Raw genomic sequence first — 56,578 nt, forward strand, 5'->3', positions numbered from 1 at the left:
ATGTGGCCGGGGAACTACGTCTGCACATGCGCGTGGACGAGCGCACCGCGGGATTTCTCGCGATCGGCCTCGCGGTGTCGTCGGGGCGGCCGGTGCCGGTCGTGATGACCTCGGGCACGGCGGTGGCGAACCTGGGTCCGGCTGCGCTGGAGGCCAATTACGCACGGGTGCCGCTGATCGTCATCAGCGCGAACCGCCCCTACGAGATGCTGGGTACCGGCGCCAACCAGACCGTGGAACAGCTGGGACTGTTCGGCTCGCAGGTGCGTGCCACCATCAGCCTCGGGCTGGCCGAAGCCGAAGCGGGAGAAGCTGCCTACCCGCGTCAGAACAGCGTGTGGCGTTCGACGGTGTGCCGGGTGCTGGCCGCCGCGCGCGGCACCCGATCCGGCAACGCGGGACCGGTCCAGTTCGATATTCCCCTGCGTGAACCGCTGGTCCCGGAGCTGTCCGACGACCCGCTGCCCGCCGGTCGCGACGGCGAGCGGCCGTGGACGGCAACCCAATACGCCACCCTCGACGTGCCCCTCGACATCGATCTGACCCCCGACACCGTCGTCATCTCCGGCCACGGCGCACGCTTGCTGCCCGAACTGGCCGACCTGCCGACCGTGGCCGAGCCGACCGCGCCGATGCACGGTCCCGCCCTGCACCCGCTGGCGCTGGCCCTGCTGAAACCGACCCAGGCGATCATCACCGGCCGCCCGACCCTGCACCGGCAGGTCTCGCGGGTACTGGCCGACCCGAACGTCACGGTGTTCGCGCTCACCACCGGCCCGCGGTGGCCCGATGTCTCCGGCAATGTCGTGGGGACCGGCACCCGCGCGGTGACCAGCGGTTCTCCCGATCCGGCCTGGCTGGCGCGCTGCCGCGAATTGAACGAGCAGGCCGAATCGGTGGTGCGGGCGGAGCTGGCCACGCATCCGAAGGCGACCGGTCTGCACGTGGCGGACGTGGTCATGGCGGCGTTGCGCGACGGCGATCTGCTGCTGCTCGGCGCGTCGAATCCGGTGCGTGACGCCGCGCTGGTGTCGCATCCGCGTGCGGGAATCCGGGTGCTGTCCAACCGCGGAGTGGCCGGGATCGATGGCACGGTCTCCGGCGCGGTCGGCGCCGCGCTCGCGCATCCCGGTCGCACGGTGGCGCTGATGGGCGACCTGACCTTCCTGCACGACGCGTCCGGCCTGCTGATCGGCCGCGGCGAACCACGGCCCGACAACCTCACGATCGTGGTCGCCAACGACGACGGCGGCGGCATCTTCGAACTGCTCGAACAGGGCGATCCGCAGTACGCGGGCGTGTTCGAGCGCGTGTTCGGCACCCCACACGGCATGGACCTGGCCGCCCTGTGCGCCGCCTACCGCATCCCACACCGCCAGGTCGACCCCGCCGAGCTCGCGGTGGAACTGGCCGCTGACGCGCACGGGTTGCGGGTGCTCGAGGTCGCGACCGAACGATCCAGCCTGCGTGAACTGCACGCGAGCCTGCGGACCAAGATCGCCGACTAGACCCGGCGAGGCGCACCCGCGGCGAGATCGCGCCCAACCTTCGCGCCGGCTGGGCGCGCGAAATGGTGCACGTGGGCGGGCTCCCCGCAGGGGGAGTCAGTCGGCGCTGCTCGCGACGATGAACCCGTCGCCGTCCTCGTCCATCGGGACCGGGATGGTCTGCTCGATCACGTCCGCCGGGTTGGCGGTGTCGGCGTCGCGGGCGATATTGGCCGCCATCTCGTCGGTGTAGTCGGCGGCGTCGAAGTAGGCCGGATCATCGGGGTCGAGGAACGCGGACTGTTGCTGTTCGATGCGGTCGGCCTCGGGGACCTCGTCCAGCGGGCGAGCGGTTTCGTACTCGATCATCGGTGCTCCTGTTCGTCGTCGTTACCTCGGACGGCGGTTGCCTCGGACGTACGGTGACGCTGACGTGCGGTGTGACGCTGACATGCTGTGTGTCGTTGACGTGCGGTGACGCTGACATGTTGCGTCGCTGACGTGCGGTGACGTTGATCGGCCCTGCGCTGTCCAGGGTGCGCCGATCTCGGGCGGTCGGCAACCCACACCGATGATTTTCCGGCGGTGCCGTCGTCATCATGAGTGCAGCCGCCTGCCATCCGACGAGGAGTGCTCATGGAACCGCGATTCGACTTCGAACCCGCCGCCCGATCGCTGGCCGCGATCGTCGACGGCATATCCGACGACCAGCTCGCCGACTCGACCCCATGTGGCGCGTCCACCGTGCGCGACGTGCTCGCCCATGTCGTCGGCCTGATCGAGGCTTTCCGACAGGCCGCGACGAAGGAAGCGGTGGGCAACTCCGCGCCCCCGCCCAGCGGCACCGATATCGCGTTGCCGAACGATTGGCGCACGCTGATTCCCGCGCAACTGGAAGCGTTGACGGCCGCATGGCGGGTGGACGATGCGTGGGACGGTGACACCGAAGCCGGTGGCGTGCGGATGCCCGCCGCGGTGATGGCGATGGTCGCGCTCGACGAGATCGTCATCCACGGCTGGGATCTCGCCGTCGCCACCGGCCAGGACCTGCGCGTGGACCCGACGGACTCGGCGATCCTGCTCGAGTTCTTGAGCGAGACCGACCCCGAGGGCACACCCGGCTTGTTCGGCCCGATCGTCGAGATCCCCGCCGACGCCCCGGTTTTCGAGCGTGTGCTCGGACTGACGGGCCGCGACCCCGCCTGGCGTTCGTCAGCAGTGGCATAGCCGAGCAGTGGCATAGCCGAGCAGTGGCATGGCTGAGCGGCGGCATAGCCGAGCAGCGGCATAGCCCGAGCGGCGGGGCATAGCCGAGCAGCGGGCTTGCTAAGCGCTGGTGACGAAGGCTCCGGCGATGGTGGCGATGGCGGCGGCTCTGGCCGAGCGGTCGGCGATGTCGAGATCGATCGGATCGCCGCTGGCCAGTAATCGGTAGTACATCGGCGCGGAGACCGCCGACAGCACCGCGCGCGGGTCGGTGCCCGCCGGTGCCTCGCCGCGGACGATGGCGGCGTCGACGCAGGGTTCCCATTCGGCCAGGCGGGTGTTGTAGAAGCTGTGCAGGGCGGTGGCGGTGACATCGTCGCAGGTGGCGGCGGCGATGACGGCCCGGAACAGGTTGCTCTGGCGACCGTCGGCCAGTGTCTTCGCGACCAGTCGGGCGTTGGCGGTGAGGTCGTCGAGCAGCGAACCGGTGTCCGCGCGCGGCAGCGACTGGTCGGCCATGTCCACGAGCAGGTCGGCGACCAGGCCCGCGGGTGTGCGCCAGCGACGGTAGACGGTGGTCTTGCCGACCCCGGCCGCGGTGGCGACCTCGGTCAGGTCCAGATGCGCGAATCCGCGGTCGGCCAGCAGATCGCCGGCCACTTCCAGCACCGATTCGCGCACGCGGGCGGTGCGTCCACCTGGGCGAATGGAGCCGGGCCAGGCGATGTCGTAGTCCATAACGGAACTCCTGTTTCATTTAGCGCGAATCGGGTGTACTGTCGGCCGTGTTAACGAAACTATAGACCCCTTAGGAGCTCTCATGGAATATCGGCGGCTCGGCGCATCAGGTCTTCTCGTTCCGGCACTCGGTTTCGGCGCAGGCACTTTCGGTGGCCGCGGTGCCCTGTTCAGCGCGTGGGGCGATACCGATGCCGCGCAGGCCAGGCGGCTGATCGACATCAGCCTCGAGGCCGGCGTCACCCTGTTCGACACCGCGGATGTGTATTCCGACGGTGCGTCCGAGGAAGTACTGGGCGCGGCGATCAAAGGTCGGCGCGACCAGGTCCTGCTGTCCACGAAATCGGCCCTGCCCACCGGCCCCGGCCCGCACGAAGCAGGTTCGAGCCGGGCCAGGCTGATCCGCGCCGTCGACGCTTCGCTGCGACGTCTTGGCACCGACTATCTCGACCTGTTCCAACTACACGCCTTCGACGCGGGCACCCCGCTGGCGGAAACCCTCACGGCCCTGGACGATCTCGTGCGCGCAGGCAAGATCCGCTACCTGGGCGTCTCCAACTTCGCCGGGTGGGAACTGATGAAAACCCTGGCCACCGCCGAGTCGCTCGGACTGGAAAAGCCGGTGGCGCACCAGGTCTACTACTCGCTGGTCGGTCGCGACTACGAATGGGAACTGATGCCGTTGGGCGCAGACCAGGGCGTCGGGTCGATCATCTGGAGCCCGCTGGGCTGGGGCAGGCTCACCGGCAAAATCCGGCGCGGACAACCACTTCCGGCCGGCAGCCGACTGCACGAGACCGCACAGGCAGGCCCTCCTGTCGACGACGACAAGCTCTACGACATCGTCGATGTTCTCGACCGGATCGCCGCCGACACCGGCCGCAGCGTCCCGCAGATCTCGCTGAACTGGTTACTCACCCGTCCCACTGTCAGCTCGGTATTGATCGGTGCCCGCAACGAGGAACAGTTACGTCAGAACCTGGGTGCCGTGGGCTGGCAGCTCGACCCCGAACACGTGGCCGCCCTGGATGCCGCGAGCGCGACCACACCCCCGTACCCGTACTACCCGTATCACCGGCTGCCCGATTTCGCCCGGCTCAACCCGCCGGCGATCCGCGCGGCCTGATCGGGTCAGTACACGTCGCGCACGTACCGTTTCTCGGCCACGAGCTGCTTCTTGAAGGCCAGCGCACCCGCCTCGTCCAGCTTTCCGTGGATCTGGGCGATCCGCAGCAGGGTGTCGTCGACATCCTTGGCCATCCGGGAGGCGTCGCCGCAGACGTAGAAGTGGCCGCCGTCGCGCAGCCACGACCACAGCTCGGCGCCGTGCTCGATCATCCGGTGCTGCACGTAGACCCGTTCGCGCTGGTCGCGGGAGAAGGCCAGGTCCAGGCGGGTGAGGAAGCCGGAGCGGAACATGTCTTCCAGTTCGCCGCGGTAGTAGAAGTTCTGGGCGGCGTGCTGGTCGCCGAAGAACAGCCAGTTGCGGCCGGTCGCCCCGATGGCCCGTCGTTCGTGCAGGAATCCGCGGAAGGGAGCGATGCCGGTACCCGGCCCCACCATGATCATCGGGGCGGTCGGGTCCAGCGGTGGGCGGAAGTGCGGGGCCCGCTGCAGGAAGATCGGCACCTCGGTGGTGCCCCGGTCGGCCAGGAACGTCGAGCACACCCCGCCGCGACGCGACGATGTGCCCACCGGGTCGCCGTAGCGGACGACGCCGACCGTGAGCTGAACCTCGTCGGGGGTGGTCAGCGGGCTGGACGAGATCGAATACTGGCGTGGCTGCAGCTTTTTCAGTGCACCGAGCCAGTCCACGAGGTCGGTGCGCACCGGGAAGTCGCGCAGCACGTCGACGGCCTGGCGATCCCACAGGTAGGAGGCGAGCTCGTTGCGGTTGTCGCGGCGCAGCAGCTTGGCCAGCTGCGGGTGCGGGTTGCGTTCGCCGATGAAGCCCAGCAGATCCTGACTCACCTTGGTGATGTCGAAATGTGTGCGCAGGGCATCGGTGAGGGTGAGTTCGCGGTTGTCGAGTTCGATCACGCGTCGGCCGTCGAGGCCGGTGCAGGTCAGCCATTCCTCGACCAGTTCGGGGCAGTTGGCGGGCAGCACGCCCAGCGAGTCGCCGACTTCGTATCCGGCGTCGAGGTCGTGCAGGTCGAAACCGAAGCGCCGCACCTCTTTCGGTGAACCGGGGGCGCTCAGGATCTCGTTGCGCATCAGGGTGGCCAGGACCGGGGATTGGCGGGTGAACGGTGCGGCGGCGGCGCGCTGCACGCGGGGCTGGGTGGTGGCGAGGGGGCGGTCGAGCACGGTCGCTCCACCGCGGCCGGCGGGGGAAGGCAGCGGGCGGGCCGAACTCACATGGGAGACACCGTTATTGGCAGCACCAACTGGGAAGGAGTTGTTGGCACCACCGGCGAAACTGTCGCTTCGAGAAGGGCTGCCGGGCGATCCGTCGCGACCGGTCGGCAGAGGATCGCGACCCTGTGAACGGCCGCCCGATGAGTTGCCGTCATCGTGGGTGGTGATCGCGGCCAGGACATCGTCGAGCCACTGTTGCGCGGTGTCGTCGAAATCGGGCTCGCTGTCCACCCGCGGCAGCAGCCGCTTGGCACCACGCTCGGCGAACAGGGTGTCGAGTTTGCGGCCGTGCCCGCAGAAGTCATCGTAGGAGGAGTCGCCGAGGGCGAACACCGCGTAGCGCACCCCGTTGAGTCGAATGATGCTGTCTTCCAAGCGGGTCCAGAAGTCGGCACCGTTGTCGGGTGGGCCGCCGTCACCGAACGTGCTGGTCACGACGAGGACGTCACCGGTGATCGAGGTGAGTTCGCAGGAGTCCATATCCAGCAGTGACGGTGTGAGTCCGGCTTCGGTGAGCCGGGCGGCGACGGTGGCGGCCAGTTCCTCGGCGTTGCCGGTTTGGGAGGCCCACAGAACCGTGAGCGGGTGGGGGACAGGGCTGTCGGGGATGTCGGTGGCGGCACCGACATTGCGGGAGTACATGCCGGCCAGCAGTCCGTCGACCCACAGGCGGGATCGGGTGGACAGCGGTGCGCTCGCCGGCAGCACCGGCTGACCAGTCACCGGCAGTGATCGCAGGGCGGCGAGGTAACCGCCGAGGTAGATGCGTTCGGTCTCGCTGAGAGTGGGCGAGGCGCCGGCGTCCAGGCCGAGTACTCCGGCCAGCGGATGCTCGGCAGGCTGGTCGGCTTGTGCGGGGAGCTGGGACGGCTGCGCGGGAGCCTGTTCCGCGGTGGGTGCCGGGCCGACCCGGCGCAGTGCCACCGCGCAGGCCTTGAACTCCGGTTGCAGCGAAGCGGGATCCACCGCGTCGTTGGTGACCGCGTTGATCGTGAGGTATTCGCCCTGTTCGTCGTTCCAATGGAAGGGAGCAAAACAATCACCAGGTCGCACACGATCGCTGATACGCACCGGCAGGACGGCACGGCCGCGGCGCGACGCGATCTCCAGTTGGTCGCCGGGCTCGAGGTCGAGGCGGCGCGCATCCTCGGGATGCACTTCCACGAACGGCGCGCCGTTCAGCTTGGTCAGCTTGGCGACCTTGCCGGTCTTGGTCATGGTGTGCCACTGATGTTGCAGCCGACCGGTATTGAGCAGGAACGGGTAGTCGTCGTCGGGCAGTTCCGCGGCGGGCAGGTGCGGTCGCGGGAAGAACACCGCGCGCCTGCTCGGGGTGGCGAACGCCAGGCGCGGGGTGGTGCCGTCGGCCGCCACGTGCAGCGGCTGGTGGGTGCCGTCGTTGAGATAGCGGATCGGGTTGCGCGGGCTGTCGGCGTCGTTGCACGGCCACTGCATCGGCCCGTCGGCCAGGCGCTGGTAGCTCATGCCGCTGAGGTCGTAACCGGTGGCCGGATTGGTGAACTGCTGCAGTTCGGCGAAAACCTCGGCACTGGAAGCGAAGTCGAAGCCGGGAAAACCCATGGCGGTGGCGACCTGGGCGATCAGCAGCCAGTCCGGTCGCGCTTCGCCGATCGGGTCGACCGACTGCTGCAGCAGGGTGACGGTGCGCTCGGAATTGACCATCACCGCATCGGCTTCGGCCCACAGTGTCGCGGGCAGCAGCAGATCGGCGTAGGCGTTGGTGGCGGTTTCGGTGTAAGCGTCCTGCACGATCACCAACTCGGCGGCCTCGAGCCCCGCGATCACGGTCTTGCGATTGGCCACGGTGGCAACGGGATTGGTGCAGATGATCCACGCGGCCTTGATCTCACCGTCGGCCAAGCCGCGGAACATGTCGATCGTGCCGGGGCCCGCCTCGGTGCGCAGGGTGTCCGCGGGCAGATCCCACGCGGTTTCGACGAAGGTGCGGTCGGCGGGGGAGAGCAGGCTGCGCTGACCGGGCAGGCCGGGACCCATGTACCCCATTTCGCGGCCGCCCATGGCGTTGGGTTGGCCGGTGAGGGAGAAGGGTCCGCTGCCGGGTCGGCAGATGGTGCCGGTGGCCAGGTGCAGGTTCACCAGGGCGTTGGTGTTCCAGGTGCCGTGGGTGGACTGGTTCAGGCCCATCGTCCACAGCGACATCCACTCGCCGGCCTGCGCGATCATCGTGGCGGCGGTGCGGATATCGGCCTCGGCCAGGCCGGTCAGTTCGGCCACGCGTGCGGGTGGGTAGTCGGCGAGGAATTCGGGCATCGCGTCCCAGCCCTCGGTGTGCTGCGCGATGAACTCGGTGTCGATCGCGCCGTCGGCGACGAGCAGGTGCAGCAGCCCGTTGAGCAGGGCGAGGTCGGTGCCGGGGGCGATCTGCAGGAACAGGTCGGCGCGGGCCGCGGTGTCGGTGCGGCGCGGGTCGACCACGATCAGCTTGGCGCCCGCCTTGAGCCGGTCGGCCATGCGCAGATACAGGATCGGGTGGCAGTCGGCCATGTTCGCGCCGCTGACCAGGAACAGGTCGGCGTGTTCGAAGTCGTCGTAGGAGCCGGGCGGCCCGTCCGAGCCCAGCGACTGCTTGTAGCCGGTGCCGGCGCTGGCCATGCACAGGCGCGAGTTGGCTTCGATGTGCTTGGTGCGCAGGTAGCCCTTGGCCAGCTTGGTGGCCAGGTACTGGGCCTCGAGCGACATCTGTCCGGAGACGTAGAGGGCGATCGCGTCGGGGCCGTGCTCGTCCAGGATCGCGCGCAGCCGGGCGGCGGTCTCGTGCACAGCCTCGTCGACCGGCAGCGGCGCCGGGGCCTGCCCGCGTTCGGGGCGGCGGTAGGCGGTGGCCATCCGGCCGGGGGCGGCCATCATCTCCGCGTGGGTGGCGCCCTTGGTGCACAGTCTGCCCGCGTTCGCCGGATGCAGCTTGTCGCCGCTGACCTTCGCGATCAACCGCGCACCAGACTGATCAGTCTTTGTCTGGACGTTTATGCCGCAGCCGACGCCGCAATACGAGCACTGTGTACGCACAGTGTCCGTGTCGCGGCCGTCCGCTTCCCCTGTCATGACTCGATCATCCGCATTGGTCGTTGCGCTCGATTTACCGAACGTTATGTCCAGGTGACAATCGACCTCACACATCAAAATTTCCACAGTGAGGTTGCGGCCCGAATATCACCCCTGATCAGGGCACATTCCGTGTGGTTGCCGCGCGGGAGTGGCCGGGCGGGGGTGACCGGTCTCACCCCACCCTTCGCCGGGTTCGGGGGGTGTTCAGCCCAGTTTGTAGCCGCGGTGCAACGCCACCACGCCACCGGTGAGGTCGCGCCACTGCACCGAGTCCCAGCCGGCATCGACGATGCGACGAGCCAGCCTGCGCTGATTGGGCCACGCCCGGATCGACTCGGCCAGGTACACGTACGCGTCCGGGTTGGAACTCACCGCCTGCGCCACCCGCGGCAGCGCCTTCATCAGGTACTCCATGTACACGGTGCGGAAGGGGCCGAACACCGGTGTGGAGAACTCACAGACCACCACCCGTCCGCCCGGCTTGGTCACCCGCAGCATCTCGCGCAGCGCCACATCGATATCGGCGACATTGCGCAGACCGAACGAGATGGTCACCGCGTCGAACGAATCGTCGGCGAACGGCAACGCCATCGCGTCGCCCGCCACCATCGGCACCTTGCGGAACCGGCCCGCCCCGAGCATGCCCTGGGAGAAGTCCGCGGCCACACACCAGGCACCGGACTTGCCCAGCTCCACGGTCGACACACCGGTCCCCGCAGCGAGGTCGAGCACTCGTTCGCCGGGGCGAAGGCCCAGCGCGCGTCGCGTCGCCCACCGCCAGTACCGATCCTGGCCACCGGAGATGACCGTGTTGGTGAGGTCGTAGCGCTTCGCCACACCGTCGAACATCGACGCGACCTCGTGGGGTTGCTTGTCCAGCGAAGCCCGAATCGGTTCCCGCTGCTCTGTTGTCGCCACACACCGAGCTTAGAGTTGTTCCGCCGCAATAGCGCGAGTGGGATTCACCACCAAGGGCGAGGACGCGGGACGCGCAGTGGTCGCAGTCGCACGAGCGCTGTGCCCGTGGCCGCAGCGAAGGCGAAGTGTGCGTGGCTGCGGCGAAGGCGAAGTGTGCGTGGCTGCGGCGAAGGCGAAGTGTGCGTGGCTGCAGCGGACTGCGACTAAGCGGTGCGCGGCAATCGCCGGTGCGTGCCGGTGACGTCGGCGTAGTGGCCCATCAGCTCGGTGCAGATCGCGGGCCAGGTGCGGTGCAACACCGACTTTCGCGCCGCGGCCGCGAACCGGCCGCGCTGTCGGGCATCGCGCAGGGCGGACACGGCGCTGGGCAGCAGTTCGGCGAAACGGTCGACCGGCAGCAGAAAACCGTTGCGGCAGTGCGCGATCAGATCACGCGGACCGCCTGCGTCGGGGCCGATCACCGGCACACCCGACGACAACGCCTCCTGCACGCCCTGGCAGAACGTCTCGTGTTCGCCGGGATGCACCATCACATCCAGGCTCGCGTAATGCGTGGCCAGTTCGCTGCCACCCAGCTCACCGGTGAACACCGCGTCCGGCATCAGTTTGCGCAACCGCGTCCGCTCCGGGCCGTCGCCCACCACCACGAGCTGGATCGACGGGTCGTCGGCCAGCGCGGCCAACCGTTCCACGTGCTTTTCCGGCGCGAGCCTGCCCACGAACCCGACAACGAGCCGATCGTCGGCTCCCAACCAGCTCGCGCGCAGTTCCTCACTGCGTGCGGCGGGGGTGAACCGGGCGATGTCCACGCCACGACCCCAGCGGTGCACGCGCGGGATCCCGTGCTCGGCGAGATCGTGCGCGGCCGCCGACGACGGCGCCAGCGTGCGAGTGGCGCCCTCGTGGATGCGTCGCGTCCACGCCCAGGCGGCCCGCGAGGCCAGCCCGAGGCCGTAGCTCTTGGCGAATCCGGCCACGTCGGTCTGGTACACCGCCACGGTCGGCAGATCCAACCGGGTCGCCGCCGCCAGCCCGCCCGCGCCGAGCAGGAACGGCGAGGCCAGATGCACCACGTCGGGGTCGAAATCGGCGATGGCGGCGGTGATCCCGGGCTGCGGCAGCCCCACCGGCAGCGAACTGACCTTCGGCACCATCATCGCCGGTACGCGGTGCACCGGGAAGCGGCCGTGAAAGCGCGGTGCGGGTGGGGCGCCGCGCAGGGAATCGGGCGCCACGATCATGGCGTCGTGACCGTGCTGGTCCAGGTGATCCAACACCCGCAGCACGGAGTTGACGACACCGTTCATGTTCGGCAGGAAAGACTCCGAGACGATGGCTACGCGCACCCTTCCAGGGTGACCGCCACACCGCGCGACACCCCCACGCCGACGTGAAGCCGGGGCGAACAGCAAACGAAGTTACGCCGCGCGCTGCTTGCGCCGCACCCACCACAGCACCGGAATCGCCAGCGCCCACGCCACGACGATCACCGAGGCGGCCGGAATGATCGCCACCCGCGCATCGCGCCCCGCCACCCGGACCAGGTCGGGATCGCGGGTGCTGTACTCGACATTGATCCGCTGGCCCACGGTCAGATTCGTCGGATACAGGATGCCGACCTTGGGATTGTGGGTCACGCTGTCGGGCGTCACATAGGTCACCGCCGACCGCAACCGCCCCGCGGACAGCACTTCACCGGAGGTCACGCCTCGATGCTGTTCGATCTCGTAATCGTTGCGCCAAGCCGCCAGCACCAGCAGGACCATCAGCACACTGATCACCGCCGCGGCACCGATCACCCACGCCTGAACCCGCCGCAGGCGCTTGTTCCGCCGCTCCGACAGGCTGGTTTCAGACACGCGCACCACCCTACCGGCTGTATTTTTGGCGGCTGGCGCCGCGGGTTTTCGGCCTATTAACCTTGATCTTCCCTCCCTCCGGGCACTCCTTCGTCGCACCCTCCGGTCAGTCCAGATCAAGGCGGCCGAAAACTACGGACTGCCTGTCGAGAACGACTACCTGCCATGTGGCAGTGACGAATTCGACTGCAATAGCATTCCCGCTATGTCCCGCAAATTCAGCTTCACCGTGCCCTACTCCGTCCCGGTCGAAGAGCTTCACCGGGCACTTGTCGACGATGCTGTCTGGCAGGCGCGTTTCGCCGCCGCCGAGACCGCGACCATCGAACTCTCCCATCCGAACGGCCCCGACTCGATCACCCTCCACATGACCGAAACCCCAGGTAAGGACAAGGTTCCCGGTCTCGTGCGGAAGGTGCTCAAAAGCGACCTGGTGCTCGAGCGCACCGACACCTGGCAGCCGCTGCAGGGCGAGACCGCCAAGGGCAGTTTCACCGGCAATACCACCGGCATCACCACCGAGATGGCGGGCACCTACGAACTGCGCCCCACCGCCGAAGGCAGTGAAATCGAGGTCGTCGGCACGGTCAAGGTGAAGGTCCCGCTGGTAGGCGGCGCGATCGAACCACTGGCCGAGCAACTGCACCAGCGAGTGCTGAACAGCGAACGCAAGTTCATCGAGAACTGGTTTGCGAGCGCTGCCGGCTAACCGCCTCGAACCGGTGTAGGGAGGCGCCTCAGCTGAACGGCGGCAGTTCGTCGGCACGCAATGAGGCTCGGCCCGCCGCCCGCCAGGCGCGGGCGGTGAGGTCGAGGTCCTCGTCGGTCACGAGATTGCCCATCACACGAACAGCGGTGCGCTGCAAGTACTTCGACCGCATCACCGGCGGCCCACCCAGCGGCACGAACTTCGGCGCCGTGGCCAGCCCCGCGAGCCTGCGCGCCACCGAGAACGTGCGCCCGTACTTCGCGCGCAGCAGCTGCGGCCATACCGTGCTCAAATCGGGTTCGTCGAGCAGTCCCTCGAGCATGTGCCCGCCTTCGAGGCCGTAGTCGATGCCTTCGCCGTTGAGCGGGTTCACGCAGCCCGCGGCGTCACCGACCAGCGCCCAGTTCACCCCGGCCACGTTCGAGACCGCGCCGCCCATGGGCAGCAGCGCCGAGGCCACTGCGCGCAGTTCGCCGTGCAGTTCCCATTCCTCGCGGCGCAGCCGGGTGTAGTGCTCGAGCAGCGGTTTGAGCGCGATGTGCGAGGGCCGCGCCTCGGTGGCCAGCGAGCCGACGCCGATGTTCACTTCACCGTTGCCCAGCGGGAAGATCCAGCCGTAGCCGGGCACGAGTTCATCGGCGGCGTTGCGCAGTTCCAGATGCGAGGAGATCCACTGGTCGTCGCTGCGCCCGGACTTGATGTAGGCGCGCGCGGCGGTGCCGTAGGCGTAGCGGCGATGCCAGGTGCGCCCCAACTGTTTTCCGATGGGGGAGCGCACGCCGTCGGCCACGACCAGCACCCGGCAGCGCACGGTGTGGGTGGTGTCGCCGATGCGCACGCTCACCCCGGTGACCCGTTCACCGTCGCGATGCACCTCGGTGACCTTGGCGCCGTCGACCATCCGCGCACCGGATTTGATCGCGGTCTCGCGCAGCTTGTCGTCGAGTTCGGTTCGGGGAACGGCACTTCCGTAGGTCGGGAACGACCCGCCCGGCCACGGCAGCAACGCCTCGCGCCCGAATCCGGCCATCCGCAACCCGTGGTTCACCGTGTGCGCGCGCAACCATTCGCCCAGACCCAGATGTTCCAGCTCGGCGGTGGCGCGCGGGGTCAGGCCGTCGCCGCAGGTCTTGTCGCGCGGGAAAACCGCCGAATCCAGCAGCAGCACATCGCGTCCGGCGCGCGCGGCCCACGCCGCCGACGCCGAACCGGCAGGCCCGGCACCGACCACCAGCACCTCGACGGCGGCGGGCAGCGACGCATGGTCGGCGGGGAGCAGATCCGGTGAACCCATGGCTCAATACTGGCACTGTCGGCGGTTGTGCGAGAGTGTCGGGTACACCGGGAATTGTCACTGTGTGACGGGGTTCATCGGCCGAAGTGGCGGAACACGCTAGGTTGCTACCCGTCGGGGTCGGACGCATCGCTGGGAGAAGATAATGAGCACATCGGCTGTGAGCGACGAAAGCACCGTGGTTGCCGGGGTAGACCTCGTCGATCCCGCACTCGCCGTCACCGTGCGCGACGGACTGGCCGCGGTCGAGAAACTGCTCGTCGACGAACTCTCCGACGGCGAGGAATTCCTGCAGGAAGCCGCCCTGCACCTGGCCCGGGCGGGCGGTAAGCGGTTCCGGCCGCTGTTCACCGTGCTCACCGGTCAGCTCGGACCCAATCCCACCGACCCGGCGCTGGTCACCGCGGGCACGGTCGTGGAACTGGTGCACCTGGCCACGCTGTATCACGACGACGTGATGGACGAGGCGACGCAGCGCCGCGGTGCGGAAAGCGTGAACTCGCGCTGGGGCAACAGCATCGCGATCCTGGCGGGTGACTACCTGTTCGCCCACGCCTCGCGCCTGACGTCCACGCTCGGCCCCGACGCGGTGCGCATCATCGCGGAGACCTTCGCCGAGCTGGTCACCGGGCAGATGCGAGAAACCATGGGCGCCAAGCAAACCCAGGATCCCATCGAGCACTACCTGCGCGTGGTGTGGGAGAAGACCGGTTCGCTGATCGCCGCCGCGGGCCGTTTCGGTGGCACGTTCTCCGGCGCCGACGACGAGCACGTGGAACGACTGGCGCGCCTTGGCGACGCCGTCGGTACCGCGTTCCAGATCTCCGACGACATCATCGACATCTCGTCCTCGGCCGAACAGTCGGGCAAAACCCCCGGCACCGACCTGCGCGAAGGCGTGCACACCCTGCCGGTGCTGTACGCCCTGCGCGAGACCACCCCCGACGGCGACCGCCTGCGCACCCTGCTGGCCCGCCCGCTGGAAACCGACACCGAGGTGGACGAGGCACTGGAACTGCTGCGCCGTTCACCGGGCATGGCGCTGGCCAAGGAAAAGCTCGCCGAGTACGCCGACCTGGCCGACACCGAACTGGCCGCCCTGCCGCCCGGCCCGGCCAACGACGCCCTCACCCGCCTGGTCCGCTACACGATCGAACGCGTGGGTTAGCCAGACGGAACTAACGGGCCCGGGTCGGCGTTGCTCATTCATGCCCAACGGGATGAAGACCTTCGCCTTGATGGTCGGCATGTCGGCGCTGATCGTCGCTATCGGGGCGATGTTTCGCAGCCCGACGATCCTGATCATCTCGATCGTGCTGGCCGTGGGCGTGAACGCCTACGCCTACTTCAACAGCGACAAGCTGGCGTTGAAGGCGATGCACGCGCAACCGGTGAGCGAACTGGAAGCGCCGGTGATGTACCGGATCGTGCGCGAACTCGCCACCGCGGCGCGTCAGCCGATGCCGCGCCTGTACATCAGCCCCACCAGCGCCCCCAACGCGTTCGCGACCGGCCGCAATCCCCGGCACGCCGCGGTCTGCTGCACCAGCGGCATCCTGCAACTGCTCGACGAGCGGGAGTTGCGCGCGGTGCTGGGGCACGAGCTGTCGCACGTCTACAACCGCGACATCCTGATTTCGTCGGTGGCGGGCGCGATGGCCTCGATCATCACCGGACTCGCGAACATGGCGTTCTTCGCGAGCTCGTTCGGCAACCGTGACGGAAACGGCCCGAACGTCATCGGCGTGCTGCTCGTCTCACTGCTGGGCCCGATCGCCGCGGGTCTGATCAAGATGGCGGTGTCTCGATCGCGGGAGTTCCAAGCCGACCAGTCCGGCGCCGAACTCACCGGCGACCCGCTCGCCCTGGCCTCGGCCCTGCGCAAGATCGAACGCGGCGTCCAGGCCGCCCCGCTCCCGCCGGACCCCAAGATCACCAGCGAATCGCACCTGATGATCGCCAACCCGTTCCGCGCCGGCGACCGCGTGGCCCGCTGGTATTCCACCCACCCCCCGATGGACGAACGCATCAAGCGCCTGGAAGCGCTGGCCAGAGGCGACACCCACCAACTCTGAGTGCCGCCGACGACCCGACTACCGGTAGTTGACGAACTGCAGCGCGATGCCGAAATCCTCGCCCTTGAGCAGCGAGATCACTTCCTGCAGATCGTCGCGCTTCTTGCTGCTGACCCGCAGTTCCTCGCCCTGGATCTGCGCCTTCACGCCCTTGGGGCCCTCGTCGCGGATCTTCTTGGAGATCTTCTTGGCCTTCTCGGTGTCGATGCCCTGCACCAGCGTGCCGGTGATCTTGAACACCTTGCCCGACGGCTGCGCCTCGCCCGCCTCGAAGGCCTTGAGCGAGATATCGCGACGGATCAACTTCTCCTTGAACACCTCCAGCGCCGCCTGCACCCGCTCCTCGGCGTTGGCGGTCAGCACGATCGCTTCCTCGCCCGACCACGCGATCGACGCGTCGGTGCCCTTGAAGTCGTAGCGCGAGTTCAGCTCCTTCTCCGCCTGGTGCAGAGCGTTGTCGACCTCCTGACGATCGACCTTGCTCACGACGTCGAATGACGAATCAGCCACACTGCGCTCCTGTCCTGTGAAGGTCCGGCGAACTCCGGTGCCGGTAGAACCGGCCATCGAGACAGTTGTACCCGCATAGGGGGACAACCGGTGTTCGCAGGGGGTCTGTGCAGGCGTTTTGATAGTCCGGGCACCTACGTTGTAAGCTGCTGCACGCACCGGAAACGGCGCACACGGCAGATTGCCCGAGCGGCCAATGGGAGCGGACTGTAAATCCGTCGGCTTATGCCTACGTAGGTTCGAATCCTACATCTGCCACCTCGAACCCCGTCGATCATGAAGATCGGCGGGGTTCTTTGGTTTCCGGGACTGCCCCGGTGTCGAACCGGGGTAGCCTCGACAGGACAGCTACGCCTCCACCGGGCTGAACTGCGCTGAAAACAGCCCGTGAGCTGCCGATTTGGTGCTCTAGGGTGGTAGTGTGTAATCTCGTTCAGGACGCCGGAGCACGGGGTCACGCTGATCGGCTTGCCGACACAGACTCTGTGCCACGTAGTCATGCCCCCTTAGCTCAGTCGGTAGAGCGTTTCCATGGTAAGGAAAAGGTCAACGGTTCGATTCCGTTAGGGGGCTCGCCGGATTGCCGGTGGTGAGCGGCTACCCGCGGCATCATCGGGATATTAGTCCGCCGTGGCGGTGTAGCTCAGTTGGTAGAGCAAACGACTCATAATCGTTGTGTCGCCGGTTCAAGTCCGGCCATCGCTACCAATTTCAACTCAGCCCAGACCGGAAAGAAGGCAAATCGTGGCCGCGAAGTCCACCGATGTCCGGCCCAAGATCACCTTGGCCTGCGACGAGTGCAAGCACCGCAACTACATCACCAAGAAGAACCGGCGTAACGACCCGGATCGCCTCGAGCTCAAGAAGTTCTGCCCCAACTGCGGAACTCACCGGGCGCACCGCGAGTCGCGCTAGTTTCTAGAACATCTGCCGAAGGCCGGACGAGAGTCCGGCCTTTGTGCTTTTTCCGGGAAATTCACCGGAAAGGCGAGGCGCATACATTACCCGGACGCGCCACGTTTTACACCGGTCGACTTCGGTGCTGTCTGACAAGCCAGTAAGGTCGGCGCTGTGACAGTGAACACCGGAACTCACGAAGCGGGCCCCGCCGCAGCTGCCGAATCGTTCGACCCCGCCGCCCACGCGGCCTCGATGGTCGGCCACCACTATCGCGTCGACGACTACTACGAGGTCGGCCGCGAGAAGGTGCGCGAATACGCCCGCGCCGTGCAGGACTACCACCCGGTGCACTGGGAAGAGGACATCGCGCGCGAATACGGCTACGACGGCCTGCTCGCCCCGCTCACCTTCATCTCCCTGGTCGGCATTCTCGCCCAGCGCCGACTGTTCGAAGAGATCGTCACCGGTTACGACCTGAGTCAGATCATGCAGACCGACCAGATCCTGGAATTCCATCGCCCGATCCGGGTGGGTGACCAGTTGACCTGTGATGTGTATCTGCATTCGTTCCGTCAGGCTTTCGGCGGCGACATCATCGTGACCAAGAACATCGTCACCGACCAGGACGACGAACTGGTGCTCACCAGTTACACCACCCTGATCGGCCGCAGCGGCGGTGATATCGATCCCGCGATGTCCGACGCGGTGCGCAATGTGCTCATGCACGGCATCGGCGAGGACGAGCCCGACCATCACGCGCCCGCGCAGGTGCCGGCGATCACCCCCGATCCGATCACCGTCGCGCCCGAACGCACCGTCAGCGCGCACGCGTTGTCGTTCGACAGTGTGTCGGTCGGCGACGAGCTGCCCGCGCGGGTCGCCCGCCTGACCCGCGGTGACCTGGTCAACTACGCCGGTGTGTCCGGCGACGCCAACCCGATCCACTGGAGCGACGAGGTCGTGCGGCTGGTCGGCCTGGACAACGTGGTCGCGCACGGCATGCTCACGATGGGGCTTGGCGGCGGGTTCGTGTCCTCCTGGCTGGGCGATCCCGGCAGCGTGTTGGACTACAGCGTCCGTTTCACCAGCCCGGTGTATGTCGGTTCCGACGTCCCGGCCGAGGTCGAGTACACCGGCAAGGTGAAATCGGTCGACCCGCAGACCCGCACCGCCGTCGTCGCGATCACCGCGAAGTCGGCAGGCAGAAAGATCTTCGGCCGCGCGACAGCAACCGTCCAGTTGTCCTGACCTGGGGCCGGAATCCGTCCTGACCTGCGGCGGTGTCGCGGATTGGCGATAACCGCACGCCGTGACGTACACTCGGGACTCTGGGGTCACCGGCTGCTGCGCGCTGATCTTCGGTGTGGAGTTCTCTCCTCACGGAAGCGGCGCGTGTCTTGTGTGACACTGGTGGTTGGACACCACAGCCTCGGCTGGTCCAACCGAAGGGGCGTAGCTCAATTGGCAGAGCAGCGGTCTCCAAAACCGCAGGTTGCAGGTTCAAGTCCTGTCGCCCCTGCCCTGAATGCCAGCGACGAACAAGGAGATGGCGTGAGCGACGAGCGGGATACTCGCGAAGACGGCGAGGAGACCCCCGCTGCCACTCGACCGAGTGGTAAGCGGTCCGCTCGACGTGTGCGTGCGTCGGATACTCCGGCAGACACCGGAGCGGTGGCCACGCTCGATCGGCCGTCGTCGCGCAAGGCAGACAAGCCGGCCGCCAAGGCCAAGACGGGCAACCCGTTCAAGCGGTTGCTCGAGTTCCTGACACAGGTTGTCGCGGAACTGCGCAAGGTGATCTGGCCCAACCGGAAGCAGATGGTCACCTATACGGCCGTCGTTCTGGTGTTCGTGGTCTTCATGGTCGCGTTCATCGCCGGGATCGACGTAGCGTTCGTCAAGGGTGTCGACTGGCTGTTCGGCTGATCGCCGACACCCACGCCGGTAGCCGATCGCGGGCCGGAACGGCGGAGCGCGCCTCCGCGCACCCGACCCGGTCCAGAGGATGTACGTGACGACACAGGAAGCGAGTGCCTCAGTGAGCACCCCGGAGAACGACACCAACGACGAGTTCCCGGTTGACGACACGGTCGTGGCGGACATCGCCACCGACGAGGTCGAGGCCGCAGAGCTCGCCGATACCGACACCGCCGATGACGAGGCCGCTGTCGACGAGGTTGTCGTCGAAGAAGACGTGATCGAAGAAGTCGCCACCGAGGACGATCCCGAGGCCGACCCGATCGAGTCGATGAAGATCAAGCTGCGCCGTGTGCCCGGCGACTGGTATGTCGTGCACTCCTACGCCGGCTACGAGAACAAGGTCAAGACCAATCTCGAGACCCGCGTGCAGAACCTGGGCCTCGAGGACTACATCTTCCAGGTCGAGGTGCCCACCGAAGAGGTCACCGAGATCAAGAACGGCCAGAAGAAGAACGTCAACCGCAAGGTGCTGCCGGGCTACATCCTGGTCCGGATGGAACTGAACAACGAGTCGTGGGGCGCGGTGCGCAACACCCCCGGTGTCACCGGTTTCGTCGGCATGACCGGCGGTGGCCCCGGCGCCAAGCCGACCCCGCTGACCATCAACGAGGTCGTGAAGTTCCTGGTCCCGGCCGGTGCGCAGGCGCAGAAGAAGGCCGCCGCGGCCGCCGCCGGTGGTTCGGATTCGGGTAGCTCGGCGTCGGGCAAGCCCACCATCGAGGTCGACTTCGAGGTCGGCGAGTCGGTCACCGTCATGGACGGCCCGTTCGCCACGCTGCCCGCGTCGATCTCCGAGGTCAACGCCGAGCAGCAGAAGCTCAAGGTGCTGGTGTCGATCTTCGGTCGCGAGACCCCGGTGGAGCTGAACTTCACCCAGGTTTCCAAGATCTAGTTTTTCCCGCTTTCGCGAAACGGCACCGCTCACCGGCGGTGCCGTTTCGCGTTTGTGCTGGTCGCCACCCGATTGCCTAGTGGTCGACCGTGTCAAGTAGAGTGTGATAGTTCGTGCTCTGACTTCCCCGCAATACCTGTCGGGGACCGGTCGTGCGCGGATACGAGGCTTACGGCAACCGTAAGGAACCGAACCCCAGAAAGCCAAGGAAGAAAGATGCCCCCCAAGAAGAAGAAGCTCGCCGGGATCATCAAGCTGCAGATCCAGGCCGGCGCCGCTAACCCGGCTCCTCCGGTCGGCCCCGCGCTCGGTCAGCACGGCGTCAACATCATGGAGTTCTGCAAGGCGTACAACGCCGCGACCGAGTCGCAGCGTGGCAACGTCATCCCGGTCGAGATCTCGGTGTACGAGGACCGGACGTTCGACTTCAAGCTGAAGACCCCTCCTGCTGCTCGCCTGCTGCTCAAGGCCGCCGGTGTGCAGAAGGGCTCGGCTGAGCCGCACAAGACCAAGGTCGCCAAGGTCACCATGGACCAGGTCCGTGAGATCGCCAAGACCAAGGCCGAGGATCTCAACGCCACCGATCTCGATCAGGCCGCGAAGATCATCGCCGGTACCGCGCGTTCGATGGGTATCACCGTCGAAGGCTGAGCGTCTCGCTCACATGTGGGAGGGCCGGCCAGGCCCGACACAAACCACATCTGAAACCAGAAACTTAAGGACAGAAAATCATGGCAAAACGAAGCAAGGCGTACCTCGCCGCTGCTGAGAAGGTCGATCGCGACGCCCTGTACTCCCCGCTGGCCGCTGCGCGCCTGGCGAAGGAGACCGCGACCACCAAGACCGACGCGACCGTCGAGGTCGCCGTCCGTCTCGGCGTGGATCCCCGCAAGGCCGACCAGATGGTCCGTGGCACCGTCAACCTGCCGCACGGCACCGGTAAGACTGCCCGCGTCATCGTGTTCGCCGCAGGCGAGAAGGCTTCCGAGGCCGAGGCCGCCGGCGCCGACGCCGTGGGCGCCGAGGACCTGATCGAGCGGATTCAGGGCGGCTGGCTCGACTTCGACGCCGCGATCGCCACCCCGGATCAGATGGCCAAGGTCGGCCGCATCGCGCGCGTCCTGGGCCCGCGTGGTCTGATGCCGAACCCGAAGACGGGCACGGTCACCAACGATGTGACCAAGGCCGTCAACGAGATCAAGGGCGGCAAGATCAACTTCCGCGTCGACAAGCAGGCCAACCTGCACTTCGTCATCGGCAAGGCATCGTTCGACGAGGCCAAGCTGGTGGAGAACTACGGCGCCGCGCTGGACGAGATCCTGCGTGTGAAGCCGTCGACCGCCAAGGGTCGCTACGTCAAGAAGATCACGGTTTCGACGAACACCGGACCGGGCATCCCGGTGGACACGAACCGCACCCGCAACCTCCTGGACGAGGATGCGTGAGCTTCGGCTGACCAGCTCCTAGAGCATCCGTGAGGGCGGGAACGCGACAAGCGTTCCCGCCCTCACGGCGTTCAATGACCAACTTGCCCTTGATGATTCAGGGCAGCAGTACCCCGTTTTGGCAGATGGGGGTAGGTGTGCGTACACTGGTCAACGGTCATGCGAGATGTGCATACATCTTTCGAGGACCACCCCCATCGTTCTACCGAAGACCGTAGGTCGTCGATGCCGTTGATTCGGTATCGGTCGAAGGTCCAGCGACATTGCTGGCGACCCACGCAGGCAGAGCTGAGGCCGAAAGTTATTTTGCGCCCCGGTACGCCTTGCGTCCGGGGCGTTCGTTTTGTCGCTGGCCCCTGATTCGGTAGTGCATCAACGAACCGACATCAGAGAGGAGGCGAAGTATGGCGAAGCCTGAAAAGGTCACCGCTGTCGCGGAGATCGCGGAGCAGTTCAAGAACTCCACGGCCACTGTTGTCACGGAATACCGTGGCCTGTCGGTCGGCAAGCTCACCGAGCTGCGTCGCGCGCTCGGCGCGGGCGCTACGTACTCCGTCGCCAAGAACACCCTGGTCAAGATCGCCGCTAGCGAAGCTGGCGTGGCGGGTCTGGACGAGCTGTTCGTCGGCCCGACCGCTATCACCTTCATCCAGGGTGAACCGGTCGACGCCGCCAAGGCGCTCAAGCAGTTCGCTAAGGACAACAAGGCCCTGGTCATCAAGGGCGGGTACATGGACGGCCGCGCGCTGTCCGTGTCCGAGGTCGAGCGTATCGCTGACCTCGACTCGCGCGAGGTGCTGCTGGCCAAGCTGGCCGGTGCGTTCAAGGCCAAGCCTTCGCAGGCTGCCGCGCTGTTCGCCGCTCCCGCTTCGCAGGTCGCCCGGCTCGCCCAGGCCCTGCTCGAGAAGCGCACGAGTGCCGAAGGCGCTCCTGCTGCCGAAGAAGCCCCCGCGGCTGACGCCGAATAAGACATCTATTACCCGCTTCGCGGTGCGTATGCGCTGCGAGGTACACCACGAAAGGAACCACCATGGCAAAGCTGAGCACCGAAGAACTGATCGGCGCCTTCAAGGAGCTGACCCTGCTCGAGCTCGCTGAGTTCGTCAAGGTCTTCGAGGACACCTTCGACGTCACCGCCGCTGCCCCCGTGGCCGTCGCTGCCGCCGGTGCTGCCCCCGCCGAGGCCGCTGAGGAGCAGGACGAGTTCGACGTCATCCTCGAGGGTGCCGGCGACAAGAAGATCCAGGTCATCAAGGTGGTCCGTGAGATCGTCTCGGGCCTGGGCCTGAAGGAAGCCAAGGACCTGGTCGAGGGCGCCCCGAAGCCGATCCTGGAGAAGGTTGCCAAGGACGCGGCCGAGGCTGCCAAGGCCAAGCTCGAAGAGGCCGGCGCCAAGGTTTCCGTCAAGTAATTCGGAGCCCTCTTTTCGAGGTTTCTGCTTTGTGAACGGGCGGTCCTTTCGGGCCGCCCGTTTGCTGTTTGTCCGGACATGCGACAGTGGTCCGGGCAGTATGAGCCGGGCTACGTTACTCTTCAGTCATGTAGGGGTGTGCCCCGTCTCACTGATGGGTTACAGTGACCGGACCCACAGAGTCAGCGCACCGCCGTGATGTGAGCGCGCGGGAACGCGGGTGGGGTGCTCGCAGGGATCAATGGAGGTAGCAGTGGGCGTCGAGGTCAGGACTGAGGGAGTCACCAAATCCTTCGGTTCACAGCGAATTTGGCAGGACGTGTCGATCACGCTCCCTTCGGGTGAGGTCAGTGCATTGCTCGGGCCTTCGGGTACGGGTAAGTCGGTGTTCCTGAAGTCGCTTATCGGTTTGCTCCGGCCCGAGCGTGGGTCGATCTTCATCGATGGCACCGATATCATGACGTGCTCCAACAAGGAGCTGTACGAGATCCGGAAACTGTTCGGCGTCCTTTTCCAGGACGGCGCGCTGTTCGGCTCGATGAATTTGTACGACAACATCGCGTTCCCGCTTCGTGAGCACACGAAGAAGACGGAATCGCAGATCCGCCAGGTCGTCATGGAGAAGCTCGAGCTGACCGGTCTGCTCGGCGCCGAGGGCAAGCTGCCCGGCGAGATCTCCGGCGGTATGCGCAAGCGCGCCGGTCTGGCCCGCGCGCTGGTGCTGGACCCGCAGATCATCCTCGTCGACGAGCCCGACTCGGGTCTGGACCCGGTGCGTACCTCGTACCTGGCGCAGCTGCTGCTCAACATCAACGCGCAGATCGACGCCACGATCCTGATCGTGACGCACAACATCAACCTGGCTCGTACCGTGCCCGACAACATCGGCATGTTGTTCCGCCGCAACCTGGTGATGTTCGGTCCCCGTGAGGTGCTGCTCACCAGCGAGGAGCCGGTGGTCAAGCAGTTCCTCAACGGTCGCATGATCGGCCCGATCGGTATGTCCGAGGAGAAGGACGAGGCGCAGATGGCGCGCGAGCAGGCGCTCGTGGACGCCGGTCACCATCACGGTGGCGCCGAGGAGATCGACGGCATCATCCCGCAGATGAAGGCCGAGCCCGGTATGCCGGCTCGTCAGGCGGTGTTCCGTCGGCAGGCGCGCGTGCGCGAGATCATCCACACGCTGCCGCACGCGGCGCAGGTGGCGATTCGTGAGTCGCTGGATTCCACCGACAACGACACGCAGGTGATGGCGAACTACGGTGGCAGCGATCAGCCCACCGAGACCTTCAAGACCGTTCCGCACGGCCAGATCAACGGCTGAGCGACTTTCCCGTCCCAGCGCAGCCTCGGCCACCCGGCCGGGGCTGTTCTGCGTTACGGGCGCGAAAACAGCCGTCTATCAGCAGGTCAAACGGTTGGCGCACACGGCGTGTCGCGGGTAAAATAGCCGCGGTCGGGGGCGGGGGATGCCCACCGGCTCAGGCGATCTCGGTTCGTGAACAGACCTCCTCGCAACACTTGACGAGGCGCTTGCGAACCGTCACCCTATTCACAACGGTGATAGCCGTCCAGGGGCTTCCAGCACCTGCCACAGGGGCAAGCCAGCGCCCACTGCACCGACGCGGCCAGCGTCCCGGAGCATCGGCGCGTTATCCGTGCGAGCAGTCACACGGATGGTAAGTTGACACCCCCTTGCCTAGGGGTGTAAGTTTGGACGTTGCGCTGGCTGCCTCCTGTCCACACCTTGATTCGCACACGAAAGTTCCACCCTTCCGGTGTTACTTCCGCTGCTGCTTGTTCTGGTTTCGATCGGGTGCGTAACCAGCGGAACTCGTAGCAGACAAGCGACGGTCGCGGACCACCACGCGACGCGCGTGAGGTGCTGGAAGGACGCATCTTGGCAGTCTCCACCCAGACCAAGGCTGGTATCCCCGGAGCCCCGTTGAGGGTTTCGTTCGCGAAGATCCGTGAGCCCCTCGAGGTGCCCGGACTTCTCGACCTACAAACGGACTCGTTCGCCTGGCTGGTCGGTACACCCGACTGGCGTGAGAAGGCAGCCGCTCGCGGCGACGTCGGTCTCGCAGGCGGCCTCGAGGAGGTGCTCGAAGAGCTTTCGCCGATCGAGGACTTCTCCGGGTCCATGTCCCTGTCGTTCTCTGATCCGCGCTTCGAAGAGGTCAAGGCCTCCATCGATGAGTGCAAAGAGAAGGACATGACCTACGCGGCGCCGTTGTTCGTCACCGCGGAGTTCATCAACAACAACACCGGCGAGATCAAGAGCCAGACGGTGTTCATGGGCGATTTCCCCATGATGACCGACAAGGGCACCTTCATCATCAACGGCACCGAGCGTGTCGTCGTCTCTCAGCTGGTCCGTTCCCCTGGCGTCTACTTCGATCACAACATCGACAAGACGATCGAGAAGGACCTGCACAGCGTGCGCGTGATTCCGTCACGTGGCGCGTGGCTGGAGTTCGACGTCGACAAGCGCGACACCGTCGGCGTTCGTATCGACCGCAAGCGTCGTCAGCCGGTTACCGTGCTGCTCAAGGCACTGGGCATGACCACCGAAGAGATCGTCGAGCGTTTCGGCTTCTCCGAGATCATGATGTCCACCCTCGAGAAGGACAGCACTCCCGGCCAGGACGAGGCGCTGCTCGATATCTACCGCAAGCTGCGTCCGGGCGAGCCGCCCACGAAGGAGTCCGCGCAGACTCTGTTGGAGAACCTGTTCTTCAAGGAGAAGCGCTACGACCTGGCTCGCGTCGGTCGTTACAAGATCAACAAGAAGCTCGGCATCAACCTCGACAAGCCGGTCACTTCCTCGGTTCTCACCAAGGAAGACATCGTCGACACCATCGAGTACCTGGTGCGTCTGCACGCCGGTGACCGCACGATGACCGCCCCCGGCGGTGAAGAGGTCCCCGTCGGCGTCGACGACATCGACCACTTCGGTAACCGTCGTCTGCGCACCGTCGGTGAGCTGATCCAGAACCAGATCCGCGTGGGCCTGTCCCGCATGGAGCGTGTGGTTCGCGAGCGGATGACGACTCAGGACGTCGAGGCGATCACGCCGCAGACCCTGATCAACATCCGCCCGGTCGTCGCGGCGATCAAGGAGTTCTTCGGAACTTCGCAGCTGTCGCAGTTCATGGACCAGAACAACCCGCTGTCGGGTCTGACCCACAAGCGCCGCCTGTCGGCACTTGGTCCGGGTGGTCTGTCCCGTGAGCGTGCCGGTCTGGAAGTTCGTGACGTCCACCCGTCGCACTACGGCCGTATGTGCCCGATCGAGACCCCGGAAGGCCCGAACATCGGCCTGATCGGTTCGCTGTCGGTGTACGCGCGGGTCAACCCGTTCGGTTTCATCGAGACTCCGTACCGCAAGGTTGTCGACGGCAAGGTCACCGACGAGGTCAAGTACCTGACCGCCGACGAGGAGGACCGGTACGTTCGCGCCCAGGCCAACTCGCCGGTCGACAACGAGGGCCACTTCCTCGAGGAGAAGGTCCTTGTTCGCCGTCTCGGTGAAGAGGTCGAGTTCGTGAGCCCGGCTCAGGTCGACTACATGGACATCTCGCCGCGCCAGATGGTGTCGGTCGCGACGGCCATGATCCCGTTCCTCGAGCACGACGATGCCAACCGTGCCCTCATGGGTGCGAACATGCAGCGTCAGGCGGTTCCGCTGATCCGTTCCGAGTCCCCGATCGTGGGCACCGGTATGGAGCTGCGTGCGGCCGTGGACGCCGGCGACGTCGTGATCAACGAGAAGCCCGGTGTCGTCGAAGAGGTCTCGGCCGATTACGTCACCGTGATGGCCGACGACGGCAGCCGCAAGTCGTACCGGATGCGCAAGTTCAACCGGTCGAACCAGGGCACCTGCTCGAACCAGCGTCCGATCGTGGACGAGGGCGATCGGGTGGAGAAGGGGCAGGTCCTCGCGGACGGCCCCTGCACCGAGAACGGTGAGATGGCGCTGGGCAAGAACTTGCTCGTCGCGATCATGCCGTGGGAAGGCCACAACTACGAGGACGCGATCATCCTGTCGCAGCGCCTCGTGGAAGAGGACGTTCTCACCTCGATCCACATCGAAGAGCACGAGATCGATGCCCGCGACACCAAGCTCGGTGCCGAGGAGATCACTCGCGATATTCCGAACGTGTCCGATGAGGTCCTGGCCGACCTCGACGAGCGCGGCATCATCCGCATCGGTGCCGAGGTGCGCGACGGCGACATCCTGGTCGGCAAGGTCACGCCCAAGGGCGAGACCGAGCTGACCCCGGAAGAGCGTCTGCTGCGTGCCATCTTCGGTGAGAAGGCGCGCGAAGTGCGCGACACCTCGCTGAAGGTGCCCCACGGTGAGTCCGGCAAGGTCATCGGCATTCGCGTGTTCTCGCGTGAAGACGACGACGATCTGCCTCCCGGTGTCAACGAGCTGGTCCGCGTCTACGTGGCCCAGAAGCGCAAGATCCAGGACGGCGACAAGCTCGCCGGTCGCCACGGCAACAAGGGCGTCATCGGCAAGATCCTCCCCGTGGAGGACATGCCGTTCATGCCCGACGGCACGCCGGTCGACATCATCCTGAACACCCACGGTGTGCCCCGTCGTATGAACATCGGCCAGATCCTCGAGACCCATCTGGGTTGGATCGGTAAGGCCGGCTGGAACATCGACGTGGCCGCGGACGGCACTCGTCCCGAGTGGGCGGCCACGCTGCCCGAGGAGATGCTGGCGGCTCCGGCCGATTCCAACATCGCCACCCCGGTGTTCGACGGTGCCAAGGACAACGAGCTGACCGGTCTGCTCGGTTCGACCCTGCCCAACCGTGATGGTGAGCGGATGGTCAACGCCGACGGCAAGTCCACGCTGTTCGACGGTCGTTCGGGTGAGCCGTTCCCGTACCCGGTCGCGGTCGGTTACATGTACATCCTGAAGCTGCACCACCTGGTCGACGACAAGATCCACGCGCGTTCGACCGGTCCGTACTCGATGATCACGCAGCAGCCGCTGGGTGGTAAGGCGCAGTTCGGTGGTCAGCGATTCGGTGAGATGGAGTGCTGGGCCATGCAGGCCTACGGCGCGGCGTACACGCTGCAGGAACTCCTGACCATCAAGTCCGATGACGTGGTCGGCCGTGTGAAGGTCTACGAGGCCATCGTCAAGGGCGAGAACATTCCGGAGCCGGGCATTCCGGAGTCGTTCAAGGTGCTCCTCAAGGAACTCCAGTCACTGTGCCTCAACGTCGAGGTGCTGTCTTCGGACGGCGCCGCGATCGAGATGGGCGGCGGCGAAGACGAGGATCTGGAGCGCGCCGCGGCGAACCTGGGCATCAACCTGTCCAGGAACGAAGCGGCAACCATCGACGATCTGGCGAACTAGGTGGTAGGCGGTGCGGTCGCTGTGGAAGCGACCGCACCGCGCACCGCGCTCGACTACTAGTGAACTTTTGCTCGAATTCGACCCGAATAGGGGAAAGGAAGTTACGTGCTAGACGTCAACTTCTTCGATGAACTCCGGATCGGCCTTGCCTCCGCCGACGACATCCGCCAGTGGTCCTACGGCGAGGTGAAGAAGCCGGAGACCATCAACTACCGCACGTTGAAGCCTGAGAAGGACGGCCTCTTCTGCGAGAAGATCTTCGGTCCCACCCGGGACTGGGAGTGCTACTGCGGCAAGTACAAGCGTGTCCGCTTCAAGGGCATCATCTGTGAGCGCTGTGGTGTCGAGGTAACTCGCGCCAAGGTGCGTCGCGAGCGGATGGGCCACATCGAACTGGCCGCTCCCGTTACCCACATCTGGTACTTCAAGGGCGTTCCGTCGCGCTTGGGTTACCTGCTCGACCTGGCGCCGAAGGATCTCGAGAAGATCATCTACTTCGCCGCCTACGTCATCGTCGGTGTCGACGAGGAGCTGCGTCACAACGAGCTCTCCACGCTCGAAGCCGAGATGGAGGTCGAGAAGAAGGCTGTCGCCGATCAGCGCGACGCCGACCTCGAGGCCCGCGCGCAGAAGCTCGAAGCCGATCTGGCCGAGCTGGAAGCCGAGGGCGCCAAGTCCGACGTGCGTCGCAAGGTCAAGGACGGCGGCGAGCGCGAAATGCGTCAGCTGCGCGACCGCTCGCAGCGTGAGCTGGACCGTCTCGACGAGATCTGGACCACCTTCACCAAGCTGTCGGTTCAGCAGCTCATCGTCGACGAGGTGCTCTACCGCGAGCTCGTCGACCGTTACGGCGAGTACTTCACCGGCGCCATGGGTGCGGAGTCCATCCAGAAGCTGATGGAGAACTTCGACATCAACGCCGAGGCCGAGAAGCTGCGCGAGACCATTCGCAGCGGCAAGGGCCAGAAGAAGCTGCGTGCGCTGAAGCGTCTGAAGGTCGTCGCGGCCTTCCAGACCAACGGCAACTCGCCCATGGGCATGGTGCTGGATGCTGTCCCGGTGATCCCGCCGGAGCTGCGTCCGATGGTTCAGCTCGACGGTGGCCGTTTCGCCACCTCCGACCTGAACGACCTGTACCGCCGCGTGATCAACCGCAACAACCGCCTCAAGCGACTGATCGATCTGGGTGCGCCCGAGATCATCGTCAACAACGAGAAGCGGATGCTGCAGGAGTCGGTCGACGCCCTGTTCGACAACGGCCGTCGTGGCCGTCCGGTCACCGGACCGGGTAACCGCCCGCTGAAGTCGTTGAGCGATCTGCTCAAGGGCAAGCAGGGTCGTTTCCGTCAGAACCTGCTCGGCAAGCGTGTCGACTACTCGGGCCGTTCGGTCATCGTCGTCGGTCCGCAGCTCAAGCTGCACCAGTGTGGTCTGCCGAAGCTGATGGCGCTCGAGCTGTTCAAGCCGTTCGTCATGAAGCGTCTGGTGGATCTGAACCACGCGCAGAACATCAAGTCCGCCAAGCGGATGGTCGAGCGTCAGCGTGCCCAGGTGTGGGATGTCCTCGAAGAGGTCATCGCCGAGCACCCGGTGATGCTGAACCGCGCGCCCACCCTGCACCGCCTGGGCATCCAGGCCTTCGAGCCCCAGCTGGTCGAAGGCAAGGCCATCCAGCTGCACCCGCTCGTGTGTGAGGCGTTCAACGCCGACTTCGACGGTGACCAGATGGCCGTGCACCTTCCGCTGTCCGCGGAGGCGCAGGCCGAGGCACGCATCCTGATGCTGTCGTCGAACAACATCCTGTCCCCGGCGTCGGGTCGCCCCCTGGCGATGCCCCGTCTGGACATGGTGACGGGCCTGTTCTACCTGACTCGTCTCGACGAGAACGGTGCGGGCACCTACCGTCCGGCGACCAAGGACGAGCCCGAGTACGGCGTCTACTCCTCGCCCGCCGAGGCGCAGATGGCCGTGGATCGTGGCGAGCTGACCGTGCGGTCCACCATCAAGGTGCGACTGACCGAGCAGCGTCCGCCGCGTGACATCGAGAACGAACTGTTCCCCGATGGTTGGAAGCGTGGGCAGGCCTGGCTGGCCGAGACCACGCTGGGTCGCGTGATCTTCAACGAGCTGCTGCCCGCGGATTACGCGTTCATCAACGAGCCGATGCCGAAGAAGCGTCAGGCCACGATCATCAACGATCTCGCTGAGCGTTACCCGATGATCGTTGTCGCGCAGACCGTGGACAAGCTCAAGGACGCCGGCTTCTACTGGGCCACGCGTTCGGGTGTCACCGTCTCCATGACGGACGTGCTCGTTCCGCCGGAGAAGCCCGAGATCATGGAACGCTACGAGTCGATGGCGGACCTGATCGAGAAGAAGTACCAGCGTGGTGCGCTCGATCACGCCGAGCGCAACAACGCGCTGGTCAAGATCTGGCAGGAAGCCACCGAGGAAGTGGGCGCCGCACTGCGCACCCACTACCCGCCGGACAACCCGATCATCACGATCGTCGACTCCGGCGCCACGGGTAACTTCACCCAGACTCGTACCCTGGCGGGTATGAAGGGCCTGGTGACGAACCCGAAGGGTGAGTTCATCCCGCGCCCGATCAAGTCCTCGTTCCGTGAGGGCCTGACCGTGCTCGAGTACTTCATCAACACGCACGGTGCTCGTAAGGGTCTGGCCGATACCGCGCTTCGTACCGCGGACTCGGGTTACCTGACCCGTCGTCTGGTCGACGTGTCGCAGGACGTCATCGTCCGCGAAGAGGACTGTGGCACCGAGCGCGGCATCGTGGTCCCGATCGCGGAGAAGCTGGCCGACGGCACGATCATCCGTGACGCCCACGTGGAAACCTCGACCTTCGCCCGTACGTTGGCGCAGGACGCGGTCGACGCCAAGGGCAACGTCATCGTGGCGAAGGGCGCCGACCTCGGCGACCCCGCGCTGGAGGCGCTGCTCGAGGCCGGTATCACCGAGGTGAAGGTCCGCTCCGTGCTGACCTGCACCACCGGCACCGGCGTCTGCGCCACCTGCTACGGCCGTTCGATGGCCACCGGCAAGCTGGTCGACATCGGCGAGGCCGTCGGCATCGTCGCGGCCCAGTCCATCGGTGAGCCCGGTACCCAGCTGACCATGCGTACCTTCCACCAGGGTGGCGTCGCCGGCGACGACATCACCGGTGGTCTGCCGCGTGTTCAGGAGCTCTTCGAGGCCCGTGTCCCCAAGGGCAAGGCGCCGATCGCGGAGGTCTCGGGTCGGGTGCGGCTCGAGGACGACGACCGCTTCTACAAGATCACGATCATCCCTGATGACGGGTCCGAGGAAGTCGTCTACGACAAGCTCTCGAAGCGTCAGCGTCTGCGGGTGTTCAAGCACGACGACGGCTCCGAGCGTCTGCTCACCGACGGTGACCACGTGGAGGTGGGTCAGCAGCTGCTCGAGGGCGCTGCCGATCCGCACGAGGTGCTGCGCGTGATGGGTCCCCGTCAGGTGCAGGTCCACCTGGTCCACGAGGTCCAGGAGGTCTACCGCTCGCAGGGTGTGTCGATCCACGACAAGCACATCGAGGTCATCGTTCGCCAGATGCTGCGTCGTGTGACGATCATCGATTCGGGTGCGACCGAGTTCCTGCCCGGCTCGCTCACCGAGCGCGCCGAGTTCGAGAACTCGAACCGTCGCGTGGTGGCCGAAGGCCGCGAGCCGGCCTCGGGCCGTCCCGTGCTGATGGGTATCACCAAGGCGTCGCTGGCCACCGATTCGTGGCTGTCGGCGGCTTCCTTCCAGGAGACCACCCGAGTGCTGACGGACGCGGCGATCAACTGCCGCTCCGACAAGCTGATCGGCCTGAAGGAAAACGTGATCATCGGCAAGCTCATCCCGGCCGGTACCGGTATCAACCGTTACCGCAACATCCAGGTGCAGCCGACCGAAGAAGCCCGTGCCGCGGCGTACGCGGTGCCGTCCTACGACGACACCTACTACTCCCCGGACAGCTTCGGCTCCTCCACCGGCGCAGCAGTGCCGCTGGACGACTACGGCTTCAGCGACTACCGCTAAGCAGTAGGCAGCCAACAGATTTCGGCCCCCGCTCTTTCGAGAGCGGGGGCCGTTTTTGTGGCGTTCGCCGGGTGGCTGTCACCGAATTGTGCGTAGAGTCCCCGTGTGAAGGCTCAGATAGTGGTTGTCGTGTTCGCGATAATTGGCGTGCTGGCGACGGTGTTCACCGTCTACCGAGTCACCGCGGATGTGATGTCGGACCAGATCGTGGTGAGTTGTAGTCGGCAAGGCAACACGGAGTACTGCGTGTACCACCGCACAACGCCAGGACTGTTGGCCACCGAGCACGACATCGTCATCGGGACCTCGCCCAATCGTGGACTGCTTTACAACGTCCCTTACCCGGCAGCCGAGGTCCATGTGACTTGGGCGGCCGACACCGGACTGCTGACGATCGCGATGCCCGGCACCGCGCTGACCATCACACCGGACGAATACCTCGACACCAGGTAGCTCGACTCGGTCATTGCGACACGGGTTCGTCGATGGTGTCGGCGGGCGTTTCCGGGTTGCCCAGAGGGACGGGCGGGGTGGGTTCGCCGAGGCGGACGGTGATTACTCCGATGAGGATCAGGGCGCCGCCCAGTAGTTGGATGGGGCGAGGGGCTTCGCCTAGGAGGAGCCAGGCGAAGATGAGGGCGGCTAGGACTTCGGTGAGGGCTACGAAGGAGGCCAGGCGGGAGCCTAGGTGGCGGGTGGCGGCGATGCCGGTGACGTAGGCGATGGCGGCGGTGACTATGCCGATGAGCAGGATCGGGATCCACCAGGGGGTGGTGAAATCGGCGAAGACGGCGGGGTTTGTGGTGGCGTGTAGGGGGACGATGCCGAGGGCGCCGGCGAGGAGCAGGGTCGCGCCGCCGATCAGGAGGCCGCCTGCGGCCAGGACGGTGCCGGGGAGTTCGCCGCCTTCGGCGGACAGCAGGAAGTACGTGGCGGCACCGACCATCGAACCCAGTGCCCACACGATCCCGATCGGATCGAGCGACACCCCGGACAGCACGTCCAGGACCAGGATCAGCCCGGTGATACCGAGGGCGGCGCCCGCGATGGTAGCCGCGCCCGGCCGCTGACGATGACGCGCCCACAGCCAGCCGACGATGGCGATCGGGGCAGCGAATTCGATCAGCAACGCGGTGCCGACCTCCATGCGCGCGACCGCGTTGAAGTAGGCGAGTTGGGTGCCCGCCACGGCGATCAAACCGTAGACCGCGATGAGCCTGGCGTTGGCACGCACCAGCGGCCAGTTGCCTTTCAACTGGTGAATTGCCAAGGGCAGCAGGACAACTCCGGCGAGCAACACGCGTGCCGCGACGACCGCGGCCGCACTCCACCCCGCGTCCATGAGTCCGCGCGCGAGCGGCCCCGACATGCCGAACGAGGTCGCCGAGGCGAGAGCGAACAGCAACCCGGTTCGGATCCGGCTCGCCGCGCGGTCATGAGTCAAAGTGTCCATGACTAATGACGGTAAGCGCGATGAGGTAATGTGTCAACATGGTTTTTGCTCATGACACCGAAGCGGCCCTGCTGGCGGCGGTAGAACTGGTCAATTCCGCCGAAGATCCAGACACCTTGACCGAAACGGCCCAGCTCGAAGAGTTCTTCCACCGGCACGACTACACGGGCGTGCACACCGGCGATCCCGCCGAACTGGCCGCCGTCCGCGCCCTACGCGCGCCCCTGCGGAGCATGCTCACCAGCGACCGAGCCACCGCCGTCACCTTGGTGAACGAGACGCTGGCCGAACATCGCGCTCTCCCGCAACTGGTCCGCCACGGCGACGTCGACTACCACGTGCACGCCGTCCCGAACCAGGCTCCACTGCCGGTCCGCATCGCCGTCGAAACCGCCATGGCCATGATCGACGTGATCCGCGCCGACGACCTCAGCCGCCTGTCGGTCTGCGCCGACGCGGACTGCCAGGGCCTGGTACTGGACCTGTCCCGCAACCGATCCCGCCGTTACTGCAGCACCGCCTGCGGCAATCGCAACGCCGTCGCGGCCTATCGCGCGCGACAACGCTGAAGACCTGTGCTGTCAGCCCAGCGCACGCACCTTCGGACACTTCTTGCCCGCCAGATGACACTTGTCCTCGAACCCCGACGGCAACCACGCCCCGGACTTCAACAGCGGATGATGCGGAAAATGCCGCAGCGCCCCGGTGACGAAAAGCAGTGCCGCCCACGGCGTATGGACCTGTATCTGCTGCCACTTGCCGTCCCGGTCGGGAAACCGACACCCGATCCGGTCCGGCGCGGTGAGGTCGATCGACTCGAGCGCCGACCAGTGCAGCGAGAACGACCGCTCGGGATTGGTCAGATGTAATCGCCGGTCCGAGATCATCACCGACCCGGCCCGCTCGAGCACCCATCGAGTGGTACGCCACGTGTACCAGTTGACCGGCCCGTCGGCCAGACACACCTCACCGGGCTGCATCCGCACCCGCGTCGCCGCAGCCGGAATCAACGCGACCTCCCCACGCGCCAGCAGATCCGCCACCCCGCACGTATACAGCAGGTAGTCGTCGAACCACGTCCACCCGGCCTGCTCGGCCAGCGCGCGTTCGATGTCGGCCAGCGGGTCGAACACCATCTCCATCACCACCCACCCGTGCGGATTCCTCTGCTGTTCACGGTAGCGGAAAGGGGTGACAACCTGCGGTGCTGTAGGCGGGGTCGCCCCACCGGTTCAGGTCATGGTGCCCGTCGATTCGGCGCCGGATCGCGGCCGTCGCGCGAACTCCGGCGCGTGCTCCGGGCGCAGTCCGATGCCGCCGAGATAGGCGGTGAGACCGGCGAGCGCGGGCACGGAGTCCACCAGGCGCAACGGCAGGGGAGCGGTGTGCAGGGTTCCGCGCAGCGCGGGCGCGATGAGCATGTCGTGCTCGCCGCGCTGGGATCGCTGGGTGAAACTCGCGGGCAGCCGCCGCCTGCGCTGCACCTTGTCCAGGTCGGCGGTCTGCACGGTGCCGTCGAGCAGTGGCTGCGCCAGGATGCGCGCGGCCGCCACGGCGTCCTGGACGGCGAGGTTCACGCCGACGCCGCCGACCGGTGACATCGTGTGCGCGGCATCGCCGATGCACAGCAGTCCGGGCACGTACCACCGTTCGAGCATGCCGACGGTGACCTCGAGCAGCACGACGTCGTCCCAGGTCTGGATGGCTGCCGTCGACTCGGCGGGCCAGCCGAACAGTTCGGTGATGCGATCGCGCAGCCACGCCACGTCGTGTGCGGCACGAAGCTGTGCGTCGCAGCCCTTTTCGATGATGTAGCCGGTTTGGTAGTAGTCGCCGCGGTCGATGGCGACGGCGGAGTTGCCGTTGGTGAAGCGGGCTTGCACGGCCCCGCCGTCGGTGTCGTCGACGGCTTTCGGGATGCGGAAGAACCACATGTCCATCGGCACGTCCTCCATCTGCTGCCGCAGTCCCGCTGCCTCGCGCGCCACGGAATCGCGTCCGTCGCAGGCGATCACGAGGTCGGCGTGCAGAGCCTGTTCGTTGCCGTCGGCGTCGACGTAGCGCACGCCGGCCACTCGGTCCGCCTCGTCGATCAGTCCGGTCACGGTCGAGCGCATCCGCAAAGTGAAGGTCGGCTCTTCGGCTGCGGACCTGGTCAGCAGGTCGAGGAAGTCCCATTGCGGCACCATGGCGATGTGCCGGTACCTGCCGGGAATGCGCGTGAGGTCGGCGGCCACGACCATGCGGTCGCCCGCGTACATGCGCATCCGGGTCAGCTCGGAGCGTGGCAACTCGGCGAATGCGGCGCCCAGGCCCAGTTCGTCGATCAGTCGAATGGTGGACGGGTGCACCGTGTCGCCGCGGAAGTCTCGGAGGAAGTCGGAATGTTTTTCCAGCACAGTGACTTCGACGCCGGCTCTGGCCAGCAGCAGGCCGGTCATCGTGCCCGCGGGGCCACCGCCGACGATGCAACACGTGGTCTTGTCCATGAGTTTCCCCCTGCGATCGGTCCCACCAACAGGTCTACGACAAAGCGTAGTAGTAGCGATCGAAGAATGTCCACAGTTTCGCCGAAGGGGTTGACCGACGAGCATCCTCGCGCAATACTGAACTAGATGGTTCAGTATGACTTCCTAGACGCCTCGTTCGGGGCGCTCGCGGACCCCACCCGGCGGGGCATCCTCGAGCAGCTCGGGCGTGGGCCCGCCAGTGTCAGTGAGTTGGCGCAACGGTTCGAGATGACGTTGACCGGCATCTCCAAGCACATCGGGCTGCTCGAGGACGCGGGCATGGTGGTCACCGAGAAGCGTGGGCGGGTTCGGTATTGCCGAATCGGCGAGCATGTCTTCGATCGTGAGGTGGCCTGGATGCAGGGTTACCGGCAGATGCTGGAAGCCCGGATGGACCGTCTCGGTGAATTCCTGCAACGAACGGAGCCACAGCAATGAGCACCACGATCAAGGACGCGGTCGTCACCTCCACCTCCGACCGCGAAGTCCACATCGAACGCGATTTCGACGCACCGCTGGACCGGGTGTGGGACGCCTACAGCCGCATCGAGCAACTGTCGCGCTGGTGGGGTCGCGGCCATGTGCTCGACGTCGAACGCTGGGAGTTCCGCAAGGGCGGCCACTGGCGTTTCGTCGAACACGAAGGCGACGAAGCCTACGGTTTCGAAGGCCGCTTCCGCGAGATCACCCCGAAGGAACGCATCGTGCAGTCCTTCGAATGGGACGGTATGCCCGCCCACATCAGCATCGACACCACCACCTTCACCGACCTGGGCAACGGCCGCACCCGCGTCACCACCGACGGCATCTTCCACACCGCCGAGGAATGCGCGGGGATGCTCGCCTCCGGCATGGAAGGCGGCCTCAACGAGAGCTACCGCGCGCTGGACGCCCTGCTGGCCGAAAACCGCTGAGCGTGACCATCAGTGGCGGCGGTGCTCATGTGGCGCCCCCATCGCTGGGAGGCGCGGTGATCGTGGTCGGGCGCGACAGGTCGGATCGCCCCTCGTAGATGGCGATCTTGTAGTCGAGCACGGCCACGGTCTGCTGTAGTTCCGCGATCTTGTCGAGCACGTCGGATCGGGTCTGCCGAAACATGGCCAGCCGGTCCGGGTAGGTCTGTTCACCTGCCCGGACCAGTTCGGCGTAGCGGATCATGTCGGCTACCGGCATACCGGTCAGGCGTAGTCGCCCGATCAGTGCCAGCCATTCCAGGTCGCGGTCGCTGAACCGGCGGTTGCCGGTGTGGTCGCGGCCGATGTAGCTCATCAGCCCGATCCGTTCGTACCAGCGCAGGGTGTCGCGGCTGAGACCCGTCCGTTCGGCCACCTGGCCGATCGAATACTTCGGGCGCTCGTGTTCATTGCCGTCGGTCCGCGCGACCGCGTCCTGATCCATCGTGACTCGTCCCTTCCCGTGGAACTTCCTCAGACGCTATCGACCTGGAGTGCACTCCAAGCAAGCCTCGATTCCACAGGTGCGGCGAAGTCAGCTGTAGTCGGGCAGCTCCTGGACGGCCCACTTGTTGCCGTCGGGGTCGGCGAAGAAGGTGAACAGGCCCCAGCCCATGTCTTGGACGGGGGTTGCTTCGACGCCGGCCGCGGTGAGTTGTTCGTAGGCTTTTTGGGCGCTGGGCACGACCATCTGCATGCCCTCGACGCTGCCGGGTGCGGCGCTGGTGAGGCCGGTGCCGATGCAGATCGAACAGCCCGAGCCCGGTGGGGTGAGTTGTACGAAGCGGATGTCCGGGCTCGGGGTGTGGTCGTGATCGGCGTTGAAGCCGATACTGACGTAGAAGTCTTTGGCCCGGTCGACGTCGGTGACCGGGATGGCAACGAGTTCGATTTTCCAATCCATGCGAGCAAGCATGACACCGGGGACCGACAGAAACGTAGTGTGGATCACATGGCTGGTAAGGACATCGACCGCGTCAGGGCCCGCTCGGCTTGGGAAACGGTCAAGGAGAGCCCGGTGATCACCGCGATCGCGGTGGCACCGGCGGTACTCGTGCTCGGGGTGGTCTGGTGGTTGACGAACGGTTTCGTCGCCTTCGTACTGCTGGCGTTACTGGGCGTCGGCATCGTCGTCGGAGGCAAGTTACTGAAGTAGGCCCATCGCTGAGGTGAGTTCAGCGTGGCACGTGAAAGGACGTGAGTTCGCCCGTGCCGGTGCCGATCTGCGCCCACGGCAGGTCGAATTCGAGCACCGCCAGCGCCGAGGTGGGGAACTTGCGGCTCAGTTCGGTGGCCTGATCGGATTCGCGGTTGCCCGCCAGTTCCCATGCGGTCCAGGGGATTCCGGGCACGTGACCTACCAGCAGCAGCGTCGAGATGGAGTCGTCGGTGAGGCCGATCAGTTCCATGAGCGTGTGCGGGTTCGCGTCGTAGATGTCGTCGGTGTATTCGACCGGCGCGGTGATGCCGGTGGCCGCCAGGGTCTGCCTGGTGCGTTCGGCGGTGGAGCAGCGCACGGCGTCGATCGGGGGTTGGGTGGCGCGTAGCCAGTCGCCTGCCAGCGCCGCCTCGCGTTCGCCGCGTGGTGCCAGCGGGCGCGCGTGGTCGGCCACATTGTCGGGGTAGGCCGATTTTCCGTGCCGCATCAAGATCAGTGTCGACGCCATGGGACCACCGTAATGCCGGGCAGCGGTGAGGTCGCGGTCACACTCGAGGCACACTGAAAGCTGCGTCACCGTCGATGTGTTCGTGGCCGAGCAAGCCGCGGGCCGCGTCGAGGGCGTCTCGAGCTCCCGACCACACATTTCGAGGATCTGCACCTATGGCCTACGTCATCACGCAGCGTTGTTGCAACGACGCCAGCTGCGTCACCGAATGCCCGGTCGATTGCATCCGCCCGACTCCGGACCAACCGGAGTTCGCCACCGCGGAGATGCTGTACATCGACCCCGACACCTGCATCGATTGCGGTGCCTGCGTCGACGCGTGCCCGGTGGACGCGATCTTCTCCGAGGATGACCTGCTGGCCTCGCTGTCTCGGTATCGCGAGATCAACGCCGCCTACTTCCAGCGTCACCCGCTCGAGTCGAACTTCGACCCGCTGACCACGCCGACGCGCCCGCCGAAGAGTCTGGGCACCTTGCGCGTGGCGATCGTCGGCGCGGGCCCCGCGGCTTGCTATGCCGCCGACGAACTGCTGCGGCGCAGCGATGTCGAGATCGAGATGTTCGACCGGCTGCCGACGCCGTGGGGTCTGGTCCGCGCGGGCGTGGCGCCCGATCACGCGGGCACCAAGGGCGTGGCGGAGATGTTCGAGTCGGCGTTCCGGCGCGACACGCTGCAGTACTACCTCAATGTCGAGGTCGGTGAACACATCGACCACGCCGAGCTCCTGGACCACCATCACGCGGTGATCTACGCCGTCGGCGCCTCGAGTGACCGTTCGCTCGACATTCCCGGTGAGGACCTGCCCGGCAGTCATTCGGCCACGGAGTTCGTGGCCTGGTACAACGGCCATCCCGACTTCGCCGATCGCGAGTTCGATCTGTCCGGCGAGCGGGCGGTGATCGTGGGCAACGGCAATGTCGCCCTCGATGTGGCCCGCGTGCTCACCGCCGACCCCGACGAACTCGCCAAGACCGACATCGCCGACCACGCTCTGGACGCACTGCGCCGCAGCAACATTCGCGAGGTCGTGATCCTCGGCCGCCGTGGCCCCCTGCAAGCCGCCTACAGCTCCCCGGAGTTCCTGGCCCTGACCCATCGCAAGGGCATCGACGTGATCGTCGACCCCGCCGAGATCGAACTCGACCCGCACAGTCGCGCGATCCTCGACGACCCGAACATCGAACCCTCGCTGCGCTTGAAGTACGAACTGGCGCAAGAGTATTCGACCGCGGAATCGGACCCGGCGAACAAGCGGATCGTGTTCCGCTACCTCGCCACCCCGACGGCGGTCCACGGCACCGACGCGGTCACCGGGATCGAATTCGTCCACAACGAATTGACTTCCGACAACGGTCAATTGGTGGCCACCCCCACCGACCGCACCGAAACCCTCGACACCGGGCTGGTCCTGCGCTCGATCGGCTACCGCGGCGAACCCGTCGCGGGCCTGCCCTTCGACGACCGTCGCGGCACCGTCCCCAGCGAACACGGCCGAGTCATCGACGCGACCGAACCCCTTGCGGGCGTCTACGTTTCGGGCTGGATCAAACGCGGCCCACGCGGCGTGATCGGCTCCAACCGCGCCGACGCCGAGGAAACCGTGGAAGCCCTGATCGCCGACTTCATCGGGGGCAAACTCACCGCCCCGACCGGCGACCGCGCCGCCCTGCGCGCCCTGCTGGCCCAACGCCAACCCGACCTGGTCGACCGCAAAGCCTGGAAAACCATCGACCAGGCCGAAAAAGCCGCAGGCAAGGCAGCGGGCCGCCCCCGCGTCAAGTTCACCACCCGCGCCGACCTGCTGAAGGCCGCAAAGGGTTAGCCGTCACCCCGGCAGGGCCCCAAATCCCTGCCGGGCGCCGGATCTTGTTCTCGGCGCGCCTCCGCCGATGGACTGACCGAAGGGTGCGACGAAGGAGTGCCCGTAGGGAGGGAAGAGGTGGAGTTCAGCGCCGAGAACCGCGGCACCAGCCGCAAATCTACACAGGCAGCGGCATGATTTTGACGACTGTTGTCGTGACCCCACCGACCACGAACCACAGTCGCAGCACCATCTGCCCGGTCCGGTCGCCCGGTTCGTACCGTGCGCGCACAGTGATGTGTTCGCGTGCCAGCACCGGCGCCACGTACTCGATCACCGCCCGATGCGGCCCCGCGACCAGCTTCGGGTAGTCGACCAGGAACTGTTCCACGGCCTGCCAGTAGCAGGCGTTGTTCACGTGGTTGAACTGGTCGATGTCGGTGGCGCGGACCGGGAACGGCAGGTCCTTCTCGGATTCGCGGGGTGCCGGATCGGTGAGGTAGGGGCGCCAGCGCAGGCGGTGTTCGTCGGTGGAGCGGGCGAGGTAGGCCAGGCCGTCGTCGCTGATCCGGGAGGGCAGGTTGCTGGATTCGCTGAGGTTGATCCAGAATCCCTCGGTTTCGATCAGGCCGCCGTCCTGGCTGGTGATCCGCGTGCGCATGTTCGTCCAGCGCGTCGACATCGACGAACACCAGCGTTCGAGGTGGACGTGGTCGGGCCAGGTGATCGGGCGGATCACGTCGATGACGGTGCGCCGCACGATCCAGGTGGGATCGGTCAGGTGCAGCGCCGTCTGCGTCAGTTCTTCCCAGGCGATATCGGACAGATAGCGCGATACCGCGTCCAGGCGCAGTCGCTGATAGGGATCCACGTCGCCGACCCGGACGGGCCACGCCGTGGCGAAACCCGTGCCCTCCGTGGGTAGCGGGGCCAATGGCTGATCGAGTGACACGTGTGCTCCTTGCGCGGCCCACCAGGTGCGCCGCGACTTCTTGCGTAGTTCTGCCCACGACTTTACGGGTCGCAGATCACACCTTCTCGGCGAGTCGGGACTACCGGTACCGGGTGTCGGTCACGAAGGGGTACCCGTGGCGGTTGGCTTACATGACAGACCTGTCCGTACCCGGGTAGCCTGCAGTAATGGCCGGCGGAGCGATGGCGGGCTCGATGTTCGGGCGCTATGAAATTCGCAGACTTCTCGGAGTCGGCGGTATGGGGGAGGTCTACGAGGCGTACGACACCTCCAAGAATCGGGTAGTCGCCCTCAAGATGCTCAACCGCGAACTGGCCGTTGACCCCACTTTCGTGCAGCGCTTCCGCCGCGAATCACAGGCCATGGCCAGCGTGCAGGAACCGCACGTCATCCCGGTGCACGACTGGGGCGAGGTCGACGGTGTTCTTTATATCGACATGCGCCTGGTCAAAGGCGTGGACCTCAAGGAACGGCTGCTGCAGTACGGCAGGCTCACCCCCGTCGAGGCGGTGCAGGTGGTGGAGCAGATCGCGTTCGCGCTGGACGCCGCGCACGAGGTCGGCCTGATCCACCGCGACGTGAAACCCGGCAACATCCTGCTCACCGGCAACCTGTTCGCCTACCTGGTCGACTTCGGCATCGCCCACACCGCCACCGACCCGCAGCTCACCAGCGCGGGCAGCGCCGTGGGTTCGATGGCCTACATGGCGCCGGAACGATTCGACAGCGTGCCGATGTCGCCGTCCATGGACACCTACGCGCTGACCTGTGTGCTGTACGAATGCCTGGTCGGCCGGGTGCCGTTCCCGGTGAACAGCCTCGCGGGCGCGATCGGCTCGCACCAGATGGCGCCCCCGCCCCGCCCCAGCGCCGCGGACCCGAGCCTGACCACCTTCGACGCGGTCATCGAACGAGGCATGGCCAAACGTCCCGCCGACCGCTACGCGTCCCCCGTCGACCTGGCCCGGGCGGCCCGTGCGGCGGTCCTGCAGGCCGAACGTTCCACTCCGCCAACGGTATCGGGCCCGCGACTGTCGATCACCGGCGCGCACCCCTCACCGTCCCGAACAGATGACCCGAATTCCCCGCCGACGACCCGGGGCTCCGCAGTCGTACCCGCCGACCCGAACTCCCCGCCCACAACTCGCGGTTCGGCAGTCGTACCCGCTGACCCGGACTCCCCACCGGAAACTCGCGGTTCGGAAGCTGTGTCGGCCGACCCGAGCTCCCCACCGGCTCGCGGTTCCGCCGACCTGAGCTCCCAATCGGCTCGTGGTTCGGCAGCCGCGTCCGCCGACCTGAACTCCCCACGTCCGGCCGACCCGAGTTCTCCGGCGCCGAGGAGTTCGGTCGGGCCGAGCTTTCCCGCGCCGAGGCGAGGCGCTGCGGCGTCCTCCGACCTGAAGAACCCACTGACATCGCGCGCTTCATCCCCCGACGCGAACGCCAGGCCCGGCCAGCACTCCTCCGACCCGCTCGCGAAGCCCCTGGCCTGGAGCGCATCCGCGGACCCTCTGCTGTCCGCCGGACTGGACCACCACGGCGCCAGACCGGCCAGCCCGATACGCCGGGACCCCGACGGCCCCCACTCGACCCGCCGGGTCACCGGCCCCGAGTCGACCCGTCGAGTAACCGGCCCCGACGCGGACCCCGCCCCCTCGTCGACCGCGCACCGGGCGACCACCCCCGATCCCGCCCGCTTCCAAGCCACCCAGCGCGGCCTCCCGACCCGCTCCGGCTACACCCACCCGTCCGCTCCGTTACCCCTTCCCTCGCAACGCAATTCGTCGACCCCGATCCTGGCCGGTGCGCTGGGCGCGCTGATCGTGCTCGCCGCGATCGGTGCGGCGGTCTGGATCATGTTGAGCATCAACGACAATCAGCAAAGGCTCGCCGAGCCCCCCGCGTCGACCTCCGACGGCGCACTGCCGCCGATGGACGTGGTGACCGTGAGCCAGACCGTCCCCGACGGCCCCACCAAAACCACTGTCCCCCCGCTGCAATCGCGCGTGTCCGGCGCCGATGGCCAGGGTTTCCTCAGCTCGGCCCCCCGCTGCAACGACAACGATGCCGCGATGACCATCGCCCGCACCACCCACTCGCGAGTGGTCATCTGCCACACCGGCGATCAGCGCTACTACTACAAGGGCGTGCGCCTCAGCGACGGCAGCCACATCGAAATCGACGATCCGGTGCCCAACGGCGACGGCGCGTTCATCGCGACCAACTACAAAGACGGCACCCAGTACCTGCTCAGCGCCTACGGGCTCACCATCGCGGTCCCGGGCAATGAGCCGATCACCGAGTCAGTGACCGAGTTCGCCCATCGCTGACCCCGTCGCCGGGTTATGTTCGCGACAGCAATGTCTGTGAGAGAGGTGTCGGAAATGCGCGCAGCCCAGGTCAGCAAGTTGGACGGACCGTCGGCGATCGAGATAGTCGATCTGCCCGAACCGGTGGCCTACCCGGGCGGAGTGCTGATCGACGTGCACGCCGCGGGCATCGCCTTCCCCGACGTGCTGATGACGCGCGGCCTCTACCAGATGAAGCCGGGCCTGCCGTTCGTCGTCGGCGGCGAGGTGGCCGGTGTCGTGCGCGAGGCCCCGGAGGGTTCGTCGCTGCGCCCCGGCGACCGGGTGGCCGCGCTGACCATGCTGGGCAACGGCGTCGCCGAGGTCGCGGTCTCACCCGAGCACGCGGTGTTCCGCCTGCCCGACAACATCTCCCTCGAAGCGGGCGCGGGCGTGCTGTTCAACGACCTCACCGTCCACTTCTGCCTGACCAAGCGCGGCCGACTGGCCGAGGGTGAGACGGTGCTGGTGCACGGCGCGGCAGGCGGTGTCGGCACCTCGACCCTGCGCATGGCCAAGGCGCTGGGCGCGGGCCGGGTGATCGCGGTGGTCAGCACCGACGCGAAAGCCCAGGTGGCCAAGGCAAACGGCGCCACCGATGTGGTGCTGACCGACGGCTGGCTCGCCGCGGTGAAGGACCTGACCGACGGTCGCGGCGTCGACATCGTCCTGGACCCCGTGGGCGGCGACCGCTTCACCGACAGCATCCGTTCGCTGGCAGGCGGCGGCCGACTGCTGGTGGTCGGCTTCACGGCGGGGGACATCCCGACGGTGAAGGTGAACCGCCTGCTGCTCAAGAACGTCGAGGTCGTCGGCGCGGCCTGGGGCGAATGGGTGATGAGTCACCCCACCTACCTGGCCGAACAGTGGGCCGAGATCGAACCACTGCTCGCCTCCGGCGCGATCACCGCCCCCGACCCGGTCCTGTACCCCCTCGACAGCACCGCGGAAGCCGTTGCGGCCCTGGACGAGCGGACCGCCGCGGGCAAGATCGTCGTCCAACTGCGATGAGCCCGGCGTAATCGACCAATCGGCCGCGTTTCAGTCGGAATTCGGGGTTGAACGCGGCGAAGTGGTCGATTACGCCGGTGTTCGGTCGGCGGGGTTGGCACGACAGGCAGATGGAGGAATCGAATGCAGGTGTCGAATCGGGTGTTGAACCGGACATTGCTCGCCCGCCAGCACCTCCTGGAACGCTGCACCCTGACCGCCGCCGACCTGTGCGATCACCTGGTCGGCCTGCAAGCCCAAGACGTCACGCCCCCGTTCGTCGGATTGTGGAGCCGGATCACCGATTTCGACCCGGACACGGTGTCCGCGGGTCTGGAGGACCGTTCGCTGGTGCGAATCACGTTGATGCGCGGCACAATTCACCTGGTCACCCCGCCTGACGCCCTACGCATCGCACCGCACATCCAGCCGGAACTCGAGAAAATCCCGTTCCGTGCGGGATTCAACTTCGGCGCGATGGTCGGCCTCGACCCCGACGAGGTCCGTCAGCGGGGTGAGGCGGCGCTCGGCGACGAGCCGAAGTCGGCGGCCGACCTTCGCGCCGAAGCCGCCCGCTGCTACCCCGACCGCGACGCCGGCGCCGTCCTGCAGACCTGGCTCTACCAACTTCCCGTCCTGCAGACACCGCCGCGCGGCCGGTGGCGCGACAACAGCCGGCCGGTCTGGTCGCGCGTGCAGCCGTGGCTGCGCGCACCGCTGGACCCCACCTACCCGGTGGAAGAACTGATCCTGCGCTATCTGCGCGCCTTCGGCCCGGCGAGCACGATGGACATGCAGGCCTGGTCGCGCCTGCCCGCGATGAAGAAGCCCGTCGCCGCGCTGGGCGACCGGTTGCGCACCTACACCGACGCTCGCGGCCGCACCCTCTACGACGCCGCCGACCTCGAACTCGCCGACCCCGACCTGCCCGCCCCGGTCCGGCTGCTCGGCTGGTACGACAACGCCCTGCTGGCCCACCAGGACCGCACCCGGATCACCGGCGACGACAATCCGCCCACCCTGCGCGCCTTCGCCACCAATGTCTCGCCGGTCCTGATCGACGGTTTCACGGCCGGGATGTACAAGATCTTCGTCAAATCCGGGACCGCCCGACTGCGGATCAGCCCGATACGTCAGTGGACGAAAACCGAAGCGGCGCAAGTAGAACTAGAAGCGGCGGCCCTGCTGGCCTTCCTGGAACCTGAGTCCGAACCCTCGGTCGAGATCTTGCTCCCCGGCGCGGACCTTCGCCTGTGACACATCTTTAACCCCCAAGCAACAACCGCTTTCTAAGGTCGTCCCCACGACGTTCATGGCTGCAACGGACGCCGCGCTGCGCTGAAAACGGCGAGCTAACCAGCCGCATCCCGAAAGAGGTGCGCGCATGGATTCTGCCGCGTCCGTCGTCATCACCGACGTCACCGTCTACACCGAGCAGGGTTGGACTCCCGGCGAGGTCGTGGTCCGTGACGGTGTCGTAGTCGCCCTGCAAGCCGGGCCCGAGCACGCCGATCTGCCCCGTTCGAACGGTGGCGGCGGCTACCTGCTGCCCGGTTTCGTCAACACCCACACCCACCTGCAGCAGGCGGTTCTGCGTGGGGTCGGCGAGGGCCTGCCGCTGCTGGAATGGCTGCGGTGCGTGGGCGAGCACACCGTGGCCGCCACCCCGGAACAGACCTATCTCTCGGCGCTGGCCGGTGGTCTGGAACTGCTGCGCAGCGGTGTCACCACGGTGGTCGAACACATGTGGCCCAGCCCGTCCGACGAGGTCCACCAGGCCATGATCCGCGCGCTGCGGGAACTCGGCATCCGCGTGGTCCTGGGCCGTGGCATCGCCGACCGCGCCGACATCACCCGCAAGTGGGGCCTCGACCCGCGCCTCATGCAGCCGTTGGACGAAGCACTCGCGCACGTCGACGAACTCGACAAGCAGCTGCTCGGCACCCGCATCACCACCGCCCTGGCCGTGCCGAACCCGCGCTGCCTCACCCCCGAGGGCATGGCGACCACCCGCGAATACGCGCAGGCCACGGGCAAAACGGTGTCGATACATGTCCTGGAAACCACCACCGACGACGACATGTGCCGATTGCATGCAGGCGCTTCCGCCGTGGATTACCTCGACGCCAGCGGTTTGCTCTGGGACCGCACCCTGGCCGTGCACTGCGTGAACCTCGACGACCACGGCCGCAAACTGTTCGCCGAACGCGGTGTGGCCGTGTCCTACAACCCGGTCTCCAACATGCGCCTCGGCAGCGGCGTCGCCCCCGTCCCGGCGATGTTGGAAGCGGGCATCGACGTCACCCTCGGCGTGGACGGCGCGGCCAGCAACGACACCCAGGACATGCTCCTGGCCCTGCGCATCGGCGCATACCTGCAGCGTGCGGCCCACAAGAAGGCCGACCTGCTCGGCTTCGAACAGATGCTGCACATGGCCACCGGCGCGGCAGGCCGGGTACTGGGCCGTCCCTCACACACCGGCATCGCGATCGGCGACCGCGCCGACCTCACCCTCGTGCGCTTCGACCGCGACTTCGCCTGCCTGCCGGTTCTGGACCCCGGCGCCACCCTGCTCACCGCCGCGTCGCCGCGCGTGATCGACACCGTGTGGGTCGACGGCGAGGCCGTGATCCGCGACGGCGTGAGCACGCGGGTCGATCACCAGGATCTCGCGCAACGCCTGATCCGCATGCGCTGACAGTTAATCCATCCGAAACGAACGACACATTGCATGTAATCCGACTCGTTAACACTGAACGAGCCCAAAGGTTGCACGCAACACCGATATACCGCAGGAGAAGGTGATCACGGTGACGCTCTACGACACGGTGAACGACGCCGACGCGAGGACGCTGATGTCCGGCATGGAGGTTTCCTTCGCCGGTGTAGGCAAGCGCTTCGGTGGCGAAGACGGCACGCTAGCCCTGACCGACATCGACCTCGACATCCGCCAAGGCGAATTCGTCGCAGTGGTCGGCCCGTCCGGCTGCGGCAAGTCCACGCTGCTCCGCCTGGCCGCCGGACTCGAGCCGGTGAGCTCGGGAGCCGTTGCGGTGCGCACGAATTCGATCGGCTTCATCTTCCAGGAAGCCACGCTGCTGCCCTGGCGCAAGGTGCGGCGCAATGTCGAACTCTCGGCCGAACTGGCCGGCGTCGACCGCAAGACGCGTCGCGAACGGGTCGAGCGGGCGATCGAAGCCGTCGGCCTGGCGGACTTCGCGAACAAGCTGCCCAGCCAACTGTCGGGCGGTATGCGTATGCGCGTATCCCTGGCACGCGCGCTGTCGCTGGAACCGCGCCTGATGCTCCTCGATGAACCGTTCGGCGCCCTGGACGAAATGACCAGGCTGAACATGCAGGAAGAGCTACTTCGCCTCTACCGCGACAACGCCTTCACCGCTCTGTTCATTACCCACTCGGTCTCCGAAGCGGTGTTCCTGGCCTCGCGCGTAGTGGTGATGTCGGCGCGACCCGGCCGCATCCACGAGGTCATCGACGTCGACCTGCCCTACCCGCGGGACCGCGAACTGCGGTTCGAACCCGCCTTCACCGAACTCGTCTCCCGAATCTCGCGCTCGCTGAAAGAGGCTGCCTGATGGTGAGTATCGCCGCGCGTGCCGCCGCCCCGGCCACGTCCAAGAAGACCGAACTGCCGCTGGCGCAGTTGCAGAAAGTCGGCAAAGCGCTTGTCGCGCCGATGGTTTCGATCACCTTGGCGCTGGCCGCCTGGTACGCGGTGTCGATGCTGGTGCTCAGCGAAAGCCGCCGCTTCCTGCTGCCGCCGCCGCACGTGGTGTTCAGCGAATCGCTGGGTGACCCGAAGAAGCTCGAGGTGATGCTCGAAGCGCTGGGTGTCACCGCCAAGGTCGCGATCACCGGCCTGCTGATCTCGGCGGTGCTGGGTGTGGCGATCGCGGTGCTGATGAGCCAGGCGAAGCCGATCGAGAATGTCGTCTACCCGTATGCGGTGGTGCTGCAGGCGATCCCGGTCCTCGCTGTAGTTCCGCTGATCGGCTTGTGGCTGGGCTACGGCTTCGCCGCCCGCACCACCGTGTGCGTGCTGATCGCGATCCACCCGATCATCGCGATGACCCTGTTCGGCATCAAATCCGTCGACGGCAACCTCCAAGAACTGTTCACCCTCGGCCGAGCGGGTCGCCTGCGTCGCCTCTGGTCGCTGCAACTGCCCGCCGCGCTGCCCTCGACCCTGACCGGATTGCGCACCGCCGCAGGACTTTCCGTCACCGGCGCCATCATCGGCGACATGTTCTTCGCACAGGGCAAACCCGGCATCGGCACCCTGCTAGACACCTACCGCGCCCGCCTGCAATCCGAGGATCTGATCGGTGCGCTGCTGCTGGCCGCCCTGTTCGGTGTGCTCGTGTTCACCGTGTTCACCGTCATCCAGAAGGTCAGCGTCGGCCGCTGGCACAACTCTGCTCACTAAGGACCATCATGAAGACAGTTCCCTTGCGTCGCATCGGTATTGCCGCGCTTGCTGTGCTGCTGGCCGGCACCGCGTCCGCCTGTTCCGACGACACCTCGAACGCCCCCGCCGTCGCGCTGGAACCGGCCCCCGCCGAACAGCAGCTCGCCGGTGCCTGCCCCGCCACGGTGGTCGTGCAGCTGCAGTGGGCGCCCGAAACGGACTCCGGCCCGATCTTCGGACTGCTGGGCCCCGGCTACACCGTCGACGCCGACAACAACAAGATCACCGGCCCGCTGGTGGCCAACGGCAAGGACACCGGCGTGAAGCTGGAGATCCGCGCGGGCGGCCCCGCCATCGGCTTCCAGACCGTGCCCTCGCAGATGTATGTCGACTCCAGCATCACGCTGGGTCTCGCGCATTCCGAGCACGCCATCTCCGCGGCCGGTAAGCAGCCGATCGTCGCGGTCACCACACTGCTGCGCAACAGCCCGCAGATGCTGATGTGGGACCCCAAGACCAACCCCGACTGGAAGGGCATCGCCGATATCGGCAAGTCCGGCAAGCCGGTGGTGGTGTCGAAGGGGCAGCTGTACCCGGAGTGGTTGATCGCGCGCGGCCTGGTGCAGCGCGAGCAGATCGACGCCTCCTACGACAACTCGCCCTCGCGTTTCGTCACCGATCCGTCCTTCGCCCAGCAGGGTTTCGCCAACGCTGAACCGTTCACCTACGAGCACGAAGTGCGCGCCTGGAACAAGCCCGTCGGCTACCAGATGCTCAAGGACGTCGGCTACGAGGGTTACGCCCGCACCGTGAATGTGCGCGCCGACAAGCTCGCCGAACTGCGCCCGTGCCTGCAGAAGCTGGTGCCGATGATCCAGCAGGCCACCGCCTCGTTCAAGGCCGACCCCAAGCACGTCAACGAGGTCGTCGTCGACGTGGTCGAGCAGAACCCCAAGCTCAACCCGTACAGCATCGAGCTGGCCGAATTCGGTTCCAAGGCCCTGATCGACGGCGGCCTGATCGGCAACGACACCGACGGCGTGCTCGGCAGCTTCGACGAGGCCCGCATCCAACGCATCATCGACGAATTCGGCCCCATCCTGCGAGCGGGCGGCGCGAACGTGCCCACTGGCCTGACCGCCAAGGACCTGGTCACCAAGGAATTCCTCGACCCCGCCATTTCCGTCACCGGCTAAGGAGACACCCCATGACCACCAGTTACGACATGTCCGAAGTCTCGCGCGAGAAGCAGATGGGCGGGCTCGGTAGGGAAACCACCGACCGCGAGATCCGCGTCATCGACCTGTCCGACTTCGACAATCGCCGCGCGCAGATCACCGAAGAGCTGTGGGCCGCCGCCACCGAGATCGGCTTCTTCCAGCTGTCGGGCCACGGCATCGAGCAGCACCTGATCGACGAGATGTTCGGCACCACAGCCGATTTCTTTGCACTGCCCGAAGAGGTCAAGGGCCAGTACCCGCTGGTCAAGAAGAACAACGCCGGGTGGGAGAGTCTGAGCCAGGTGCGCCCGTCCATCGGCGTGCCGGATCAGAAGGAGTCCTACCAGGTCACCCGGCCGCACATGGCCAACCTGTGGCCGACCGACGCCGAGCTGCCCGGATTCCGTTCGCGGGTACTGGATTTCGAGAACAAGGCCTGGGAAGTGGCGATGCGGGTGCTGTCCTGCTTCGCCGACCGTCTCGGCTTCGAACGCGAATACTTCACTGCCGCACACGATCCCGGCTCCGAGAACTACCAGAGCGCGCTGCGACTGCTGCACTACTTCGCCGTTCCCGAAGAACTGCGCGGCGTGCCCGGACGCTGGCGTGCCGGTGCCCATACCGACTTCGACTGCCTCACACTGCTTTTCCAGCGTGACGGTCAGGGTGGGCTGCAGGTGTGCCCCGGCAAGGAGATGGAAGAGCAGGAGTGGACGTCGATCACGCCGTCGTCGAGCCTGATCACCTGCAATATCGGTGACATGCTCACCCGGTGGAGTGACGACCTGCTGCCGTCGAACTTCCACCGCGTGCGCAGCCCCGGCGAAGGCGAATACCAGGGTGAGCGCTACAGCATCGCCTATTTCGCGCAGGCCGACCGCGACGCGATCATCCAGGGCCCGGAAGGCAAGTACCCGCCCGTCACCGCCGCGGACTTCCTGACTCAGCGGGTGCAGGCGAACTACCGGCCACAGGGATAATCACCGCAACACCCAACGGAAAGGACCACCTGCGATGACCGAAGACAGCACCTCTTCGCTGCTCGGCCAGTCTGTCCATCGGCAGATCAGGCAGATGGTCCTGTCCGGCGAACTGACCCCGGGCCAATCGCTGAGCGTGCCGGCGCTGGCGACCAAGCTCGGGGTCAGTCGCAGTCCCGTCCGCGAAGCGGTACAGCAGCTGATCTACGAGGGTCTGGCAGTGAGCGCACCGCACGCGGGCGCCAAGGTGGCCGCCGTCGACGACGAGCGCATCCGCGATGTCCTCGCGGTCCGCGCCGCCCTCGACGGTCTCGCCGCAGCCGCCGCGGCCACCCGCCTCACCGAAGCCGACCTGGACAAACTGACCGGCATCATCGCCGCTCAGGAAGCCAATCTCGACGATGCCACCGACGCCACCCGCGACGCCCAACTCGACCTGGAATTCCACACCTTCATCCGCGACGCCTCCGGCAACGCCTGCGTGGTCGACGAACTGGCCCGCCTGGAAGCCCAAGCCCACCTCTACCGCGGCGACCTGTGGTGCTCCGCCCGCAACCGCCGCGTAGCCCTGCGCGAACACCGCCGCATCGTCGAAGCCCTCGAATCCGGCCATGCCGACTCGGCCCGCGCGGCCGCGGAAGCCCACGTCCAGGGCTTGCTGACCCGCCTCGCCCGGCAGTGAGCGCCCACTCAGGGGTACACGGCTGGGGCCATCGCTTCTCGGCACCGCGCAAGCGCTGGCTCGCTCAGCGCTGATCCCGATAGGCGGGCGCTTTCGCCGTCCCGGCCGGGGTCAACGTGTGCAGCAACGGCATAGTCCGCCGCGCCACCACCGTCGACAGCACCACCACGCTGTGCGACCGCACCACCGACCCGGTCGAATCGATACTCAACAACACCGCCTGCAACCCAGCATGTGAATCCGCCCCGATGCGACACAGCACATCCCCGGAGCCCGTCGTCGCGTACGCCTCGATCACCCCCGGAATCGCCGTGAGTTCCGCACTCACCGTGTCCAGCGCCCCCTGCGCGATCTCCAATGTCACGAACGCCTGCACATCGAAACCCGCTGCGGTGACGTCGATATGGGGGTCGTAGGACGCGATCACCCCCGATTCCTCCATCCGGTTGATCCGCGCCTGCACCGTCGCGCGCGCCACCTTCGTGCGCCGGGACAGCTCGAGAATCCCGGCCTTCTGAAACTGGTGCATCGCGGTGAGGATCGCCAGGTCCAGTTCGTCCAATTTCGCGGGCGTGCGCATGTGCTGACCTCCGGGTCCGGTTGCTATTCAAATTGTCCACCATCTGCCCGATTCCGGTGGCTTCTTATGCCAGCCTGTTCAGGCGCACATGAAGTAGTTGCTCAGCTACACCGCGACGCGTTCTCCTTGGTCATGACCATTGAGCAGCAGCTCGTCGGGCTGATCGAGCACGACGACAGCGTCGATCCGTTTCCGGTGATCGGGTGGGACGCCCTGGTGTGGGTCGTGGGCAACGCGACCCAGAGTGCCCACTTCCTCCAGTCCGCGTTCGGGATGCGCCTCGAGGCGTACTCGGGACCCGAGACCGGCAACCGCGACCACAAGGCGTTCGTGCTGCGCAGCGGGGGAGCGCGGTTCGTGATCACCGGCGCCGTCGATCCCGACAGCCCGCTCGTGCAGCACCACGACCGGCACGGTGACGGCATCGTCGACATCGCCCTCGAGGTCCCCGATGTGGACCGCTGCATCGCCTGGGCCCGCGACCACGGCGCCACCGTCCTGGTCGAACCCCACGACGAGACAGACGAATTCGGCACCGTGCGGTCGGCCGCCATCGCCACCTACGGCGAAACCCGGCACACCCTGATCGACCGCTCCGGCTACGTCGGGCCGTATCTGCCCGGCTATATCGCGCGCACCTCCACTCGAGAGCCGAGCAAGCGGGTGTTCCAGGCGATCGACCACGTGGTCGGCAATGTGGAACTGGGCATGATGGACCGCTGGGTCGACTTCTACCGGGGCGTCATGGGTTTCACGAACATGGCCGAATTCGTCGGCGACGACATCGCCACCGAGTACTCCGCGCTGATGAGCAAGGTCGTGGCCAACGGCAACCACCGCGTGAAGTTCCCGCTCAACGAACCCGCGGCGGGCCGCAAGCGTTCGCAGATCGACGAGTACCTCGAGTTCTACCGCGGCCCCGGCGTGCAGCACATCGCGCTGGCCACCGGCGACATCCTCGAAACCGTCGACGCCCTGCGCGCGCAAGGGGTGGAATTCCTGCAAACTCCCGACACCTATTACGAGGACCCGGAATTGCGCGCCCGCATCGGCGCGGTGCGCGTGCCCGTGGACGAACTGCAACGCCGCGGCATCCTGGTCGACCGCGACGAAGACGGCTACCTGCTGCAGATCTTCACCCGCCCGCTGGTCGATCGCCCCACCGTGTTCTTCGAACTCATCGAGCGACACGGCTCACTCGGTTTCGGAAAAGGCAACTTCAAGGCCCTTTTTCAGGCGATCGAACGCGAACAGGAGGCTCGCGGCAATCTGTGAGGCCGTGCGGTGAACCATTAGAGTTCATGGCATGCGGATCCCCTCGGCGATCATCTGTGGCATGACCCTGGTCGTCATGCTGACGTCGTGCGGATCGGGGGGCGACTCCGATACGCCGACAGGACCACACCGACCACCACCGAAGGTCGCCTCACTGGGCCCGTTCGTGGGCGAGTGCGGCCACGTCACCGATGACGAAGTGCGCACCCTCGGCGGCCTGAGCCAGATCGCGCGAGTGTTCAAGAACGCCACCGGGTGCAACTGGGAGGCGGCCGGAATGTCCCCGCCCAGTATCACTTTCGCGTCCTACCGGGGCAGCCCGATCGCGCGCGAGAAGGCCTGGGTGTCCAGCGTGGGACGCGAACCGGAAACCATCGACGTGGCAGGACGTCCGGGTTTCATGGCGCTGGACCCGGGCGGCACCGTGTGCGACCTGGCCGTGCAGCTGGACGACGACTTCTTCGAATGGTCGATGTCCACGGGCCTGTTCGCCCTGGGCGGCAACCCGTGTGACCGGACCAGGAAACTGGCCGAGCTGACCGTAGGACGGTTGCAGTGAGGGCGGGCCGGATCGCCGCCGCCGCGCTGATCCTCACCGCCGCGTTGGCCGGCTGCGGGCAGAAGATCGACGGCAACCCCCGAGCGATGGGGGAGGGCGGCGGCGGCGAGATCATCGACACCGACTTCGACAAACTGCTGCGCGAATGCGAAGTGGTCGCCAACGACAAGATCGGCGAGATCGTCGGCAACGCCAAGAGTGTGGACGGCTCGTTCAGCGGCGCCGTGTGCATGTGGGATATCGAGGACGCCCCCGGCGGCCCGGCCATGGCCACCCTGAACTGGTACGAGATGGGTACGCTGAACAACGAGAAGACCACCAACGACAAGTTGGGCTACGACTCCGGCGACATCACCGTGCAGGGCCGCAGGGCCCTACAGGTGCGCAGACCCGGCGACAACGACTCCTGCGGCGTCACCGCCCCGGCCGCCGATGTCGGGGTGGTGGGCTGGTGGATCAACTACCGACCCGGCTCCGCACACCCCGATCCCTGCGCCGCGGCCGCGAAATTGGTCGAGCTGACCCTGGATCTTGCCCGGTAGAACGCTTGACAGGTCCCCCCGCTTTGACCCCGAATCGGCCACGCGGGTATCGTAGATCCCTGTGCCCGGATTACTGCGGGCAAGTTCGTGCGTGAACGTAGGCCAGCGAAAGCGGCCGGACCGTTCCACCGTGCCTTGAAAAAGGTACTGAGCGCCACGGCGACACGCCCGACCACGGGTTAACGGAAACGTGGTCTGACGTGCGAGTGAAAGCTCGATGAACTGCTAGACACTGCACATCAAGCGCAATTACCAATAAGGAAAGCCGGTCTATGCCAACCATCAACCAGCTGGTCCGCAAGGGTCGCCGCGACAAGGTCACCAAGACCAAGACTGCGGCCCTCAAGGAGAGCCCGCAGCGTCGCGGTGTGTGCACTCGCGTGTACACCACCACCCCCAAGAAGCCGAACTCCGCGCTGCGTAAGGTCGCGCGTGTTCGCCTGACCACTGCGATCGAGGTCACGGCTTACATCCCCGGTGAAGGCCACAACCTGCAGGAGCACTCCATGGTGCTCGTGCGCGGCGGTCGTGTGAAGGACCTTCCGGGTGTGCGTTACAAGATCATCCGCGGTTCGCTCGATACCCAGGGCGTGAAGAACCGCAAGCAGGCCCGCAGCAAGTACGGCGCCAAGAAGGAGAAGAGCTGATATGCCACGCAAGGGCCCCGCACCCAAGCGTCCGCTGATCAACGACCCGGTCTACGGGTCCCCGCTGGTCACTCAGCTGGTGAACAAGATCCTCATGGACGGCAAGAAGTCGACCGCCGAGCGTATCGTTTACGGTGCACTCGAGCAGGCGCGTGAGAAGACCGGTACCGATCCGGTCGTCACCCTCAAGCGTGCGCTGGACAACGTCAAGCCCGCCCTCGAGGTGAAGCCCCGTCGTGTCGGTGGCGCCACCTACCAGGTGCCGGTCGAGGTCCGTCCGGGCCGCGCCAACACCCTGGCGCTGCGCTGGCTGGTCAGCTACTCCCGCGCCCGTCGCGAGAAGACCATGGTCGAGCGTCTGGCCAACGAGCTTCTCGATGCCAGCAACGGCCTCGGTGCCGCTGTGAAGCGTCGCGAGGACACCCACAAGATGGCCGAGTCGAACCGGGCCTTCGCGCACTACCGCTGGTGATTGTCCGGCCCGTCACTCTACAAGGGAGAATTTCGTGGCACAGGACGTGCTCACCGACCTGAACAAGGTCCGCAACATCGGCATCATGGCCCACATCGATGCGGGCAAGACCACCACGACCGAACGCATCCTGTTCTACACCGGTATCACGTACAAGATCGGTGAAGTTCACGACGGCG

The 56,578-nt window shown here is 66.4% G+C and carries 54 protein-coding genes and 4 tRNA genes (2 of these 58 only partly in view); 42 read left to right on the forward strand and 16 right to left on the reverse strand.

The features are described 5' to 3' along the window. Window positions 1–1,508: the 3' portion of a 2-succinyl-5-enolpyruvyl-6-hydroxy-3-cyclohexene-1-carboxylic-acid synthase gene (menD, locus tag ACFWU5_RS08730; protein WP_379266641.1), read on the forward strand. The gene continues 124 nt to the left of window position 1, outside the view; the window shows 1,508 of its 1,632 coding nt (coding positions 125–1,632); the start codon falls outside the window, past its left edge; its stop codon occupies window positions 1,506–1,508. Window positions 1,509–1,604: 96 nt separating this feature from the next. Here menD and ACFWU5_RS08735 read toward each other — a convergent pair whose 3' ends face one another. Next, window positions 1,605–1,856, reverse strand: coding sequence for a hypothetical protein (locus ACFWU5_RS08735; RefSeq protein ID WP_379243374.1), 252 nt, complete (start codon window positions 1,854–1,856; stop codon window positions 1,605–1,607). A 267-nt stretch (window positions 1,857–2,123) separates the two neighbouring features. Here ACFWU5_RS08735 and ACFWU5_RS08740 point away from each other — a divergent pair, with 267 nt between their 5' ends. Then, on the forward strand, window positions 2,124–2,714 hold the full coding sequence (locus ACFWU5_RS08740) for a TIGR03086 family metal-binding protein (RefSeq protein WP_379266642.1): 591 nt from the start codon (window positions 2,124–2,126) through the stop codon (window positions 2,712–2,714). Between the two features lie 99 nt (window positions 2,715–2,813). Here ACFWU5_RS08740 and ACFWU5_RS08745 read toward each other — a convergent pair whose 3' ends face one another. After that, entirely contained in the window at window positions 2,814–3,431 is a 618-nt protein-coding gene (locus ACFWU5_RS08745; protein WP_379266643.1) for a TetR/AcrR family transcriptional regulator, read from the reverse strand. Window positions 3,432–3,513: 82 nt separating this feature from the next. Between ACFWU5_RS08745 and ACFWU5_RS08750 the strand changes: the two genes are divergently transcribed. Next, a complete protein-coding gene (locus tag ACFWU5_RS08750) occupies window positions 3,514–4,557 on the forward strand; it encodes an aldo/keto reductase (RefSeq protein WP_379266644.1) in 1,044 nt (347 codons plus the stop codon). 5 nt (window positions 4,558–4,562) lie between these two features. Here ACFWU5_RS08750 and ACFWU5_RS08755 read toward each other — a convergent pair whose 3' ends face one another. From ACFWU5_RS08755 to ACFWU5_RS08770, 4 genes are all read right to left on the reverse strand, one after another. Further along, the gene (locus ACFWU5_RS08755; protein WP_379266645.1) at window positions 4,563–8,876 is read right to left on the reverse strand and encodes a molybdopterin-dependent oxidoreductase; all 4,314 of its coding nucleotides are present in this window, start codon (window positions 8,874–8,876) and stop codon (window positions 4,563–4,565) included. Window positions 8,877–9,083: 207 nt separating this feature from the next. After that, the gene (locus ACFWU5_RS08760; protein ID WP_379266646.1) at window positions 9,084–9,797 is read right to left on the reverse strand and encodes a demethylmenaquinone methyltransferase; all 714 of its coding nucleotides are present in this window, start codon (window positions 9,795–9,797) and stop codon (window positions 9,084–9,086) included. 203 nt (window positions 9,798–10,000) lie between these two features. Continuing rightward, window positions 10,001–11,143, reverse strand: a complete 1,143-nt coding sequence (locus tag ACFWU5_RS08765) for a glycosyltransferase family 4 protein (protein WP_379266647.1) — start codon at window positions 11,141–11,143, stop codon at window positions 10,001–10,003. A gap of 72 nt (window positions 11,144–11,215) precedes the next feature. Further along, window positions 11,216–11,656, reverse strand: a complete 441-nt coding sequence (locus tag ACFWU5_RS08770; protein ID WP_379266648.1) for a DUF3592 domain-containing protein — start codon at window positions 11,654–11,656, stop codon at window positions 11,216–11,218. A gap of 205 nt (window positions 11,657–11,861) precedes the next feature. On the opposite strand from ACFWU5_RS08770, the gene ACFWU5_RS08775 reads away from it, so the two are divergent. Continuing rightward, window positions 11,862–12,365, forward strand: a complete 504-nt coding sequence (locus ACFWU5_RS08775) for a DUF2505 domain-containing protein (RefSeq protein WP_379266649.1) — start codon at window positions 11,862–11,864, stop codon at window positions 12,363–12,365. Window positions 12,366–12,393: 28 nt separating this feature from the next. Here the strand turns inward: ACFWU5_RS08775 and ACFWU5_RS08780 are convergent, their stop codons facing one another. Then, window positions 12,394–13,659, reverse strand: a complete 1,266-nt coding sequence (locus ACFWU5_RS08780) for a geranylgeranyl reductase family protein (RefSeq protein WP_379266650.1) — start codon at window positions 13,657–13,659, stop codon at window positions 12,394–12,396. 145 nt (window positions 13,660–13,804) lie between these two features. On the opposite strand from ACFWU5_RS08780, the gene ACFWU5_RS08785 reads away from it, so the two are divergent. Together ACFWU5_RS08785 and htpX are read left to right on the forward strand one after the other, a co-directional pair. Then, window positions 13,805–14,827 (forward strand): polyprenyl synthetase family protein, encoded by a 1,023-nt coding sequence (locus ACFWU5_RS08785; RefSeq protein WP_379266651.1) that lies wholly within the window; start codon window positions 13,805–13,807, stop codon window positions 14,825–14,827. 40 nt (window positions 14,828–14,867) lie between these two features. Then, window positions 14,868–15,734, forward strand: a complete 867-nt coding sequence (gene htpX, locus ACFWU5_RS08790; protein ID WP_379266653.1) for a zinc metalloprotease HtpX — start codon at window positions 14,868–14,870, stop codon at window positions 15,732–15,734. Window positions 15,735–15,752: 18 nt separating this feature from the next. Here the strand turns inward: htpX and ACFWU5_RS08795 are convergent, their stop codons facing one another. Next, window positions 15,753–16,244: a YajQ family cyclic di-GMP-binding protein gene (locus ACFWU5_RS08795; RefSeq protein WP_379243353.1), complete on the reverse strand. Its 492-nt coding sequence runs from the start codon at window positions 16,242–16,244 to the stop codon at window positions 15,753–15,755. Between the two features lie 175 nt (window positions 16,245–16,419). On the opposite strand from ACFWU5_RS08795, the gene ACFWU5_RS08800 reads away from it, so the two are divergent. From ACFWU5_RS08800 to ACFWU5_RS08875, 16 genes are all read left to right on the forward strand, one after another. Then, a tRNA-Tyr gene (locus tag ACFWU5_RS08800) sits at window positions 16,420–16,502 on the forward strand. Window positions 16,503–16,744: 242 nt separating this feature from the next. Next, a tRNA-Thr gene (locus ACFWU5_RS08805) sits at window positions 16,745–16,817 on the forward strand. Between the two features lie 59 nt (window positions 16,818–16,876). Continuing rightward, window positions 16,877–16,952: transfer RNA gene (locus ACFWU5_RS08810), tRNA-Met, on the forward strand. A 36-nt stretch (window positions 16,953–16,988) separates the two neighbouring features. Next, on the forward strand, window positions 16,989–17,159 hold the full coding sequence (rpmG, locus tag ACFWU5_RS08815) for a 50S ribosomal protein L33 (RefSeq protein ID WP_056814348.1): 171 nt from the start codon (window positions 16,989–16,991) through the stop codon (window positions 17,157–17,159). 162 nt (window positions 17,160–17,321) lie between these two features. After that, window positions 17,322–18,392, forward strand: a complete 1,071-nt coding sequence (locus tag ACFWU5_RS08820) for a fused (3R)-hydroxyacyl-ACP dehydratase subunits HadA/HadB (protein WP_379266710.1) — start codon at window positions 17,322–17,324, stop codon at window positions 18,390–18,392. A 198-nt stretch (window positions 18,393–18,590) separates the two neighbouring features. Continuing rightward, window positions 18,591–18,663: transfer RNA gene (locus ACFWU5_RS08825), tRNA-Trp, on the forward strand. 32 nt (window positions 18,664–18,695) lie between these two features. Continuing rightward, a complete protein-coding gene (secE, locus tag ACFWU5_RS08830; RefSeq protein WP_379266654.1) occupies window positions 18,696–19,070 on the forward strand; it encodes a preprotein translocase subunit SecE in 375 nt (124 codons plus the stop codon). Between the two features lie 112 nt (window positions 19,071–19,182). Further along, window positions 19,183–20,016, forward strand: a complete 834-nt coding sequence (gene nusG, locus ACFWU5_RS08835; RefSeq protein ID WP_379243921.1) for a transcription termination/antitermination protein NusG — start codon at window positions 19,183–19,185, stop codon at window positions 20,014–20,016. Window positions 20,017–20,232: 216 nt separating this feature from the next. Further along, window positions 20,233–20,667 (forward strand): 50S ribosomal protein L11, encoded by a 435-nt coding sequence (gene rplK, locus ACFWU5_RS08840; protein WP_019049397.1) that lies wholly within the window; start codon window positions 20,233–20,235, stop codon window positions 20,665–20,667. Window positions 20,668–20,747: 80 nt separating this feature from the next. Next, window positions 20,748–21,461 (forward strand): 50S ribosomal protein L1, encoded by a 714-nt coding sequence (rplA, locus tag ACFWU5_RS08845; protein WP_379243349.1) that lies wholly within the window; start codon window positions 20,748–20,750, stop codon window positions 21,459–21,461. 404 nt (window positions 21,462–21,865) lie between these two features. After that, window positions 21,866–22,429, forward strand: a complete 564-nt coding sequence (gene rplJ, locus ACFWU5_RS08850) for a 50S ribosomal protein L10 (RefSeq protein ID WP_379243347.1) — start codon at window positions 21,866–21,868, stop codon at window positions 22,427–22,429. A 62-nt stretch (window positions 22,430–22,491) separates the two neighbouring features. Beyond that, the gene (gene rplL / locus ACFWU5_RS08855; RefSeq protein ID WP_379266655.1) at window positions 22,492–22,872 is read left to right on the forward strand and encodes a 50S ribosomal protein L7/L12; all 381 of its coding nucleotides are present in this window, start codon (window positions 22,492–22,494) and stop codon (window positions 22,870–22,872) included. A gap of 241 nt (window positions 22,873–23,113) precedes the next feature. After that, complete coding sequence (locus ACFWU5_RS08860) at window positions 23,114–24,196, forward strand: ABC transporter ATP-binding protein (protein WP_379266656.1); 1,083 nt, start codon at window positions 23,114–23,116, stop codon at window positions 24,194–24,196. Window positions 24,197–24,754: 558 nt separating this feature from the next. After that, window positions 24,755–28,255 (forward strand): DNA-directed RNA polymerase subunit beta, encoded by a 3,501-nt coding sequence (locus tag ACFWU5_RS08865; protein WP_379266657.1) that lies wholly within the window; start codon window positions 24,755–24,757, stop codon window positions 28,253–28,255. A gap of 105 nt (window positions 28,256–28,360) precedes the next feature. Continuing rightward, the gene (locus ACFWU5_RS08870; protein ID WP_379243339.1) at window positions 28,361–32,314 is read left to right on the forward strand and encodes a DNA-directed RNA polymerase subunit beta'; all 3,954 of its coding nucleotides are present in this window, start codon (window positions 28,361–28,363) and stop codon (window positions 32,312–32,314) included. Window positions 32,315–32,443: 129 nt separating this feature from the next. Further along, a complete protein-coding gene (locus ACFWU5_RS08875; protein WP_379266658.1) occupies window positions 32,444–32,767 on the forward strand; it encodes a hypothetical protein in 324 nt (107 codons plus the stop codon). Window positions 32,768–32,777: 10 nt separating this feature from the next. Here the strand turns inward: ACFWU5_RS08875 and ACFWU5_RS08880 are convergent, their stop codons facing one another. Continuing rightward, window positions 32,778–33,767 (reverse strand): DMT family transporter, encoded by a 990-nt coding sequence (locus ACFWU5_RS08880; RefSeq protein ID WP_379266659.1) that lies wholly within the window; start codon window positions 33,765–33,767, stop codon window positions 32,778–32,780. Between the two features lie 38 nt (window positions 33,768–33,805). Here ACFWU5_RS08880 and ACFWU5_RS08885 point away from each other — a divergent pair, with 38 nt between their 5' ends. Continuing rightward, entirely contained in the window at window positions 33,806–34,336 is a 531-nt protein-coding gene (locus ACFWU5_RS08885; RefSeq protein ID WP_379266660.1) for a CGNR zinc finger domain-containing protein, read from the forward strand. 12 nt (window positions 34,337–34,348) lie between these two features. On the opposite strand, the gene ACFWU5_RS08890 is transcribed toward ACFWU5_RS08885, so the two are convergent. Continuing rightward, window positions 34,349–34,903 (reverse strand): hypothetical protein, encoded by a 555-nt coding sequence (locus tag ACFWU5_RS08890; protein ID WP_379266661.1) that lies wholly within the window; start codon window positions 34,901–34,903, stop codon window positions 34,349–34,351. 96 nt (window positions 34,904–34,999) lie between these two features. Then, complete coding sequence (locus ACFWU5_RS08895) at window positions 35,000–36,256, reverse strand: FAD-dependent oxidoreductase (protein ID WP_379266662.1); 1,257 nt, start codon at window positions 36,254–36,256, stop codon at window positions 35,000–35,002. Between the two features lie 126 nt (window positions 36,257–36,382). Here ACFWU5_RS08895 and ACFWU5_RS08900 point away from each other — a divergent pair, with 126 nt between their 5' ends. Beyond that, window positions 36,383–36,715: an ArsR/SmtB family transcription factor gene (locus ACFWU5_RS08900; protein WP_379266663.1), complete on the forward strand. Its 333-nt coding sequence runs from the start codon at window positions 36,383–36,385 to the stop codon at window positions 36,713–36,715. After that, complete coding sequence (locus ACFWU5_RS08905; protein WP_379266664.1) at window positions 36,712–37,191, forward strand: SRPBCC family protein; 480 nt, start codon at window positions 36,712–36,714, stop codon at window positions 37,189–37,191. The genes ACFWU5_RS08900 and ACFWU5_RS08905 overlap by 4 nt, the downstream gene beginning before the upstream one ends. Before the next feature lie 25 nt (window positions 37,192–37,216). Here the strand turns inward: ACFWU5_RS08905 and ACFWU5_RS08910 are convergent, their stop codons facing one another. After that, window positions 37,217–37,675 carry a MerR family transcriptional regulator gene (locus tag ACFWU5_RS08910; RefSeq protein WP_379266665.1) on the reverse strand — a complete coding sequence of 153 codons (459 nt, stop codon included), beginning with the start codon at window positions 37,673–37,675 and terminating at the stop codon, window positions 37,217–37,219. Between the two features lie 90 nt (window positions 37,676–37,765). Further along, window positions 37,766–38,134 (reverse strand): VOC family protein, encoded by a 369-nt coding sequence (locus ACFWU5_RS08915; RefSeq protein WP_379266666.1) that lies wholly within the window; start codon window positions 38,132–38,134, stop codon window positions 37,766–37,768. Window positions 38,135–38,182: 48 nt separating this feature from the next. Here ACFWU5_RS08915 and ACFWU5_RS08920 point away from each other — a divergent pair, with 48 nt between their 5' ends. Beyond that, window positions 38,183–38,386, forward strand: coding sequence for a hypothetical protein (locus tag ACFWU5_RS08920; protein WP_379239676.1), 204 nt, complete (start codon window positions 38,183–38,185; stop codon window positions 38,384–38,386). 19 nt (window positions 38,387–38,405) lie between these two features. Here the strand turns inward: ACFWU5_RS08920 and ACFWU5_RS08925 are convergent, their stop codons facing one another. Continuing rightward, window positions 38,406–38,897 (reverse strand): SixA phosphatase family protein, encoded by a 492-nt coding sequence (locus ACFWU5_RS08925; protein WP_379239677.1) that lies wholly within the window; start codon window positions 38,895–38,897, stop codon window positions 38,406–38,408. 155 nt (window positions 38,898–39,052) lie between these two features. Here ACFWU5_RS08925 and ACFWU5_RS08930 point away from each other — a divergent pair, with 155 nt between their 5' ends. Then, on the forward strand, window positions 39,053–40,720 hold the full coding sequence (locus ACFWU5_RS08930; RefSeq protein WP_379266667.1) for an FAD-dependent oxidoreductase: 1,668 nt from the start codon (window positions 39,053–39,055) through the stop codon (window positions 40,718–40,720). A gap of 157 nt (window positions 40,721–40,877) precedes the next feature. On the opposite strand, the gene ACFWU5_RS08935 is transcribed toward ACFWU5_RS08930, so the two are convergent. After that, window positions 40,878–41,651: an acyl-[acyl-carrier-protein] thioesterase gene (locus ACFWU5_RS08935; protein ID WP_379239679.1), complete on the reverse strand. Its 774-nt coding sequence runs from the start codon at window positions 41,649–41,651 to the stop codon at window positions 40,878–40,880. A gap of 188 nt (window positions 41,652–41,839) precedes the next feature. On the opposite strand from ACFWU5_RS08935, the gene ACFWU5_RS08940 reads away from it, so the two are divergent. The 9 genes from ACFWU5_RS08940 (at window position 41,840) to ACFWU5_RS08980 (ending at window position 52,324) form a co-directional block, all read left to right on the forward strand. Beyond that, a complete protein-coding gene (locus tag ACFWU5_RS08940; RefSeq protein WP_379239680.1) occupies window positions 41,840–44,005 on the forward strand; it encodes a protein kinase in 2,166 nt (721 codons plus the stop codon). Window positions 44,006–44,059: 54 nt separating this feature from the next. Next, complete coding sequence (locus tag ACFWU5_RS08945; RefSeq protein ID WP_379239681.1) at window positions 44,060–45,034, forward strand: NADPH:quinone oxidoreductase family protein; 975 nt, start codon at window positions 44,060–44,062, stop codon at window positions 45,032–45,034. 123 nt (window positions 45,035–45,157) lie between these two features. Beyond that, on the forward strand, window positions 45,158–46,270 hold the full coding sequence (locus ACFWU5_RS08950; protein ID WP_379239682.1) for a winged helix DNA-binding domain-containing protein: 1,113 nt from the start codon (window positions 45,158–45,160) through the stop codon (window positions 46,268–46,270). Window positions 46,271–46,397: 127 nt separating this feature from the next. After that, window positions 46,398–47,711, forward strand: a complete 1,314-nt coding sequence (locus tag ACFWU5_RS08955) for an amidohydrolase family protein (protein WP_379239683.1) — start codon at window positions 46,398–46,400, stop codon at window positions 47,709–47,711. 112 nt (window positions 47,712–47,823) lie between these two features. Then, on the forward strand, window positions 47,824–48,609 hold the full coding sequence (locus ACFWU5_RS08960; RefSeq protein WP_379239684.1) for an ABC transporter ATP-binding protein: 786 nt from the start codon (window positions 47,824–47,826) through the stop codon (window positions 48,607–48,609). Further along, a complete protein-coding gene (locus ACFWU5_RS08965) occupies window positions 48,609–49,460 on the forward strand; it encodes an ABC transporter permease (protein WP_379239685.1) in 852 nt (283 codons plus the stop codon). The genes ACFWU5_RS08960 and ACFWU5_RS08965 overlap by 1 nt, the downstream gene beginning before the upstream one ends. Before the next feature lie 8 nt (window positions 49,461–49,468). After that, window positions 49,469–50,638 (forward strand): nitrate ABC transporter substrate-binding protein, encoded by a 1,170-nt coding sequence (locus ACFWU5_RS08970; RefSeq protein ID WP_379239686.1) that lies wholly within the window; start codon window positions 49,469–49,471, stop codon window positions 50,636–50,638. An 11-nt stretch (window positions 50,639–50,649) separates the two neighbouring features. Then, on the forward strand, window positions 50,650–51,642 hold the full coding sequence (locus ACFWU5_RS08975; protein ID WP_379239687.1) for an isopenicillin N synthase family dioxygenase: 993 nt from the start codon (window positions 50,650–50,652) through the stop codon (window positions 51,640–51,642). A 34-nt stretch (window positions 51,643–51,676) separates the two neighbouring features. After that, window positions 51,677–52,324 (forward strand): GntR family transcriptional regulator, encoded by a 648-nt coding sequence (locus ACFWU5_RS08980; protein ID WP_379239688.1) that lies wholly within the window; start codon window positions 51,677–51,679, stop codon window positions 52,322–52,324. A gap of 64 nt (window positions 52,325–52,388) precedes the next feature. Here the strand turns inward: ACFWU5_RS08980 and ACFWU5_RS08985 are convergent, their stop codons facing one another. Further along, window positions 52,389–52,904, reverse strand: coding sequence for an Lrp/AsnC family transcriptional regulator (locus tag ACFWU5_RS08985; RefSeq protein ID WP_379239689.1), 516 nt, complete (start codon window positions 52,902–52,904; stop codon window positions 52,389–52,391). Window positions 52,905–53,036: 132 nt separating this feature from the next. On the opposite strand from ACFWU5_RS08985, the gene hppD reads away from it, so the two are divergent. From hppD to fusA, 6 genes are all read left to right on the forward strand, one after another. Further along, complete coding sequence (hppD, locus tag ACFWU5_RS08990) at window positions 53,037–54,179, forward strand: 4-hydroxyphenylpyruvate dioxygenase (RefSeq protein ID WP_379239690.1); 1,143 nt, start codon at window positions 53,037–53,039, stop codon at window positions 54,177–54,179. A gap of 31 nt (window positions 54,180–54,210) precedes the next feature. Next, window positions 54,211–54,738: a DUF3558 domain-containing protein gene (locus ACFWU5_RS08995; protein WP_379266668.1), complete on the forward strand. Its 528-nt coding sequence runs from the start codon at window positions 54,211–54,213 to the stop codon at window positions 54,736–54,738. Next, window positions 54,735–55,280, forward strand: coding sequence for a DUF3558 domain-containing protein (locus ACFWU5_RS09000; protein WP_379266669.1), 546 nt, complete (start codon window positions 54,735–54,737; stop codon window positions 55,278–55,280). Before ACFWU5_RS08995 ends, ACFWU5_RS09000 begins: the two co-directional genes overlap by 4 nt. Before the next feature lie 272 nt (window positions 55,281–55,552). Continuing rightward, window positions 55,553–55,927: a 30S ribosomal protein S12 gene (gene rpsL / locus ACFWU5_RS09005; RefSeq protein ID WP_194826800.1), complete on the forward strand. Its 375-nt coding sequence runs from the start codon at window positions 55,553–55,555 to the stop codon at window positions 55,925–55,927. Window position 55,928: 1 nt separating this feature from the next. Continuing rightward, window positions 55,929–56,399, forward strand: coding sequence for a 30S ribosomal protein S7 (gene rpsG, locus ACFWU5_RS09010; RefSeq protein WP_056814216.1), 471 nt, complete (start codon window positions 55,929–55,931; stop codon window positions 56,397–56,399). Window positions 56,400–56,433: 34 nt separating this feature from the next. After that, window positions 56,434–56,578, forward strand: partial view of an elongation factor G gene (fusA, locus tag ACFWU5_RS09015; protein WP_379266670.1) — the 5' portion only. The gene runs 1,958 nt beyond the window's last position; the window shows 145 of its 2,103 coding nt (coding positions 1–145); its start codon is at window positions 56,434–56,436; its stop codon lies beyond the right edge, outside the window.

The organism is Nocardia sp. NPDC058640, from assembly GCF_042716995.1.
Classification (GTDB): domain Bacteria; phylum Actinomycetota; class Actinomycetes; order Mycobacteriales; family Mycobacteriaceae; genus Nocardia.

What these genes read in the sequence shown, in the direction of transcription:
- ACFWU5_RS08735 (WP_379243374.1), bottom strand. Translation starts at nt 1,856, where the DNA reads ATGATCGAGTACGAAACCGCTCGCCCGCTGGACGAGGTCCCCGAGGCC.
- ACFWU5_RS08740 (WP_379266642.1), top strand. Translation starts at nt 2,124, where the DNA reads ATGGAACCGCGATTCGACTTCGAACCCGCCGCCCGATCGCTGGCCGCG.
- ACFWU5_RS08745 (WP_379266643.1), bottom strand. Translation starts at nt 3,431, where the DNA reads ATGGACTACGACATCGCCTGGCCCGGCTCCATTCGCCCAGGTGGACGC.
- ACFWU5_RS08750 (WP_379266644.1), top strand. Translation starts at nt 3,514, where the DNA reads ATGGAATATCGGCGGCTCGGCGCATCAGGTCTTCTCGTTCCGGCACTC.
- ACFWU5_RS08755 (WP_379266645.1), bottom strand. Translation starts at nt 8,876, where the DNA reads ATGACAGGGGAAGCGGACGGCCGCGACACGGACACTGTGCGTACACAG.
- ACFWU5_RS08775 (WP_379266649.1), top strand. Translation starts at nt 11,862, where the DNA reads ATGTCCCGCAAATTCAGCTTCACCGTGCCCTACTCCGTCCCGGTCGAA.
- ACFWU5_RS08780 (WP_379266650.1), bottom strand. Translation starts at nt 13,659, where the DNA reads ATGGGTTCACCGGATCTGCTCCCCGCCGACCATGCGTCGCTGCCCGCC.
- ACFWU5_RS08785 (WP_379266651.1), top strand. Translation starts at nt 13,805, where the DNA reads ATGAGCACATCGGCTGTGAGCGACGAAAGCACCGTGGTTGCCGGGGTA.
- htpX (WP_379266653.1), top strand. Translation starts at nt 14,868, where the DNA reads ATGCCCAACGGGATGAAGACCTTCGCCTTGATGGTCGGCATGTCGGCG.
- rplK (WP_019049397.1), top strand. Translation starts at nt 20,233, where the DNA reads ATGCCCCCCAAGAAGAAGAAGCTCGCCGGGATCATCAAGCTGCAGATC.
- rplA (WP_379243349.1), top strand. Translation starts at nt 20,748, where the DNA reads ATGGCAAAACGAAGCAAGGCGTACCTCGCCGCTGCTGAGAAGGTCGAT.
- rplJ (WP_379243347.1), top strand. Translation starts at nt 21,866, where the DNA reads ATGGCGAAGCCTGAAAAGGTCACCGCTGTCGCGGAGATCGCGGAGCAG.
- rplL (WP_379266655.1), top strand. Translation starts at nt 22,492, where the DNA reads ATGGCAAAGCTGAGCACCGAAGAACTGATCGGCGCCTTCAAGGAGCTG.
- ACFWU5_RS08860 (WP_379266656.1), top strand. Translation starts at nt 23,114, where the DNA reads ATGGAGGTAGCAGTGGGCGTCGAGGTCAGGACTGAGGGAGTCACCAAA.
- ACFWU5_RS08880 (WP_379266659.1), bottom strand. Translation starts at nt 33,767, where the DNA reads ATGGACACTTTGACTCATGACCGCGCGGCGAGCCGGATCCGAACCGGG.
- ACFWU5_RS08885 (WP_379266660.1), top strand. Translation starts at nt 33,806, where the DNA reads ATGGTTTTTGCTCATGACACCGAAGCGGCCCTGCTGGCGGCGGTAGAA.
- ACFWU5_RS08890 (WP_379266661.1), bottom strand. Translation starts at nt 34,903, where the DNA reads ATGGTGTTCGACCCGCTGGCCGACATCGAACGCGCGCTGGCCGAGCAG.
- ACFWU5_RS08895 (WP_379266662.1), bottom strand. Translation starts at nt 36,256, where the DNA reads ATGGACAAGACCACGTGTTGCATCGTCGGCGGTGGCCCCGCGGGCACG.
- ACFWU5_RS08900 (WP_379266663.1), top strand. Translation starts at nt 36,383, where the DNA reads ATGGTTCAGTATGACTTCCTAGACGCCTCGTTCGGGGCGCTCGCGGAC.
- ACFWU5_RS08905 (WP_379266664.1), top strand. Translation starts at nt 36,712, where the DNA reads ATGAGCACCACGATCAAGGACGCGGTCGTCACCTCCACCTCCGACCGC.
- ACFWU5_RS08910 (WP_379266665.1), bottom strand. Translation starts at nt 37,675, where the DNA reads ATGGATCAGGACGCGGTCGCGCGGACCGACGGCAATGAACACGAGCGC.
- ACFWU5_RS08915 (WP_379266666.1), bottom strand. Translation starts at nt 38,134, where the DNA reads ATGGATTGGAAAATCGAACTCGTTGCCATCCCGGTCACCGACGTCGAC.
- ACFWU5_RS08920 (WP_379239676.1), top strand. Translation starts at nt 38,183, where the DNA reads ATGGCTGGTAAGGACATCGACCGCGTCAGGGCCCGCTCGGCTTGGGAA.
- ACFWU5_RS08925 (WP_379239677.1), bottom strand. Translation starts at nt 38,897, where the DNA reads ATGGCGTCGACACTGATCTTGATGCGGCACGGAAAATCGGCCTACCCC.
- ACFWU5_RS08930 (WP_379266667.1), top strand. Translation starts at nt 39,053, where the DNA reads ATGGCCTACGTCATCACGCAGCGTTGTTGCAACGACGCCAGCTGCGTC.
- ACFWU5_RS08940 (WP_379239680.1), top strand. Translation starts at nt 41,840, where the DNA reads ATGGCCGGCGGAGCGATGGCGGGCTCGATGTTCGGGCGCTATGAAATT.
- ACFWU5_RS08945 (WP_379239681.1), top strand. Translation starts at nt 44,060, where the DNA reads ATGCGCGCAGCCCAGGTCAGCAAGTTGGACGGACCGTCGGCGATCGAG.
- ACFWU5_RS08950 (WP_379239682.1), top strand. Translation starts at nt 45,158, where the DNA reads ATGCAGGTGTCGAATCGGGTGTTGAACCGGACATTGCTCGCCCGCCAG.
- ACFWU5_RS08955 (WP_379239683.1), top strand. Translation starts at nt 46,398, where the DNA reads ATGGATTCTGCCGCGTCCGTCGTCATCACCGACGTCACCGTCTACACC.
- ACFWU5_RS08965 (WP_379239685.1), top strand. Translation starts at nt 48,609, where the DNA reads ATGGTGAGTATCGCCGCGCGTGCCGCCGCCCCGGCCACGTCCAAGAAG.
- ACFWU5_RS08970 (WP_379239686.1), top strand. Translation starts at nt 49,469, where the DNA reads ATGAAGACAGTTCCCTTGCGTCGCATCGGTATTGCCGCGCTTGCTGTG.
- ACFWU5_RS08975 (WP_379239687.1), top strand. Translation starts at nt 50,650, where the DNA reads ATGACCACCAGTTACGACATGTCCGAAGTCTCGCGCGAGAAGCAGATG.
- ACFWU5_RS08980 (WP_379239688.1), top strand. Translation starts at nt 51,677, where the DNA reads ATGACCGAAGACAGCACCTCTTCGCTGCTCGGCCAGTCTGTCCATCGG.
- ACFWU5_RS08985 (WP_379239689.1), bottom strand. Translation starts at nt 52,904, where the DNA reads ATGCGCACGCCCGCGAAATTGGACGAACTGGACCTGGCGATCCTCACC.
- hppD (WP_379239690.1), top strand. Translation starts at nt 53,037, where the DNA reads ATGACCATTGAGCAGCAGCTCGTCGGGCTGATCGAGCACGACGACAGC.
- ACFWU5_RS08995 (WP_379266668.1), top strand. Translation starts at nt 54,211, where the DNA reads ATGCGGATCCCCTCGGCGATCATCTGTGGCATGACCCTGGTCGTCATG.
- rpsL (WP_194826800.1), top strand. Translation starts at nt 55,553, where the DNA reads ATGCCAACCATCAACCAGCTGGTCCGCAAGGGTCGCCGCGACAAGGTC.
- rpsG (WP_056814216.1), top strand. Translation starts at nt 55,929, where the DNA reads ATGCCACGCAAGGGCCCCGCACCCAAGCGTCCGCTGATCAACGACCCG.